Here is a 57671-nt window from a genome sequence, read left to right as displayed (position 1 = left end):
GCACCACGGCGCCCAGCACGGCGGCGTTGTTGCCGCACAGCTGCACCGGGACGGCGCTGATGTTGTTGTCGTTACCGGCGTTGACGCCCTCGTTGTCCGCGCTGTCGGCGAACGCCGGGCCGGCCAGGGCGAGCATGGCGGTGGCGACGCCGGCCGCGCCGGCGATACGTGCAGCGGTACGCACTGTGGTTCTCCTTATGATGGCGTTTCTTCACGAAGGCCGTGAATCCCATTGCGGTGCAAGGTAAATGCGCCAGGCATTCACGTTGCTCGCGCGGCAGAGTCTGCGATACGGCCAGCTGGCGAGTCGAACTCAAACCGCCGTTTCCGGCCAAGTTCCCACCATGGGGTGATCCGAAGTCCGTTTTGTCCATAGGGGACAGTCGGTTTCCCTTGCGGGAACAACGAATTCCCGCCGCGTCAGCGGGTCAGGCCCTGCCCCACCTGCTGGATCGGGGCGTCGGCGACGCCACCAACCGTCTTGTCGACCTTGTTCAGCACCGGCGCGTTGGCCGTGGCCGGCAGCACGTCGCTCGGCTGCGCCAGCGTCACCGGCTCGCCGGAGGTCTGCAGCGGGTTGTTCTTCAGGGTGGGCATGAGAAGGCCCGCCGGGTCGGCGATCGGGTCGTTCTCGTAGCCCTGCGCGGCGGTCGCCTCCACGGCGGTGTCCGCTGCGGAGAAGCCCTCGTGGCTGGGCTGGCGCGGGCCGACCTTGAAGTCCAGCAGGGACGCCGAGTCGGTGTGCTCGTGCACCACGCCCACGTGCTCGGGCTGGACCGAGCCGCTCACGGTCGGGCGGGTCTTGGTCATGTTCGAAACGCGCGTGGTCTCGGCGAACACGTGGCCGAGCACGCGGTTCGGCTTGCCGGGGGCGAGCAGCTGACGTCCGTCCTGCAGCTCGCCGGCGGCCCCATGGGCGGTCTTGGTGATGTCCGCCCCGACCTGCTTGATGACGTTGGGCGAGTTGGCGCCCAGCTGCGCGTCCACGCAGGGTGCCTTGGTCGGGCTGAACGCCGGCCCTTCCTGCATCTGGCAGGCATTGGCCGGAGCCTCGGCGTTGATCGTGTCCGGAACCGCCGAGAGGTCCGGCTTTTGGATGTCGCTGGTGCCGGCGGCGTTCGCGGCGCCGGCACCAGCGGTGGCGAAGCCCGCGGCCATGATGGCCACCTTGGCGGTGCGCGTGGTCCAGGAGCGCAAGATTCGTTCTCCTCGAGTCAGAAGTGTTGGCACGGCTGACTCCGTATCGGAGGCCATAAACACGATCTTGACCCCGCCGCATCAGATGCAGCACGAACGAGTGAAACGGGCCCATGCTCGCGCGGCTCGTGCGCAATAGGTTCCCATGCTCGCCCGCCGAGGTGGGAGGCGGCAGGAAGGTTCCCTTGCTCGGTGTCGGCGCTAGAGCCCCGCGGCCAGGCTCGGGGCCATGAGCGACATCAGGTGTTCGGTGGCCTTCTCGGCGGTGACCTCCGGGCGCTGCTCCCGCCACAGCGCCAGGCGCTCGCAGGCGCCGATGATCGATTCGGCGAAGGCTTCGAGCTGTTCGTCGTCGAGATCGGAGCGGATGTTGCCCAGCAGGCCCGCGGTGAAGTCCCGCTGCTGGATGCGGATGGATTCCAGCTCGGTGTTCACCGAGGCGTCCGGGAGGGAGAACTCGTTTCGCAGGAGCGCCCACGCCTGGCCGTGGTCGTCGCTGAACCGGAAGAACGCCAGCAGGCAGTCGTAGAGCAGCTGCTCGGGGCCCTCGGCCGCAGCCGCCGCGTGGCTGGTGGCTTCGAGCAGCTCGCGCTTGCAGCGCTGCAGGCAGGCCAGCAGCAAGCCTTCCTTGGAGCCGAAGTACTCGTAGAGCATCGGCTTGGACAGCCCCACTTCCGCGGCGATCTCGTCCATCGAGGTGGACTGGTAGCCCGCGTTGGCGAACACGCGTTCGGCCACGCCGAGGATCTGCTTCTCCCGCTCGGCGCGGGGCATCCGCTTGCGGGGCTGGTCCGGTGCTTGCGCGCTGCTCACGAACTCGACCCTACCGGAAGTAACCTACCCGTAGTAGCCTACTTGGCAGTAGCTAGCTGTGCCGGTGTCCGAGGAGGGGCCTGATGGTGCAACGGCAGTCGCCTGACCAGCGTCGATACGAGACCTCGGTGGTCATTGTCGGGACGGGGTTCTCCGGGCTCGGCATGGCGATCAGGCTCAAGCAGGCCGGCATCGATGACTTCATCGTGCTGGAGAAGTCCTCGGACCTGGGAGGCACCTGGCGGGACAACACCTACCCGGGCTGCGCCTGCGATGTGCCCTCGCTGATGTACTCGTTCTCCTTCGAGCAGAACCCGAACTGGTCGCGGATGTTCGCCGAGCAGGGGGAGATCAACGAATACCTGCAGCACTGCGCCGACAAGTACGGGGTGCGCGAGCACATCCACTACGGCGTGGAGTTCACCGGCGCTGAGTACGACGAGCAGGCCAAGCTCTGGACCGCGGCCACCGGTGACGGGACCGAGTACGTCGGCCGGGCGCTGGTCTCGGGCGTGGGTGCCCTGCACCTGCCGATGTACCCGCAGCTCTCCGGCGTGGAGCGGTTCCAGGGCGAGATCTTCCACTCCGCGGAGTGGAACCACGACTACGACTTGCGCGGCAAGCGGGTCGCCGTGGTCGGCACCGGCGCCAGCGCCATCCAGTTCGTGCCCAAGGTCGCCGAGCAGGCCGAGCAGTTGCACCTGTTCCAGCGCACGCCGCCGTGGATCCAGCCCAAGCCCGACCGCGCGATCCCGGAGGGCCTGAAGAAGGTCTTCCGGCGAGCCCCGCTGGTCCAGCGCGCTGCGCGGGCGGCGCTCTACTGGGTCCTGGAGGCCAGGTACCTCGCCGTGTTCAACAAGCGCTTCGGCAAGCTCGCCGAGCAGATGTCCAAGCGCTACATCCGCAAGGCCATCAAGGACCCCGAGCTGCGCGAGGCGGTCACGCCGAACTACGCGATGGGTTGCAAGCGCATCCTGCTCTCCAACGACTACTACCCGGCGCTGAACCGCTCCAACGTCGATGTCACCACCAGCGGCGTGGCCGAGGTGAAGGAGGGCTCGGTGGTCACCGGAGACGGCCGGGAGCACGAGGTCGACGCGATCATCTACGGCACCGGCTTCCACGTCACCGACGCCTACAGCCACCTGTCGATCATCGGCCGCGACGGCCGCAAGCTCCAGGACGACTGGCGCGACGGCATGTACGCCCACCTGGGCATCACCGTCTCCGGCTACCCGAACCTGTTCTTCCTGCTCGGCCCGAACACCGGACTCGGGCACAACTCCGTGGTGTTCATGATCGAATCGCAGATCAACTACGTGATGGACTGCCTCAAGCCGATCGTCAAGGGCAAGGTCGGCCAGGTCGACGTCCGCAAGTCCGCGCAGGACGAGTTCCTCGAGCAGATGCACTCCTCGCTCGAGGGCGAGGTCTGGTCCGCGGGCGGGTGCCAGAGCTGGTACCTCGACGAGAACGGCGTGAACCGCACGCTGTGGCCGGGCTTCACCTGGAAGTACTGGATGCGCACCAAGAAGGTCGACCTCGCGGAGTACGAAGTCGTCGCGCGCTGAGGGGTTGAGCGTCGCGAGCCCCGTTGTGGCTTCGCACGGGCGTTCGATATAGTGGCCCGGTCACTGTCGAGCAGTCCCGTTGTTGGGGCGCACCCGAGCTAGGGGCGGCGATGTCTCCGCTGTCGTCGGACGACCTGCGCGCAATTCGCGAGGAGTTGAACGAGGGGACCTCCCCCGTCGTGTGGTTCACCAGTTCGGCTGTCGGGGTCACCGAAGGCCGCTCCGGCAAGGTGATCGCGCTCAACGAACCGGCCGAAGGCGACTTCATCCAGGTCCGCCCGGCCAGTTCGAAGGACGTGCTGTCCTTCTCGACAGCGGAGCTGACCAGGGTCAAGCCGCCGCGCAAGAAACCGGCGCCCGAGCCGGCGCCGGCGAAGAACTCCAGGGGGCGGACCGAAAAGCCGGCCGCCGAGGCCGGCAAGCCCGGCTCCAGGGCGGCTTCGGTGCCGGCGGCCAAGCCGCGCACCGAGGCCACCGCGAAACCCGCGGACGAACCTGCCCAGCCCGGGGCCGCCAAGGCCGCGGACAAGCCGCGTCCGTCGAATCAGGCGAGCTCCGCGCGCTCCAAGCAGCGGCAGTCCAAGCCCGCGACCGGCGGCGCCACGGTGACCTTGACCGCTGACCCGGACGGGCAGTGGACCGTCGAGGTCAGCACGCCGAAGAAGCGCGTGGTCAAGCCGACGCAGGTCTCGGTCAACGCCGTGCAGCAGGCAGCTCGTATGCTGCACGAGGACGTGTCCGCGGCGGTGGAACCGGTCATCGAAGCAGCGCGCGAACAGCACCGCGCCCGGGTGGAGGCGTTGCGCGCCGAGCTGGAAGCCGCGCAGGCGGCGCTGGAAGAACTCGGCGACTGACCCCAGTGCAGCGAAGGGCCACTCCGCGTTTGGCCGCGGAGTGGCCCTTCGCGCGCGCTGATCCGCCCGGGGCTGGGTGAGCAAGGGAACCTTTCTCCTAGACGCCCCGGGCCCGACTGCTGCTAGTTCTCGATGACGTCGAGCTTGCTCAGGGTCCGATCGCCTCGGTCGGTCGGCGGGATCTGGTCGTAGGCGGCCGGATCGAGGTTCTCGATCTCACCTGCGGCCAGGCCGGAGAGGATCCCGTCGAGACCGATGTAGACGGTTTCGGTCAACAGTTCCCGGTCCTGCTCGCCGAGCGTTTGGGTCTGGCCGCGAACCTCGAACAGCACCGCGCCGCTGCCGTTTAGCTGAAAGGTTCCCAAGCCCGTGCCCGGCAGGTTGATGTCCTGCGGGTACAGCGTGATGTCGCCGAACGCGGGATTGCGCTCCGAGGCTTCCTGCAACGCGTTGTACGCGGCGACGTTGAGCTGCTTGGAGTACTCCGGCCGATAGGTGTCGGCGTGGTCGGCGAACTGCGAGCCCTCGGGGCTCGACGGGTCGGCGACGAACTTCCCGGACAGGCTCATGGTCACGAACCTGTCGGTATCGGGGACCGTGTAGCAGGCGCCCTGGTGGTGCAGGTCGATGTAGGTGTCGACGTTGCCGAACTCGGCCTGCAACCCGCGGTAGACGTCCCGCACGGTTTGGGTCTCCGGGGTGATGAACCAGCCTGGGCGGTCGCTGCTGCCCGGGAAGTCGTTGGGACGCGGCCGGTAGTCCAGGTTCGGGTTGTAGTCGCGGTTGACGTCGAAGCCCGGACGCTGCGAGTAGTCGTCGCCCTGCCGCTGGCCGGTCATGTAGTTCCACGGCGGCTCGGCGGCCGCCAGCTGCGGGAACCGGGCCTGGGCTTCCTCCCAGCGCATGTCATTTCCGCGCCGGTCGAGCGAGGCGCCATCCGGGTTGATCTTCGGCAGTGCCGCCACGGTGAGCTGATCGCGGACTCGCTGCGCTGCAGGCGAGGGCGAAGTCCCCAGGTAGTTGAGCATGTCCAGCACCGCGTCCGGCCCGGTCTTCTCGTTGCCGTGGATTTCGGCGGTGATGAACACGACCTTGGGTCCTGTGCCGACGCGTGCCAGCGGGATGTCGCGGCCCTGGTTGGACTGACCCACCGATTCGACGCTCACCTTCCCCTCGCTGACCTGCTCGATGCGATCGAGCTCGAACAGCATTTCCTCGTGGCTGGTGAACTCGGTGATCGGGTTCGATCGCGGTTCCTCACTGCACGGGGGAGGGGCAGCCGCGGTCGGGGGAGCGGACGCGGTCGTCGGCACGAACGCCGACCCCGCCACGAGACCCGCCAACGCCAGTGCACGTATCCGGTACATGCAACGTCTCCTTGCCGAGTGCGGAAAAGAGCTCCGGAACCAGCCCAGCCAAGACCATCGACATCAACCGCACAATCGGCCAGGAGTGGACAACTCCGGCAAGGCGAGCTCACCCGGAATGGACACGCCGGCCCGCCACCACATATCAAGAACTCGTGCGCACACCCATCGATCCCGCCACCCCGCTGCGCAGTCGCTCGCTGCGCTTTCTGCTGGTCGCCACAGTGGGAGGGTTCTCCGGCTACGCGCTGCTGTTACCCGTGGTGCCGCTGTGGGCGGTCGCCGGCGGCGCGGGAGAAACCGCAGCGGGGGCCACGAACGCGGTGTTCATGCTGGTCACGGTGCTTACGCAGCTGGCCATGCCGTGGGCGCTCACGCGCATCGACGTCCGAGGACTCTTCGCCGCGGGCACGGTGCTGATCGGGGCGCCGACGCCCTTGTACGCGCTCTCGTCGGAGCTGTGGATGTTGCTCGCGGTGTCGGCGCTGCGAGGGGTCGGGTTCGGGTTGCTGACCGTCACGGGATCAGCCCTCGTCGCCGAGCTCGTTCCGGTGGCGCAGCGGGGTCGTGCCGCAGGCCTCTACGGCCTGGCGATCGGCCTGCCCAACGTCGTCCTGCTCCCGGCGGGCGTGTGGTTGAGCGAGCACATCGGGTTCGCTCCGCTGTTCTGGGGCGCAGGGGTGCTCCCGGTGGTCGCCGCCGCGTCGGTGCTGGGCATCGCGCAAGTGCACGTCGGTGCCCCGGAGCACGGGGAGCGCCCGACCGGGATGGTCGCGTTGCTCCCGTGGTGGGTCGTGATGGTCGTGGTCACGGCTTCCGCGGGAGGGCTCACGGCGTTCGTGTCGATGGCCATCGATCCGACCTTGGCTTCGCTGGCCCTGCTTGCCTTCGGCGGCGCGGGAATGATCGGCAGGTGGGCGGCCGGCCGGCTGGGAGATCGCTTCGGGCAGCGCGGCGTGCTGGCGCCTTCGATCATCATCGGCGCGGTCGGCTTCGCGCTGCTGGCGGTGGCGGCGTGGCTGTCCGGACCGGTGGCGCTGGTGGGTGCGGCCCTGTTCGGCCTCGGGTTCGGCGCGGTGCAGAACACGACTCTGGTGCTGATGCTCGAACGCGTCGATTCGGGCTCGGCGAGCACCGCGTGGAACATCGCCTTCGACGGCGGGCAAGGGCTCGGTGCGATCGGCTTCGGGGCGTTGATCTCCGGGCTCGGCTTCTCGCCCACCTTCGCGCTCGCGGCAGCGTTGATCCTCGCCAGCCGCTTCGTGATGGGGCTGCGGGTGCGGCTTTGAGCAGGGGAACCTTCCTGTCACCGGAGTGGCAGAAGTGCTCCCCTGTGGTGTTGCGCACACAAAGCGGTCGCGCGGGTGCCCGCAGGCGGTGCCGTGCGAACGGGCGGGACACCGCGGACGCGGCGGGGGCACTAGAATCGGCGGCGTGTTGCGCAGCCTGTTGACCCCACGTTGGCTGCTTTTGCATCTGCTGTTCATCGTGGTCACGATCGCCACCGGCTTCCTGGCCGTGTGGCAGTGGGATCGCGCGCACGATGCAGGTGGGAGCTTCCAGAACCTCGGGTACGCGCTCCAGTGGCCGCTGTTCGGCGCCTTCACGATCTTCCTGTGGATCCGCGTGATCCGCATGGACCTGGATCAGCGGAAGGAGCAGGACGGCTCCCTCGAACCGGATGCGGACCAAGACTCCGAGCGCGAACCGCCGGAATCGGCGGAGCGGTCCGCACCGCGGCGCAAGCGACCGCTCGTTCCGCCTCCCGCGCCGCGGGTCGATGCCGAGGAGGACCCCGAGCTCGCCGAGTACAACCGGTACCTGGCTGAGCTCAACGATTCCGACAAGCGTTAGTTGAACGTGATCCCGCCGTTGATCTCGCGGGTCTGCACCAGGTTCTGCACCGTTCCGTGGTTCACGTTCGTCACGTTGTTGCTGGCGATGATCTCGCTGTGCACCGGTTCACCCTCGCGGCGCAGCTCGTCGGAGAACTCCGGGTCCTCAGCGCAGGCCTGGTCGAGGCGTTCGGCGAGTGCGGAGATCTGCTCCTGACCCGCGTCAGGTCGTTCGGCCGCCTCGAGTGCTGCCTGGGTCTGCGGATCCTGCTCGGACCGGCGACGCACCAGGTCGCGCACCTTGCCCAGCGCCGCCGCGCCAGCGGCACCCAGGGCTGCTGCGGCCTGCCCGCCGAGCGCGGTGGCCAGGGAATCGAGGAACGGGTCGCCGGTCATGTGCCCTCCGCGGTCGGGTGCGATGCATGGGAACTTCTCTGTCGCGCAGTGTAGTCGGTTGATCTTCCTTCGTGTCTGGTTCCGATTTCTCGCGGCTTGGCGGTACGCCGTCACATCGGCGGCATGTGATATCAACGCAGTGGCTGACGACTAAGCGAAACAGGCGGAGATCGGCTTCGTTTGGTCCGATTGGGTGGCTTTTTCCGGTCGATCGGACCGGTGTACCGGGCGTGGGCGTTCACCCGGCCCGCGTCGGTGGCCGGGTCTTGCGGACACTTTGGTGATAGGGGCTGGCGTGCGCAGCGGCGTGCTGTTGAAAATGTTCGGATTGTGCGTCCTGGCCGGCGTGCTGGTCGCGGCGCTCTTGCTGCCTGCGGCCACCGGAACCGGGGCGGTGGTCAACCAGTCCTCCGACGCCATCGACCGGATGTCGAGCTCGCTCGCGAAGCGGGAGATGCCGCTGGTGTCGACGGTGACCGACCGCAACGGAAAGCCGATCGCCTACTTCTTCAACCAGTACCGGGTGGAGACCAAGCCCGGGCAGATCTCCGACAGCATGAAGGCCGCGATCACCGCGGTCGAGGACAAGCGGTTCTGGCATCACGAGGGCGTTGACTGGCACGGGACGATGCGCGCGCTGGCCAAGAACGCCGCCAGCGGTCAGACCGCGCAGGGTGCCTCGACGATCACCCAGCAGTACGTGAAGAACTACTTGGTGCACGTCACGGCGCGCAACGCGATGGAGGCCGAGAAGGCCAAGGAGACGACGGTCGCGCGCAAGCTGCGCGAGGCCAAGCTGGCCGTCGAGCTCGAGCGCACCATGAGCAAGGAGGAGATCCTCACCGGTTACCTCAACGTGGTGCCGTTCGGCAATCAGACCTTCGGGGTCGGAGCGGCCGCGCAGACCTACTTCGGCACCACGCCCGACAACCTGAGCATCTCGCAGTCCGCCCTGCTGGCGGCGATCGTGAACCAGCCCGGCGCGCTCAACCCCGAAACCAACCCGGCCGATGCCCTGGCGCGGCGCAACTTGGTCATCGACCTCATGGCCGATCCGCGCAACGACATCCGGATCACCAAGGAGGATGCCGAGCGGGCCAAGAAGGAGCCGCTCGGCGTGCTCTCGCCGCTCGGCCGCCCGCCGAACGGCTGCGTCGGCACCGGTGACAGCGAGACCGACGGGTTCTTCTGCACCTACGTCGAGAACTACCTCGACCGCCACGGCGTCAGTTCCGATCAGCTCGAGAACGGCGGCTACACGATCCGCACCTCGCTGGATCGCACGGCATCCGACGCCGCCAAGCAGGCCGCCGAGAGGTACGTCCCCACCCAAACCGACGGCATCGCCAACGCGATGGCCGTAGTGGAACCGGGCAAGGACAAGCACAAGGTCCGGGCGCTGGCGGCCAACCGCGACTTCGGCAACGACGCGAGCAAGGGCCAGACCGCCTACGACATCGTCAGTAGGACGGTTCCCTTCGGCGCGGGCTCGATCTACAAGATATTCACCTCGGCCGTCGCGCTCGAGCAGGGCATGAGCATCTACGACACGGTCGACGTTCCCGCCAGCTACACCTCGCGCGTGTACAAGAACGGCTGTTGCTCGCCGTACACGGTGCAAAACGCCGAAGGCGTGGATTCGGGCCCGCGGACGTTGCAGATGGCGCTGGCCACGTCGCCCAACACCGCCTTCGTGAAGCTGCAGGAGCAGGTCGGGCTGAACAACGTCGTGGACATGGCCTCCCGCCTGGGGCTGCGGCACGCCATGGGTCAGGTCAACATGCTCGGCCGCCAGCTGGACTCGGACGGCTCCAACGGGCCCTCGGTCGCTGACACGGTCAAGCAGCGCAACCTGGGTGGTTTCACCCTCGGGTTCACCCCGACCAACGTGCTCGAGCTGTCCAACGTCGCGGCCACGATCATGAGCGACGGCGTCTACTGCCCGCCGTCGCCGATCGAGGAGATCACCGACCGCGACGGCAACCCGATCCCGCTGCAGGAGGCCGGCTGCGAGCAGGCCCTGCGGCCGGACGTGGCGCACCAGCTCGCGCAGGGGCTGGCCAAGGACGACACCGAGGGAACCTCGCGGGTCGCGGCCAAGGCCGCGCACTGGAACCGGCCGATGATCGGTAAGACGGGAACCACCAGCGCGCACCAGTCGGCGGCGCTGCTCGGTGCGACCCCGCAGATGGCCGGTGCCGTGCTGACCTACGCCGACGGGCGCAAGCCGGAAGGCATTTGCGATGCCGGTGGTGACAACCCGCCGTACCTGTGCGGTGACGAAGGGAACATTTACGGCGGCAAGGTGCCGGCGCGGACGTGGTTCGACGCGATGATGAAGATCCACGAAGGGCTGCCGGTCGCTCCGCTTCCCGGTTCGCCACCGCCCCCTGGACGCTGAGCCGTGAGCAAGGGAACCCTCCAGCCAGTCGATGGCCGGAGGGTTCCTTTGTTTTCCGACCTGATGCTTAATGTCCTTTAAGGAAGCATTGGCAAAATGCAGTCGTGGGTTACCAGCAAGATCGAGTGGATGTCCGCGGTACCACCTGGTTCGTCGCGATCGCCATTGTTCCGGCCTGGTTGATGTCGGTGCCCTTGTTCGTCACCGGCGAGGGGCTGTCGTGGTCCGGAGCTCCGTACGCACTCACCGGAATGATGTTCATGCCAGCGCTGGCGGCTCTGGTGGTCAACAAATGGATCAGTCCCGCTCCGAAACCGCTGCGCGCGACTGGCCTCACCAATCCCGGCGGCCTCAAGAAGTGGTGGCACTACGCGCTGCTCGCCTGGTTCGGCCCGCCCCTGATCGCGATGCTCGCGCTCGTGGTCGGCCACATGCTCGGCGTCTACCACGCGGATTGGACCGGTTTCTCCGGTCTCGCCGAGCGGTCCGGTACTGACGTGGTGGGGCAACCCGATTCCCAGGGGGTGCCCATGCCCCTGGTCCTGACGCAGCTCGGTCAGGTCTTCCTGCTGGGTTGGGTGCAAACGATTCCCGCGCTGGGTGAGGAACTCGGGTGGCGCGGTTACCTGGCCAAGGCGCTGCTGCCCCTCGGCCAGCCGGGAGCGTTCGTGACCACCGGCGTGCTCTGGGGGCTCTGGCACGCGCCCATCTTGATCCTCGGCTACAACTACCCGAACGTGCCGGTCGTGGTCGCGTTCATCATGATGGTCTGCTTCTGCGTGCTGGTCGGAACGCTGCTGAGCTGGATCCGGCTTTCCTCCGGGAGCGTGTGGCCCGCCGCGATCGCGCACGGTTTCCTCAACTCCGCGGGAGCTCTCGGCGGGATCTTCGCCGCGGCGGGACATCCGATCGACAACGTGCACGTCGGCCTGCTCGGCTGGAGCGGCTGGATCGTGCTGGCGCTGGTGATCTTGATCCTGATGCTGCTCGGGAAGCTCCCGGTCCGGTTCGCCCAGGCGCCGCGGGCGGGTATCAGCAGAGGGGTCAACAGGCTGAGCCGGAAGGGTTGAGCAAGGGAACCTCTCGATCAGGGGTCCGTGAAGATCGGAAGCCGAGCGGGCCGCCGCAGGCGTGAAACCATGGAGCCATGGTGACGAGTCTGCTGCCCTCCACCCAGCGCGCGCTGCTGCGGCGCCTGGCCGTGGAGCAGAGCGAAAACCGGGTTCCCTCGCTCATCGCTGGTCTGGTGCGCGACGGGGAGACGATTTGGGTCGATTCCAGGGGACAGGTCGATGGTGCCCCTGCCACGACCGATACCCAGTACCGCGTCGGGTCGATCACGAAGACGTTCGTCGCGGTGCTGGTGATGCGTCTGCGCGACGAAGGTCTGCTCGACCTGGCTGATCCGCTCGACCGCTACGTCCCCGGCACATCGATCGGCCAGCGCAGCATCGGAGCCCTCCTGTCGCAATCCAGCGGACTGACCGCCGAGCCCGCAGGGGAGTGGTGGGAGCGAACTCCGGGAGGCAGCGCGGAAGAACTGCTGTCGAGCATCGACGACTCCGCGCTGCGGCCGCCACCCCGGCACGGTTTCCACTACTCGAACGTGGGGTTCGGTGTCCTGGGCGAGCTCGTCGCGCGCATCCGCGGTGCTGCCTGGCACGAGGTCATGCAGCGGGAGGTTCTCGACCCGCTGGGGATGACCCGCACAACTCTCAGCCCGGTGGCCCCGCATGCCCAGGGCTACGGCGTGCACCCGTGGGCGGATGTCCTGCTGCCCGAGCCGGCCGAGGACGCCGGGGCGATGGCGCCTGCGGGGCAGCTGTGGTCGACGTTCGACGATATGGCCAGGTGGGCCAGGTTCGTCGGGGGTGACACCGGCGATGTGCTGCACCCGGACACCGTCGCCGAGATGAGAGTTCCCGGCTCGGTCGACGACGGGCCGCAATGGCGCGCCGGCTACGGCTTGGGTCTTCAGCTGGCGCGGCACAACAACCGCCGCCTGGCGGGTCACACCGGTTCGATGCCGGGGTTCCTGGCAACGGTCTGGACCGATCCGGAGGACGCGACCAGTGCGATCTTCATGGCCAACACCACTGCAGGCGTCAATGGCGCGCTGCTCACCGATCTGCTCGACACGCTCGGCGAGCTCGAATCGCGGATCCCGAAGCCGTGGCAGCCGAACCCGGAAGTCGACACGACGCTGCTCGAGCTGACCGGCGAGTGGTACTGGGGCCCGTCCCCGTACGTGCTCAAGCTGCTCAGCAACGGCCTGCTCGACCTGGTGCCCGGGCACGGACGGCGCGGACGGGCCTCGCGGTTCAAGCCCAACGGTGACGGGACCTGGACGGGGCTCGACGGCTACTACTCGGGCGAGATCCTGCGGGTCGGACGTGGCGCTGATGGCAAGCCCACGCACCTGAACCTGAACACGTTCATCTTCACCCGCACCCCGTACGACACCGATGCCCCGGTACCGGGCGGGGTCGCCGGCTGGCGCCCGGCGGGCAGCTGAAGCGGTGAAACCGGCAGGGGAACCTCGCTGTTGGTGATGCACGCAAGGTTCCCCTGCTCAGGTCGGCCGGTGAATTTTTTCGCAGAAGGTCGGCCGTGCTGCATTCTGAGGGCATGAGCACCACCGACTTGTCGATCAACGGGAGCTGGAGCATCCCGCAGGGCGAGCTGTTCGAACGCTTCTCCAGGTCGTCGGGGCCCGGTGGGCAAGGAGTCAACACGACCGATTCCCGCGTTGAACTATCGTTCGACCTGGCCGAGGCGGAATCGGTTCCAGAGGCGCTGCGTCGCCGCGCGCTGGAACGCCTTCAGCACCGCCTGGTCGACGGTGTGATCACCATTTCGGCATCCGAATTCCGGTCCCAACTGGCCAACCGGCAGGCCGCGCGGGAACGCCTCGCCGAGGTGCTGAGCAAGGCGGTTGCGCCTGCCCCGCCCAAGCGGCGGCCCACCAAGCCCACCAAGGGCTCGCAGCGCCGTCGGCTGGCGGGCAAGAAGCGCCGCTCCGAGATCAAGAAAAACCGTCGCCGCGGTGATCCCGGCGATGCTTGAGCTGCGGAGACGCTGCTGACCGCTAGGCTTCTGCTGCAGACGAGCGCAGAAAGGACATGGGCATGCGCACCGCATGGGTCTTGCCGGGCGGCTCCACGTTCGGCGCGATTCAGGCCGGGCTGGCCTCGGCGCTGTTCGAGGCAGGCGTCGAGCCTGATCTGCTCGTGGGCACCTCGGCGGGCTCGCTCAACGCGGCTTGGCTGGCAGGCGACCCCACTTCCCGCGGCGCGGCGAAGCTGCGCGAACTGTGGATGACCATGCGCCGCTCGGACGTGTTCCCGATCCAACCGACGAGGGTCCTGGCAGGCAAGCTGGGTCTGTCCAACCACGTGATGGGCAATCACGGCTTGGCTCGCTGGCTGTTCAACAACCTGCCCTTCCGGCGCCTGCAGGACGCCAAGGTCCCGGTCACGGTGACCGCCACTGATCTCGACACCGGCGATGCGGTGTACTTCGAGAGCGGGCCAGCGCTACCGCCGCTGGTCGTTTCTTGCTCCATCCCCGGGATGTTCCCTCCCATCCAGGTCGGGGACCGCTGGTTGGTCGATGGCGGGCCGGCGGCGTTCATGCCGATCAGCCGCGCTGTGGAGCAGGGCGCCGAGCGGGTGTTCGTGCTGCCCTGCGGGGGCACCGAGCCCTTCGACATCAGCAGCGGAGGCGAGCGGCGCGGCGTCGGATCGATCGCGACCTGGCCACCGCCGAAAACCCCGCCGCGTTCGGTCGGTGCTGTCAACGGCTCGGCGCTGGGAGCGGCGATGGTTTCAGCTGCACGCCTGGACATGCAGCTCAACGCCTCCCGTTGCGAGCTCTACGTGCTGCCCGCGCCTTCTGTTGTGGGGCTCTCGCCGTATTCGTTCGCGCACTCCCGCGCGCTGATTGACGAATCCTGGCAGGTCGCCCGCGAGTGGTACCCCAACGCCGCACGTGTACCCGACGAACCGGTCGACATCGCGGGCAAACCGGTGCGCAGCGGCGAGTTCGGGGTCACCGACACCGCTCCCGCTACGTCCTGACAGCAGCCCTGGGCAGGAGTCTGCTCAGGAGCGCTCGCCGCAGGAATCTGGTCGTGCTGCCCTGCGGGGATTTGGCACGTGGCCGTTCGGCGGGGCGCGCCGGGGCCGGATGCGGACGCGCGACGCGGCTGCGCTCGGCGCGCAGGATGGCGCGCGGCAGCGCGGTGCCCCGACGGCTGCCCGCCCCCATTTCGGCGACGAGCTCGTCGAACTCGCAAACCCCTTCCTTGCTGATGGCCTCGAGCAGCAGCTCTCTGGTCAGCGCTGTGGTCTGCCAGCTCCGTGCGCCGTCCATCACGGCGCGAACGGGTGGAGCGACCGGGATGCCGTCGACCATCACAGGTCGGGGGAGCCGGGTGGTGCGCTCGAACCGGGTTCCAGCGTAGCTCTGGATCTTGCGGCCGTGCGGGATGAGGATGTGGACTTCGGCGTCCTCGGGCGGGGATTTCAACCCGTGAAGTCTCGCCGCGTGCAGCCCGGTGACCATCGCGCCGGGGCCTGCGCGCAGCAGCGCGGCTTCGATGCGATCTCGAACGGTGGGCGCGTCGGCGGCGACCAGCACAACGCCGGGAGCCAGCCGCGTCCACGGGCCATCTGCCCGCGCCCAGCGGTAGGCCTTCGACTGGCTGACGCCGTGCTCGTCGAGTTCGGCGACGCGATAGACCCGCTTGGGGAGCTCCAGGGCGGCGGCTTTGGCGAGGATGGTGTTCGTCATGCACCGCACTATCCGGATGTTCGCGCGCAAGCCCGGCATTTTCGCTCTCGTTGTGTCGGGCGCACGACAGGTGTGGCGGTGAGCTTGGGAACCTTTCTCGCAGAATTTGCGAGGGAGGGGAGATTGGTTCCCAACCTCACCGCCACAAGTCGACGCTGGCCGGGGAGCTAAAAACGGACCAGCGCCGGACTGGGGGTCTCAGCGCGTGGCCGAGAGGTTGTTCTGCTGCTGCTCGGGGGCGTTCTGCATCCACCACTGCATCGCGTACTCGACCAGCCGGATAAGCGACTGCTTGGTGGATTCGCGGTTGCGCGCATCGCAGGTCACGATCGGGACGTCGTCGGGGATGGCCATGGCCTCCCGGACCTCCTGCACGCGGTGGTGCAAGGTGCCGTCGAAGCAGTTCAGGCCCACGATGTAAGGAAGCTTCCGGTCCTCGAAGAAGTCGATCGCCGAGAAGCAGTCCGCCAGCCGGCGAGTGTCGACCAGCACGACCGCGCCGATCGCGCCGCGCACCAGGTCATCCCACATGAACCAGAAGCGGTGCTGTCCGGGAGTTCCGAACAAGTACAGGACCAGGTCCTCGTCGAGCGACAACCGGCCGAAGTCCATCGCCACGGTGGTGGTGGTCTTGTCGGGGGTCGCGCGCACGTCGTCGATGCCCGAGCTCGCCTCGGTCATCACCGCCTCGGTGGTCAGCGGCACGATCTCCGACACCGATCCGACGAAGGTCGTCTTCCCCGCGCCGAACCCACCCGCGACGACGATCTTGGCCGAGGTTGCGGCCGGTGGGTGGGGTGCATCGGCCCGGCGAGGTTGCGTATCAGGTTTCAATTCTGCCCACTCATTCCTCGAATAAGGCTGCGAGTCTGCTGCTCGTGCGTTGCCCGGTGACACCGCGCGAGCGCGGGTCTCAAAGCCGACGCAGTCCACTCAGAACCCGCTCCATCAACAGGAAGTGCGACGAACTGCTGCTGTCGCTGACGGTCTCGTGCACGGTGATCAGACCGAGGTCGGCCATGTCGCTGACCAGAACCTTCGCCACGCCGAGCGGAACCGCCAGCAACGCGCCCACTTCGGCCAGCGAGCGCGGATGCTTGCAGATCTCGGCGATGGTGTGGTGCTCGGTGCGTCGCAGCCGCTCAGGTCGGCACATCTCGCTCACCGAGACCAGGGTTTCCAGCTCGAGCGCGCGGTTCGACCGGGTCCGCCCGCCCGTCCACGCGTACGGGCGGATGTAGGCGGCTTGCTCCTCGTCTGCCTCCACCGCGACCGGGTGCGGGTCGGAGGTGGGAGCTGTGCGGGTGAACCCGGTCACGGGACCGGGGTCCTGCGTCGGCCAGGGCTGCGCCGACCGTTCTCCTGCACCGGCCCCGGCCTCCTTCTCCGATGGCTGGGGTGCGCCCTGCGGTCCGGGGTCCTCCTGCGCACGTTTCCGGCGTCGACCGCGACGTCGGCCGCTGTCCAGGGTGAACCGGGCGAAGACCTCCGCGACACCATCGCTGTCGGAATCGTCGGGGCGCCGGTGCTGCCCAGCGGGGTCCGGACCTGTGCTCATAGCTTCCTCACACCGTCTGCCCAGTCATCATGCGAGAGGTTCCCTGCAGCTGGGAACGCAGCTCCGGGGTCAGGATCTGACCGACGCGCTCGACGAGAAGGGCCATTTCGTAGGCGATCAGGCCCATGTCGCAGTGCGGTGCCGCCAGCACCGTCAAGCAGGAGCCGTCGCTGATGGCCATCTGCAGCATCAGGCCGCGGTCCATCTCCACCACGGTCTCGGTGACCGCCCCAGCCTCGAAGCACCGGGCGGCGCCTTGGGTGAGGCTCAGCAGGCCCGAGGCGACGGCGGCGAGCTGGTCGGCGCGGTCGGTCGGAAGTTTCGCCGAGGCGGTCAGCAACAAGCCGTCGGCCGAGACCACCACCGCGTGCGCCACACCGGGAACTCGCTCGGTGAACTCCGTGACGAGCCAACCGAACTGGCTCGGTTGAGCATTCTGGGCGTTCATGGCGCCTCCTTTCTTCCTCACTGATTCGGGGGTCACCGGGATTCGTCGTTGAAGGGCTGCGCGCCGCGGAGCGTGTGCTTCCCTTCGCGCACCCCTCGTTGGAAGCTGGCGAGTCGCCCGCGCATCACGTCCGCGTCTCGCGGCGGTTTGGCCTCGGAGCCGGACCCGTTGCTCAACCCCGCAACCAGCTGCGCCTGCGGAGACCGGCGGGGCAGCCCCGAGGCCGTGAACTCGGAGCCAGCTTCTGCAGCGTCGCCACCAGCGGGTTCCTCGGGTTCTGGTTCCTGGGGCTCCGGTGCAACGATCGGGTCGTTGCCCGCTGCCGCGCTCTGCATCCGGTGCCTGCCGCGACGCACGCCCGCCTGAAAGCTGGCCAGGCGACCACGAGCGAGATCGGGGTCGCGAGCAGGTTTGGTCGGGTTGCCCGCGGTTTCGTTTGCGCTTCCGGCGATCAGATTGGCCCGCGGAGTCCGCACCGGCAGACCTGCGTTGGTGTAGTCGGCGGGCTCGGCCGCAGCGACTTCCTCGGCTCGCTCCCACTCCTGGTCGTTGGCGAACGTCCAGGAAGCGAGACCGGCTGCGTCGGCTTGGGCGGCCGATCGGTCCTCCGACTGCGGTGGCAGGGAGGTTCCCCTGCTCTCCGGCCCGCCGGCGTCTTGCGCGGTGGTCTGCGGCCAGCTGGGTTCGCCCTCGGCGTGCTGCTCGTCGGCCTCCGGCAACTCCTGGAACCACGCCGACGACGACGGGTCGATCATCTCCCCGGTGGCATCGGGAACCTCGACCGGTGGATCGGGCAGCTGCAGCGACATCTCCTGCGTGTTGAACAGGTCATCGGAGTCGGTCTGCGGCGGTCCGCCTTCGCCGGGGCCCCGGAAGAGGTGAAACCCGTTGCGCGAAGGGCTGTGGCTTGCCGCGTCCTGCTCGGCGGCCTCCCAGTCGAACTGCCGGATCAGCGTGTCGTCGTCGTGCGCCGGGCGGTACACACCACCGTTGGTGCGCGGTTCCGGCAGTGCCACGTCGTCGATCAGCAGGTCGACGCCGAGGGTGACCGAGGTCTTGGTCCCGACTCCTTCCGGTCCCTGCTGCAACCGCACCTCCACGCCGTGTCTGCGGGCGAGGCGCCCCACCACGTACAGGCCCATGCGCCGCGAGGTCGACAGCTTGAGGTCCTCGGCGCTGGACAGCCGGTGGTTGGCATCGGCGATCTCGGTCTCGTTCATCCCGATGCCCTCGTCGGTGATGTCGATGCGCAACGAGGCGTCCCGGCCCCGCTCGCCGGTGACCACGACCTGGGTGTTGGGGGCGGAGAAGTTCGCCGCGTTGTCCAGCAGCTCGGCCAGCAGCCGCACGAGGTCGCCCGCGGCGTAGCCGACGACCTTGGGCTCCGGCAGTTGCTGGACGTTGACCCTCGGGTAGTGCTCGATCTCCGAGATCGCGGCGCGCAGCAGGTCGGCGGGTGCGGCCGGTTTGTTGAAGCGGCGCGCGAGGTCTGCGCCGGAGAGAACCATGAGGTTCTCGTTGTTGCGGCGCATCCGCGTCGACAGGTGGTCGAGCTGGAACAGCGTGGCCAGCTGGTCCGGATCCTCCTCGTCGCGCTCGAGCTGTTCGAACAGCCGGAGCTGCCGCTCCAAGAGGCTCTGGCTGCGCCGCGAGACGTTGACGAACGAGTCGCTGTAGCTGCGACGCAGCTCTGCCTGCTCGGATGCCAGGTTGACCGCCTGGGTGTGCACGTCGTCGAAGGCCCGTGCCACTTCGCCGATCTCGTCGGTGGTGTCCACCGGGACCTGCTTGACCGAGGAATCCGGTGTGCGCCCGGCCCGGATGTCGGCGACCGCATCGGGCAGCTGGTGGTTGGCGGTGTCCAGCGCGCTGCGGCGCAGCACGTCCAGGGAGCTGAGCAGGTGGCGGGCGATCACGACCACGATCGCGCCGAACAACAGCAGCGCCGAGAGCAGGATCACCGACTGCAGCCCGGCGAGGTTGCTGGCGTTGTCCTGCAGCGTGAACGCGGTGTCGTGGAGCTGCTTCTCCAGATGGCTCTGCAGGCCTTCCAAGGCCTTCGAGGCGGCCTGGGACTGCTGCTTCCACACCGCCGGCGACACGAGGCCCGACGACAGCTCGGCGCTGGCGTTGTCCCGTTCGGCGATGGCCAGCTGCACCGTGGTTTCCCGAGCGGGCAGCTCGGGAATCGAGTAGAGCTGGTCGTAGTTGTTGCGCTGCTGCGGGTGCGCCGCCGCGCGGAATTCCTGGACGGCAGCGGTGCGCCGGGTCTCGCTAGCAGCCAGGCGCGTCAGGTTGTCCTCGGAGAACTCGCCTTCGGAAAGCCCGGTGAGCACCAGGGTCTGCTGAAGCCGGACCTCCTCGTTGACCTTGGCCAGCTCGTGCACCGTGGTGGCCGTGGAGACCAGCTGCGAGGAGGAGATCTCGCTGATCAGCGTGCGGTCCATGGCCAGCATCGCGTCGATCAGCTTGGTGTAGTAGTTGGTGACGACCCCGGGGTCGGTCTGACCGCCGATGATCTGGGCGCGGAGCACGGCCAGCTGGTTGAACTGCCGGTCGGTTTCCTCCCGTGCGAAGCGGACCGCGTTGGTCTCCAGCGTTGCGCTGAGCTGTCGCCGCGCTTCGTTGAGCGCTTGTTCGGAGACGCCGAAGCGGTTGCGCAGCTCGTCCTGGGACACGGCGGGGTCGTCCGCCAGGTATTCGGCAGCCATGCTGCGCTCGTCCTGGAGCTTGGTGACGGCGCCGCGCACCGCGCTTCCGGCGGTGACGACGCTGTCCATCTGCTCGTACTGGTGCGCTTGCGTGATCTGGCCGCGGATCTGCAGCACGCCCAGCACGATCGCGAAGATCACCGGGACGAGCACGACCGCGGCGATCTTGACGGGAAGCTTCCAGTTCCGCCACTTGGTGATCTTCGATGTGGCGTGCGACCACATGGACGTCCGGGTCGCGTTCGCGGGCGGGTCTTCGAGTCCGCTGCTCACGACGCAGTCCTTTCCCGCGCGGTGAAGCTGTTGTCGCCAACTGCGCGTTCGTGTGGTGGGCATGCGTGCCCGTTCGGGGGTTGCGCGGCAGGTCGTTGGTGGTCGGCGGCGCTGCCTGCGTTTCGGGGGTTTTCGCGGGTGGCGGTGCGGCCTACGGCGGCGTCGTTCGACGGCCTGCGATGTCGGGGGGATCGCGGCGGCATCGAATCGTGTTTGCGCCGGTCGACGGCGTGCAGAACACTACCCGACAGGATTGGAAGATCAACGATCTCGCAGTTGCCGGGATGACCAGGGATTTTGTCGCGCTAAAGATCATCTTGCGCTGGAACTGCCCTGGCAGGGCGCGATTTGGACACTGATCGTGTTCGTTCTTCGCGGCTCGCTCGCAGCTTTAGTCCCTCGATAGGGAGACGCGTGCGAGCTGGGGCGAATTCGGTCGGTGCTGCGTGGAAGGTTCCCTTGATGACCAGGGCCGTCGTGCTGCTCCTGGCGTGGTGAGCTGGGGAGATCGGCCACCGGCGCGGTGAAGGTGAAAGTGCCGCGGCCCTCTGATGGGCTCGCTCAATCGGGCCTACTGCGCGCTTGTGAATGCGAAACGTGATCGGAAGATTCATCAATAGGTGTGGTGTGTCGCTGCGCCGGTCCAGCTTTCGGAGTTCGATGACTAAACTGCCCGTCTGGTTGGCATCGCGAGGCTTGCGGTCGCGGAACACCCGAATCGCCTGATCAAGGACGATCGTGTGCCGGATTCGGTTGTTCGCAACGTCGGGGGATTTCCGGTATCGGCGGATATGGCGCCGGTACAGCTGTATGACCGCTTGGAAGGACGCATGCGCAACGCCACCCAACCCCCGCCTCAGGACGACGCGACGTTCGGACAGATCGACAAGTCCGCGTGGCGCGCCGACATGACCCGGCCGGCCCCGAACTTCCAGCAGATCGTTCAGACCTCCGAGTTCGGCGAGCTGCGCGGTGCGGTGCGCCGCTTCACCTTCCCCATGAGCCTCGCCTTCATCGCCTGGTACCTCTGCTACGTCGTGCTCGCCGCGTACTTCCCTGACTTCATGGGCACCCGCGTCTTCGGCGCGATCAACATCGGCTTGCTCATGGGGCTCGGCCAGTTCGCCAGCACGCTGCTGATCACGGCCTGGTACCTGCGCTACGCGCAGCGCGAGATCGACCCGCGAGTGCGCGACCTCTACGTCGGTGCCACGGGGGAGGAGCCGCGATGATCAACGCCAATCCGGTGCTCAACATCAGCATCTTCGCGGTGTTCGTGCTGGTGACGCTCTTCATCGTGTACCGCGTCAGCAGCGCGGGCACGACCACCGATTACTTCGCCGCGGGATCCGGGTTCACCGGTGCGCAGAACGGAGTGGCGCTGTCGGGCGACTTCCTCTCAGCCGCCTCGTTCCTGGGCATCGCAGGCGCCATCGCCGTGCACGGCTACGACGGGTTCCTCTACTCGATCGGCTTTCTCGTCGGCTGGCTGGTGAACCTGCTCCTGATCGCCGAGCTCCTTCGCAACACGGGGCGGTTCACCATGGGCGACGTGCTCAGCTACCGGATGCAGCAGCGTCCGGTGCGCGCGGCCGCAGCGGTCTCGACCTTGATGATCTCGTTCATCTACATGATCGCGCAGATCGCAGGAGCGGGAAGTCTGGTGGCGCTGCTGCTCAACGTGCACAGCGCCGGCGGTCAAGCTTTGGTGATCGCTGGCGTCGGGGCGCTGATGATCTTCTACGTGCTCGTCGGCGGCATGAAGGGAACTACTTGGGTGCAGATCATCAAGGCCGTCGCGCTGATGCTCTGCGTCGCCATGATCACCCTCTTCCTGCTCGGCAAGTTCGGCTACAGCATGACCTCGCTGATGCAGCACGCCGCCGAGCGCAATCCGCTCGGCGAGCAGATCTTCTCGCCCGGCGCCCAGTACGGGAAGGACGCCATGACCCGGCTCGACTTCGTGTCGCTGTCGTTGGCGCTGGTCCTGGGCGTCGCGGGCCTGCCGCACGTGCTGATGCGGTTCTACACCGTGCCCAACGCGATTCAGGCGCGGAAGTCGGTGGTGTGGGCGACTTGCGTGATGGCCGTCTTCTACCTGTGCACCTTGATCATCGGATTCGGCGCTGCCGCGGTCAGCGGGACCGACGCGATCCTGGCTGCCCCGGGCGGGGAGAACTCCGCAGCGCCGCTGCTGGCATACCGGATCGGTGGCACCGTGCTGCTCGGCGTGGTCGCAGCGGTCGCCTTCGCCACGATCCTCGCGGTCGTGGCCGGGCTGACCCTGACCGCCTCGGCTTCGTTCGCGCACGACGTCTACGCCAACGTGTTCAAGCGGGGCAGGGCCGAACCCGACTCGGAGGTCCGGGTCGCGCGAACGACGGCGCTGGTCGTCGGCGCTACCTCGATCATCGGCGGCATCCTCGTCAACGGGCAGAACTTGGCGTTCCTGGTGTCCTTGGCGTTCGCCTTCGCCGCCTCGGCGAACCTGTCCACGCTGCTGTACTCGCTGTACTGGCGGCGGTTCAACACCCGGGGAACGCTGTGGGGGATCTACGGCGGGTTGAGCACGTGCCTGTTGTTGGTGGTGTTCTCCCCGGTGGTGTCGGGCGCATCGGACTCGATCTTCCCGGGCGTGGACTTCGCCTGGTTCCCGCTGCACAACCCCGGCCTGGTGTCTATCCCGGTGTCGTTCCTGTGCGGCTACGTGGGCACCTTGCTGGGGGAACGCGACGATCCGGAGCGCGCAGCCGAGATGGAGGTCCGCTCGCTCACCGGCATCGGCGCCTCCGGCCGGCGGTGAACGAGCTGGGGAACCTTCCTGTCATTGCGGCGGCAGGAAGGTTCCCGTGCTCCACTCGGTGCGTGCGTGCACCTGTTCGAGACGGCATCCTTGTGGCCGATAGAGCTGGGGGTGGCCACTGATGGGGGCATGGCGGATACGTGCGGCCTGGGAGAGCGATCTCGTCGTCCTTCGGGACGTCGAACGCTCGGCCGGTTACCTCTTCGCCGAGGCGGGCATGGATTTCGTCGCCGAGGACGAGCCGCCGACGGTTGAGGAGTTGCGCGAGTTCGTCGAGTGCGGGCGCGCGTGGGTCGGCGTCGATGGCGAGAACCGTAGCGTGGGCTATTTGCTCGCCGGAGTCGTCGACGGCAACGCGCATCTGGAGCAGGTCTCGGTGCGGCCCGAGCACATGCGTCGCGGAATCGGCCGCGCGCTGCTGGAACGCTTGATCGCTTGGTCGCGTGAGCGCGAACTGCCGGCGATCACCCTGACCACCTATGTCGAGGTGCCGTGGAACGGCCCGTACTACGAGCGCTGTGGGTTCCGGTTCCTCACCGCCGAGGAGGAGACGCCGGGGTTGAGGAGGATCCGCGCGGACGAGATCGCGCGCGGGCTCGACCGGTGGCCGCGGGCGTGCATGCGCAGGGACATCTGACCGGTGGTGCGGCGGTTGAAGTCCGCCTCCGCTGGCGCGGTGCTTGATCAGGGGCGGGTTTTTGTGAACCGAGTCCGTTGACGTGAACTGCACGTGGATCACGGCGGGGCCTGGCCAACCAAAAGATCCGCCCCTGACGGCTTCGTGCCTGTTCAGGGGCGGATCTGACTGGCCTCGCTGTGCGCCCTCGGCAGGATTCGAACCTGCGACACCTGCCTCCGGAGGGCAGTGCTCTATCCACTGAGCTACGAGGGCCCGTCGCTGCGGACGATCGATAGCTTATCGCATCGGTGATGTGCTCATCGGTGGGGGTCCCCCGCGCCGTGCCGGGCCGTTCGTGGCTGCTGTGAGCCGCGGGACCCGTGGCCGGTGCGGTGCGCCACACTGTTCAGCATCGTCCGGAATCATGCATACTTTGCTATGTATTGAATGCGAGCACGAGGAGAGCTGACAGATGGGGCACGGGCACGGACACGGTTCGGCCGCTGACGCCGGTAGCGCGTCCGGGCGGTACGTGACCAGGCTGTCAGTCGCCTTCGGGATCCTGTTGGCGTTCTTCGTCCTCGAGGCCAGCGTCGGTTTGCTGACCTCATCGCTCGCCCTGCTGTCCGATGCCGGGCACATGTTCACCGACGTGCTGGGCGTGGGCATGGCACTGGCCGCGATCACCGCAGCCCGACGACCCGCCACCAACAAGAGCACCTTCGGCCTCTACCGGATCGAGGTGCTGGCCGCGCTGGCCAACGCCGTGCTCCTGTTCGGCGTCGCCGGCTACATCCTCTACGAGTCGATCGGCAGGTTCATGCGCCCTCACGAGGTCGCTGGCGTGCCGATGATGCTCACCGCCGCCGCAGGCCTGGTGGCCAACGTCGTCGTGTTCCTGATGTTGCGCGAGGGGGCGAACGAGAGCCTCAACGTCCGGGGCGCCTACCTGGAGGTCCTGGCCGACACGATCGGCTCCGTCGGCGTTCTGGCTGGCGGTTTCGTGACCTGGGCCTTCGGCTGGTACCTCGCAGACCCGATCATCGCTGTGGCGGTCGGGCTGTTCGTGCTGCCGCGGACGTTCAAACTGGCCCGCCAGGCGCTTCGCATCCTCGTGCAACAGGCACCCGAGGGCGTCGACGTCAGCGCTCTCAGCGACGAGCTGGCTGCGCTCCCCTCGGTCACCGAGGTGCACGACCTGCACGTGTGGACGCTGACCTCAGGCATGGAGGTGGCCTCGGCCCACCTGACCATCAAGCCGGGCGCGGACAACGGAGGCGTGCTCGTGGCCGCGCAGCGGCTGCTGTCCGAGCGCTATCACATCGAGCACGCGACTCTGCAGGTCGAACCGGCCGAGTGCGCCAAGCGCTGCCAGCAACTGACCTGGTAGTAGCGGCGGGCAGCAGGCAGGAAGGTTCCCTTCTGCGGACCTGAACGCCGCCGAACCAGAACGGCCGCCCCCGGAAGGAGGCGGCCGTTCTGCTACTGGAAGGTTCCCCTGCTCAGCTCATCGGCAGCGGCTTCGCGCCGCGCTGCTCGAGCATGGTCGTCATCAGCTTCATCTCGCTGCCCTGCGACCCGAGCATGTTGTCGGCGAGGGCGCGAACGGCCGGCACTCCTGCGTGGGCTGCACCGGACTTGGCCATGGGAGCCCCGCCCCGGTGGTGCCGGAGCATCAGCTGCAGGAAGTAGACGTCGAACTCCGGGCCGCTGGTGGCCTGCAGTCGAGACATCTCCTCGCTGGTGGCCATGCCGGGCATCAGCGCGCCACCAGTGGCCATCGGCGTGGTCGCGTGCTCGCCGTGGTCGTGCCCGGACTTCATCCACTGCATCAGCGGGCCGTCGGGGTGCCCGGGGCGGTCCCACAGGCTCAGCCAACCCTGCATGCGACCGATCTGGTTGCGCTGGTTGGTCTCGATGTCGAACGCCAGCTGGCGCACCTCCACGGTCGTGGCGCGCTCGCGCGCGAGCGTGGCCATCGTGACCGCTTGCTGGTGGTGCAGGGACATGTCCTGGGCGAACCCGACGTCGACCGCTGTCGGTTGCTGAGCCTGCTGCTGGGACTCGTCGGACGACGCATCCCCGAGCAGCATGCCGCCAGCGGCGCCGAACAGCAGCAGGGCGACGGCTCCGATCACGCCGATGATGATCTGCGGAACGCGGCGGTTCTGTGGCACCGGGATCACTGACCCATCGGGGAGCCGGCGTTGGCGCCCTCACCGCTCATCGGGATCGCGTCCGGCCCCGGAGGGGTGGAGTTGAACTCGGGCGGGTTGTTCGTGTCGAACGCGCCCGGGTACGCCTGGCACGAGCCGCCGATCTCCGGGTAGACGCCGTTGTTGTTCTGGCGCAGCGCGGTGATGAACTGGTCGATGCGCGGGTCGTCGGCGTTGTCGACCTTGAGCTGGTGGCCCCACGACTGCAGCGAGATCGGCTTGTCGAGGCCCGGGTAGGGCGACATCATCGTGTAGGGCTTGCCGTCGACGCGCTGCTTGAGCTTGTCGATCCCGGCCTGGTCGACCTTGTCGGGGTTGTAGGCGATCCACACCGCGCCGTGCTCGAGCGAGTGCACCATGTTTTCGCTGCGCACGGCCTGCGGGTAGACGACACCGGTGCAGTCGGCCCAGACGCCGTCGTGCGGGCCGCCGAACGGCGGGTTCTTGTCGTAGGCCACCCGCTGGTTGGGCTGCACGTGCTTCTGGCCCGCGTACTCGGCGGTCTTGACGCCCGGGATGTTCTTGGAGGGGTCCGGGTTCTGCGGGGATGGCTTGAACTCCGCCGCAGCCTGCTCACGTGCGGTCTGCGCCGCGTTGGCCTCGGCCTTGTCCGAATGCTTGTTGTAGACAAACCCGAAGATCGCGGCCGCGAACACGGCCACCACGGTCACCAAGATGATCGGCAGCCACGGCACGGACCGTTGGTTGACCACGGCGGCACTGCTTACCGCTTTGTTCTTCTTGCTCGACATCCTGCTCGCAAACCTCGTCTCGCCAGAACCGGGGACCAGCGCCCGCCAGTGTAGGGATTGCCGAGTTCGCGGTGGGGTGCTAGGCGAGTGCTCGCCATCGCACGTTCGCGTCACGACATCCGAGGTGACCCGGCTCGATTCGATGCTGTGCGGGCACATCCTGCCCGATGTGATCAGCGCGTGGTGGTGCGGCAGGCCGGTGGAGCAGGGGAACCTTCCTGCCATCGCGATCCCGCCTGGTCGGTAGGCCGGGTCACGACGGGCTACCCGTTGGCTGAGCAGCGCGGACGCATCCCTAAACTGCTCAGGGTGACTCCCGCCGCGCTCGCAGAACTGGTCCGCAACACCGCCGTCGACGTGCTCTCCGCCCGTGGGCTGGACACGTCCGTGCTGCCCGAGGTCGTCACCGTTGAGCGACCCCGCAACCCGGAGCACGGCGATTACGCGACCAACCTGGCGATGCAGGTCGCCAAGAAGGCCGGTGTGGTGCCGCGCGACCTGGCGACCTGGCTGGCCGAGGCGCTGGCCGATCAGGACGGCATCGACTCCGTCGACGTGGCCGGACCCGGGTTCCTGAACCTGCGGCTGGCCGCCGACGCGCAGGGCCAGATCGTGCGCGAGGTGCTGGTCAACGCCGCCGACTACGGTCGCGGGGACCTCTACGGCAAGCTCAAGGTCAACCTCGAGTTCGTCTCGGCGAACCCGACCGGTCCGATCCACCTCGGGGGCACCCGCTGGGCCGCCGTCGGCGACGCGCTGGGCCGGGTGCTCTCCGCGCAGGGCGCCGAGGTCACCCGCGAGTACTACTTCAACGACGCCGGAGCGCAGATCGACCGCTTCGTGCGCTCGTTGATCGCCGCCGCCAAGGGCGAGCCGGCCCCCGAGGACGGCTACGGCGGCGACTACATCGTCGAGATCGCCACGAAGGTCACCGAGGCAGAACCGGGCGTGCTGGATCAGCCCGAGGAGCAGCGGCACGAGACCTTCCGGCGCGTCGGCGTGGGCCTGATGTTCGAGGAGATCAAGCAGAGCCTGCACGAGTTCGGCACCGACTTCGACGTCTACTTCCACGAGAACTCGCTGCACCTGTCCGGCCAGGTCGCCGAGTGCGTGGAGTCGCTGAAGTCCTCCGGGCACCTGTACTTCGACGAGAACGCCTGGTGGCTGCGCTCCACCGAGTTCGGCGACGACAAGGACCGGGTGGTCATCAAGAGCGACGGCGATCCCGCCTACATCGCCGGCGACATCGCCTACCTGCGCGACAAGCGCTCCCGCGACTTCGACCTGTGCATCTACATGCTGGGCGCCGACCACCACGGCTACATCGCTCGCCTGAAGGCCGCCGCCGCGGCGCTGGGCGACGACCCGGCGGTGGTCGAGGTGCTCATCGGGCAGATGGTGAACCTGGTGCGCGAGGGCAAACCGGTGCGGATGAGCAAGCGCGCGGGCACCGTGGTCACCCTCGAGGACCTGGTCGAGGCGGTCGGCGTGGACGCGGCGCGGTACTCGCTGATCCGCTCGTCGGTGGACTCCGCGGTCGACATCGACCTCGACCTGATCAGCAAGCGCACCAACGAGAACCCGGTGTTCTACGTGCAGTACGCGCACGCCCGGCTGTCGTCGTTGCAGCGCAACGCGGCCTCGCTGGGCATCGAGCGCGGCGACGTGCAGAATGCCGACCTGTCGCTGCTCACCCACGAACGTGAGGGCGACCTCATCCGCACCCTCGGGGAGTTCCCCCGGGTGGTGCGCTCGGCCGCCCAGCTGCGCGAACCGCATCGGGTGGCCCGCTACCTGGAGGACGTGGCCAGCGCGTACCACAAGTTCTACGACGCGTGCCGCGTGCTGCAGCCCGGTGATGACCAGGCCACCCCGCTGACCGTCGCGCGGCTGCAGCTGTGCGAGGCCACCCGCCAGGTGCTGGCCAACGGTCTCGGCCTGCTCGGCGTCAGCGCCCCGGAGCAGATGTAATCGCAGGTGTGCGCGACACCCTGAGCAGCGCTGCTCGGGGAGCTCACCCTGCCCGCACACTCACCATCCTGCCCACCTGCAGGTTGCGAAGGAGCGTTTCACGATGCGCGCCCATCCCGCCGGGCCACGGCACGCCGACGTCGTGCCGCCCGGGAACACCGCGGGACCGACTCCGGTCAGTACCGACGACATCGACCACCTGCACCCGCACGTGTGGCCGCGCAACGCCGAGCGCGGCGAGGACGGCGTGGTGCGCGTCGCGGGCATCGACGTCCGCGAGCTGGCCGAGCAGTACGGCACGCCGCTGTTCGTGCTCGACGAGGACGACTTCCGCTCGCGCTGCCGCGAGTACGCCGAGGCCTTCGGCGACCCGGCGGCCGTGCACTACGCCTCCAAGGCGTTCCTGTGCACCGAGCTGGCCCGCTGGGTGGCCCAGGAGGGCCTGAGCCTGGACGTGTGCAGCGGCGGCGAGCTCGCCGTGGCGTTGCGCGCCGGGTTCCCCGCCGAGCGGATCACCTTCCACGGCAACAACAAGTCGGTCGCCGAGCTGACCGCCGCGGTGGAGGCCGGGGTCGGTTCGGTGGTGCTGGACTCCTTCCACGAGATCGCCCGGCTGGAGCACATCGCAGCGGAGCGCGGTGTCGCGCAGCGCGTGCTGGTGCGGGTGACCGTGGGCGTGGAGGCCCACACCCACGAGTTCATCGCCACCGCGCACGAGGACCAGAAGTTCGGCTTCTCGCTGGCCTCCGGGCAGGCCGCGGAGGCGGTGCGCCGGGTGCTCAAGGCGGACTCGCTGGTGCTGGCCGGCCTGCACAGCCACATCGGCTCGCAGATCTTCGACGTCGACGGCTTCGAGCTGGCCGCGCACCGAGTGGTGCGGCTGCTGGCCGACCTGCGCGAGGAGCACGGGGCCGAGGCCCTGGCCTCCGCCACCACCGTCGATCTCGGCGGCGGCCTGGGCATCGCCTACACCTCCGACGACGACCCGCTGCCCCCGGATCAGCTGGCCGGGCGGCTGCGCGAGATCGTCGGCAAGGAGGCCGACAACGCCGGGCTGCCGATGCCCAGCATCGCCGTGGAACCGGGCCGCGCCATCGTCGGGCCCGGGATGATGACCGTTTACGAGGTCGGCACCACCAAGGACGTCGCGCTGGGCGCGGAGGTGCAGCGGCGCTACGTCAGCGTCGACGGGGGGATGAGCGACAACATCCGCACCTCGCTCTACGACGCGGTCTACGACAGCCGACTCGTGTCGCGCGCCGCCGAAGCACCCGCCGCGCTGTCCCGCATCGTGGGCAAGCACTGTGAATCCGGTGACGTAGTGGTGCGCGACTGCTGGCTTCCAGAGGACATTGCTCCGGGAGACCTGCTCGCAGTGGCCGCCACCGGCGCCTACTGCTACGTGATGGCCAGCAACTACAACCGCCTGCCGAAGCCGCCCGTCGTGGCGGTTCGAGCAGGTCAGGCTCGGTTGCTGCTGCGCAGGGAGACCGAGGACGACCTGCTTCGGCTGGAGGTGTGAGTGATCCGGGACCGTGAACCGATCAGGGTCGCGCTGTTGGGGTGCGGCACCGTCGGTACCGAGGTGCTGCGGCTGCTGCGGGATCAACCGGAGGAATTCGCGGCGCGCACGGGTGCGCCGATGCTCGTCACCGGGGTGGCTGTGCGACGTCCGCACAAGCATCCCGAGGTTCCCGAGAACCTCATCACCACCGACGCCCACGCCCTGGTCGAGGGCGACGTGGACGTGGTGGTCGAGCTCATCGGGGGCATCGAGCCCGCCCGGTCGCTGCTGCTGACCGCGCTGCGCTCCGGCAAGTCGGTGGTGACGGCGAACAAGGCGCTGCTGGCCGAGCACGGCTCGGAGCTGTACGCGGCGGCCGACGAGTCCGGTGCGGACATCTACTTCGAGGCCGCGGTCGCCGGGGCCATCCCGCTGCTGCGTCCGCTGCGCGAGTCGTTGGCGGGTGACCGGATCGACCGGGTCATGGGCATCGTCAACGGCACGACGAACTACATCCTCTCGGCGATGGACTCCACCGGAGCCGGCTACTCGGAGACCCTCGACGAGGCCGGGCGCCTGGGGTACGCCGAGGCGGACCCGACCGCTGACGTGGACGGCTTCGACGCCGCGGCGAAGGCCGCCATCCTCGCATCGCTGGCCTTCCACACCCGCGTGACGGCCAACGACGTGCATCGGGAGGGGATCTCCGCGGTCACTCCGGGCGACATCGCAGCCGCGAAGGCCCTCGATCGCACGGTCAAGCTGCTGGCGATCTGCGAGCGGGTGGTCGACGCCGAGGGCAACGAGTCGGTGTCGGCCCGGGTGCACCCGGCGATGATCCCGCGCAGCCATCCGCTGGCCGGCGTCGGCGACGCGTTCAACGCGGTGTTCGTGGAGGCCGAGGCGGCCGGGCAGCTGATGTTCTACGGCCAGGGCGCTGGTGGGTCGCCGACCGCCAGCGCGGTGCTGGGAGACCTCGTCGCAGTTGCTCGCAACAAGGTCGTGGCGGGCAAGGGACCTCGCGAGTCGGCGCACGCGCAGTTGCCGGTGCAGCCGATGGGCAAGACCCCGACCCGCTACCACATCAGCCTCGACGTGGCGGACAAGCCGGGCGTGCTCTCGCAGGTCGCGGCCACGTTCAACGAGCACGATGTGAGCATTTCGGTGGTGCGTCAGCAGGGGCGTGGCGAGGAGGCGAGCCTCGTGGTGGTCACCCACACCGCCCCGGACGCAGCACTTTCGTCCACAGTGGACAAGATCGCGCAGCTTTCGATCGTGCGCGAGGTGGTCAGCGTGATGCGCGTGGAAGGTGAAGCGACGTGACGAACATCCAGGGTGCGCCGGCGGTCTCCGGTGCCGGGTGGCCGGGTCTGATCGAGGCCTACCGGGACCGGGTCGACATCCCCGACGGGGCGCGGGTCGTGACCCTTCAGGAGGGCAACACCCCGCTGGTCGCCGCGCCGCACCTCTCGGAGCTCACCGGCTGCACCGTCTACCTCAAGGTGGAGGGCGCGAACCCCACCGGTTCGTTCAAGGACCGCGGCATGACGGTGGCCATCACGCACTCGCTCGCCGAGGGCAGCAAGGCCGTCATCTGCGCCTCCACGGGCAACACCTCCGCCTCGGCGGCCGCGTACGCCGCGCGCGCCGGGCTGACCTCGGCGGTGCTGGTTCCGCAGGGCAAGATCGCGCTGGGCAAGCTCGCCCAGGCCGTCGTGCACGGCGCGAAGATCCTTCAGGTTCAGGGCAACTTCGACGACTGCCTCGAGCTCGCCCGCAAGACCGCCGCCGAGCACCCGGTGACCCTGGTCAACTCGGTCAACCCGGTGCGCCTGGAGGGGCAGAAGACCGCCTCGTTCGAGATCTGCGACGTGCTGGGCAGGGCGCCCGACGTGCACTGCCTGCCGGTCGGCAACGCGGGCAACATCACCGCGTACTGGAAGGGCTACACCGAATACCACGGTGACGGCCTCGTCGAGCAGCTGCCGCGCATGTTCGGCTTCCAAGCCGCCGGTGCCGCGCCGCTGGTGCACGGCCACCCGGTCGCCGAGCCGGAGACCGTCGCCACCGCGATCCGCGTCGGCAGCCCCGCATCCTGGGAGAACGCGGTCAAGGCCAAGGACGCCTCGGGCGGCCTGTTCTCGGCGGTGACCGACGAGGAGATCCTGAGCGCCTACCGGACCCTGGCCAGCCGGGAGGGCGTGTTCGTCGAACCGGCCTCGGCTTCCAGCGTCGCGGGCCTGCTGGCCACCGCGGCCGACGGCAGGCTGCCCACCGGATCGACCGTGGTCTGCACGGTGACCGGCAACGGCCTCAAGGACCCGGACACGGCGCTGGCCGGCATGGTCGAGGTCGAGCCGCTGCCCGTCGATCCCGGTGCCGTGGCCAGCGCCCTGGAGCTGCGGTGAGCGCGCTGCCGGTGACCGCCGTGCGGGTGGTGGTGCCGGGTTCGACCGCCAACCTGGGCTCGGGGTTCGACGCTCTGGGCATGGCGCTGTCGTTGCACGACGCGGTCTCCGCCCGCGTCGTCGACGGCGCGCCGGGCACCGCGACGGTGTCCGTGCGCGGGCAGGGTGCGGGTGCGCTGCCCGGCGACGAACGGCACCTCGTGGTGCGAGTGGTGCACGACACCCTTGCCGAGCTGGGCTTTTCATCCCCGCCGGCGCTCGAACTGCACTGCGAGAACAACATTCCGCACTCGCGCGGTCTCGGTTCCTCGGCGGCGGCCATCATCGCAGGCATCGCCATCGCGCACGGGCTGGCCGGGCTCGACCCGCGCGATCCGGTGAACGCGCAACGCGCGCTGCACCTGGCCGCGTTGCGCGAGGGGCACGCCGACAACGTGGCCGCCAGCCTGCACGGCGGCTTCGTGCTCGCCTGGCGCGAGCCCGAGTCCTTCCGCGCGGTGAGCCTGCGACCGCACGCCGACATAGCGCCGGTCGCGCTGGTGCCGCAGGTGGAGTCGTCGACGCGGACCACCCGCGGACTGCTGCCGGACAACGTCCCGCACGCCGATGCCGCGTTCGCCGCGGGTCGTGCCGCGCTGACCGTGGAGGCGATCACCCGCAGGCCGGACCTGCTGCTGGAGGCCACCGAGGACCGGCTGCACCAGGACTACCGCGAGCCGGCCTGGCCGGAGACGGTGGCGCTGATGCGCAAGCTGCGGGCCGCCGGTATCGCCGCCGCCGTGTCCGGTGCGGGGCCGACGGTGCTCGCGCTGCCCGTCGGCCGCGAGGACCTCGGCGGCGTCGAGACGGGCGGGTTCCAGGTGCTGCGGCTCCCGGTGGACACGCGAGGCGTGCAGCTGCACGTCGAGGGCTGATCCTCCTCGTCGGTGGGCGGGTGCGGTGGTGACCGGAAGGTTCCCTCGCACCCGCCCCGGCGCCGGTTCCGTGCCCAGTTGTCTTCCCTGTTCACCGCCCCCGCGGCGACGCAGCCCGGCGCGAAGTGGTAGAAAGGAAGTGTCGCCGACAGCCCGACCGCGTTGAGTCGCTCGGGGTCGTCGCGAACCCGGCCCGCAACGGCCGCGCTCGCTCCCAGGGCTTTCGCTGGCGGAAAGTCGACGGCTTGATCTGAACGGGCGCCACGCGCTCAGGGGGTTGTTGCACCGGGACTACGGGGCGTCTACCCTCAAGGTCAATCAGTCACCGCGCCTAGGGCCGGTGCCGTGGCCGGAACATCGTTTTCCGGTACGCACTCTCCCGCTGTGAATTGGACTTTGCCCGACACGGGTGAAGATCAACTTGGCGGGTTCGGCGGTCGCGGTGGCCGAGGCAGGAGTTGTCAACTCAATGCGAGTTCGCTTCGGGGCCATTCGGTGCCGATCCGTTGCCGATGTCGGGGTTTGGGCCTTAAGTTCCACGGTGTGGCCCTCAAGGTGATCATGACGCCGGCCCGGTTCCCGAAGCTTCCCGGTCTACGGGGTCATAGCAAGAGTCGGGGATTCCTGGAATGAGGCAGCAGTACGTGCATCGGCACGTGTGGATCGGAGTGGATGCGTCGCACATGGACCACGCGAGCCGGGTGCCTCCGTCTGCCCGGTGCTGCTGGTTCCCCGAGCCAACGCCGTCGTCGGTAATGCTGCGCGAGCGGGGCGAATCCGACCGGCGCAAGGGCTGGTAGCACACACCGGCCGCCCGCACTCAGATGAGCGGGCGGGCAATCCGCTGGATCGCGTAGGAGGCGCGGTCCGGTCAGGAAGGACATTCGTGAGCAACACCGAACTGTTGAGCAGCGAGGCGGCCAACGGCTCCTCATCTGCTGGCCAGCAGGACGCCGAGGCCAACGGCACTCCGCGGCGACGCGGCGGGCTTTCCGGCATGGTTCTCGCCGAGCTGCGCCAACTCGCGGGGGAACTGGGGATCGAGACCGGCGGCCTGCGCAAGGGCGATCTGATCGCCGCCATCAAGGAAAAGCAGGGTGGCGCCACGGCGCCGCGCGCCCGTTCCACCAAGAAGGCCGCGGGGAGCACCGGGGAGAGCACCTCTTCTTCCAAGGCCCAGCAGCCCGCCCTCGACGAGACCGAGAGCGGCGAGAAGGCGGGGAAGACGGAGAAGCCCGAGAAGGCCGAGAAGACCTCGCGGGACAACGCGTCCGAGTCGAACGGCAACAACGGCTCGTCCGCGCCGACTCGCAACCGCCCTCGCCGTTCCGGCGAAGGCGACGACGACAGCCGCCGCGGGGGCAGCAACAACCGCCGTCGGCGTTCGTCGGGCCGCAACAACGCAGGCGGCGAGTCCGGCGGTGGCGACGAGCAGCGCGGCGGGGGCAACGAGCGCAAGGCCGACGGCAACCGGGACAGCAATCGCCAGGACAACCGGGACAACCGGGACAACCGTCAGGACGATGACGACGAGGGCGGCCGTCGCGGTCGCGGCCGTCGGTTCCGCGACCGCCGCCGCAACCGCGGCCGCGGTGAGGGCGGCGAGCCGGAGGTCCGCGAGGACGACGTGCTGCTGCCGGTCGCCGGCATCCTGGACGTGCTGGAGAACTACGCCTTCGTGCGCACCTCCGGCTACCTGGCGGGCCCGAACGACGTCTACGTGTCCCTGTCGCTGGTCCGCAAGTACGGTCTGCGCCGCGGCGACGCGATCAAGGGCGTCATCCGCCAGCCGCGCGAGGGCGAGCAGCAGCGGCAGAAGTTCAACCCGCTGGTGCGGGTCGACTCGATCAACGGCCTGGAGCCCGACGCGGCCAAGGGCCGGAACGAGTTCCACAAGCTGACGCCGCTGTACCCGAACGAGCGACTGCGCCTGGAGACCGAGCCGCAGCACCTCACCGGCCGGATCATCGACCTGGTGATGCCCGTGGGCAAGGGGCAGCGCGCGCTGATCGTCTCGCCGCCGAAGGCGGGCAAGACGATGGTGCTGCAGGCGATCGCGAACGCGATCACCACGAACAACCCCGAGTGCCACCTGATGGTCGTCCTCGCCGACGAGCGGCCGGAAGAGGTCACCGACATGCAGCGCTCGGTCAAGGGCGAGGTCATCGCCTCGACCTTCGACCGCCCGCCGTCGGACCACACCACGGTCGCCGAGCTGTCCATCGAGCGCGCCAAGCGCCTCGTCGAGATGGGCCACGACGTGGTCGTCCTGCTGGACTCGATCACCCGGCTGGGGCGGGCCTACAACCTGGCCGCGCCGGCGTCCGGGCGCATCCTGTCCGGTGGCGTGGACTCCACCGCCCTCTACCCGCCGAAGCGGTTCCTGGGCGCGGCCCGCAACATCGAGAACGGCGGCTCGCTGACCATCTTCGCCACCGCGCTGGTGGAGACCGGTTCGACGATGGACACGGTCATCTTCGAGGAGTTCAAGGGCACCGGTAACGCGGAGCTCAAGCTGGACCGCAAGCTCGCCGACAAGCGGCTGTTCCCCGCGGTCGACGTGGATTCCTCCAGCACTCGGAAGGACGAGATCCTGCTCTCGCCCGACGAGTTGGCCGTCACCCACAAGCTGCGCCGGGTGCTCGCCGCGCTCGACGCCCAGCAGGCGCTGGAACTCCTGCAGGATCGGCTGCGCAAGTCGAAGACCAACATCGAGTTCCTGATGCAGGTCGCCAAGACCACCCCGGGCAAGGAAGAGGACTGATCCTCGACCCGACCGGACGAGAGGGGCCCGCACCGAGATCGGTGCGGGCCCCTCTCGCGTGCGCGGGTGCGGCGGTGGCAGGGAGGTTCCCTTCCTCGGCTCGCATCGGGCGGTGACAGGAAGGCTCCCCTGCTCGCTCAGGAGGTGTGCAGGCACTCCACCTCGTCGCGGTTGCGGTGGGTCCGGACCAGCAGGGTCGCCAGCAGCAGCACCGCGAGCGGGCCGATCGCCAGGGCGACCGCACGCGGGAGCACCAGGCCGTTGAGGCCGATCGCGCAGGCGATCATGAGCACCGGGTAGCCGAATCGCAGCCCGATCCGCTGCCAGCGCTGGCCCCACCGCACGTTGCCGGCGCTGACGATCGTCAACCCGGCCGCGAAGCCGAACAGCAGCGGAGTCGACAAGGTCAGGTAGCCGTCGAGGTCGGGTTGGCGGAGCGCGTGGTCCAGCAGCGCAGCGACCCCGCTGGCGCTGCCGAGGAACAGCAGGGGCAGCAACATCCACGAGCGAATCGTGAGCCTGCCCAGGAACGCGCACAGCAACACGGCAAGAAGCATGGACGGTCCGCGGTCGGGAAGCATCCTCGCGAGGCGCCGCTTCGCCGGACGGTCGTCTCGTTGCGGCGGGCGGTTGCGGAGGCACGACGAGCGGCGCCTGGAATAGCGACGTGCGCACCTGCGTTGCAGGTCGCGTGCCCACGTCTGGCACAATCGAAGGCTGTTCCGGCTCCGGTTCACCACGTCGCGAATGGCACGTGGACCCGGCGGCCAAGGTAGAGAGGAAAAGCCGTGAAGAGTGGTATCCACCCCGAGTACGTGGTGACGCAGGTCAACTGCGGTTGTGGCAACAGCTTCACCACCCACAGCACCCGCCAGAGCGGTCAGATCACCGTCGAGGTCTGCTCGAACTGCCACCCGTTCTACACGGGCAAGCAGAAGATCCTGGACACCGGTGGTCGCGTGGCCCGCTTCGAGGCCCGCTACGGCAAGCGGAAGAAGTAGCTGCGCTAACGGCGCCCGCTCTCCGCGCGTTGCGCGGGGGCGGGCGCCGTTACTGCGTTCGCGAACCGTCTTCGACGAGCTGAACCGGCTGCGCGGCGGTGCCGGGGACGGGTTCGCGAAGTCCGACATCCGCAGCTGATGAAGAGGGTCGCCAAGTGGAGACATCGAAGCTCGAAGGTCTGCTCGCCGAGTACGAGGAGCTGGAGCAGCGCCTGGCCGACCCCAGCGTGCACGCCGATCAGGCCAACGCCCGCAAACTGGGCCGCCGCTACGCCGAGCTGACTCCCGTCGTGCGCACCGCGCGCGAGCTCGACCAGGCACGATCCGACCTGGAGACGGCTCGCGAACTCGCTGCGGAGGATCCCGGGTTCGCCGAGGAGGCCGAACGCCTGGCCGAGGAGATCCCCGGCATGGAGGCCCGGCTCACCGAACTGCTGCTACCGCGCGACCCGCACGACGGCTCCGACGTGGTGCTGGAGGTCAAGTCCGGCGAGGGCGGCGAGGAGTCCGCGCTGTTCGCGGGGGACTTGCTGCGCATGTACCTGCGCTTCGCCGAGCGGCAGGGCTGGAAGGCCGACGTCCTCGACGCCACCGAGTCCGAGCTGGGGGGCTACAAGGACGTGACGGTGGCCCTGAAGGCGAAGGCGGGGGACCACGGCCCCGACGGCGTGTGGTCGCTGATGAAGTTCGAGGGCGGAGTGCACCGCGTGCAGCGCGTGCCGGTCACCGAGTCGCAGGGCCGGGTGCACACCTCGGCGGCCGGTGTTCTGGTCTACCCCGAGCCCGAAGAGGTCGACGAGGTCGAGGTCGAGGAGAAGGACCTGCGCATCGACGTCTACCGCTCGTCGGGGCCCGGCGGTCAGAGCGTCAACACCACCGATTCGGCGGTGCGCATCACGCACCTGCCCACCGGCATCGTGGTGTCCTGCCAGAACGAGAAGTCGCAGCTGCAGAACAAGCTGCGCGCCATGCAGGTCCTCAAGGCCAGGCTGCAGGCCATGGCCGAGGAGGAGGCCGAGCGCGAGGCCACCGAGACCCGGCGCAGCCAGGTGCGCACGGTCGACCGCTCCGAGCGGGTCCGCACCTACAACTTCCCGGAGAACCGCATCTCCGATCACCGGGTCAACTTCAAGGCCTACAACCTCGACCAGGTTCTCGACGGCGATCTGCAAGCGGTGCTCGACGCGCTGCTCGCGGCCGACCGCGCGGAACGCCTCGCGTCCTAAGCTGGCGACGTGACCCGACAGCCCCTGCGGCTTGCCATCCTCGAAGCCGAGCGCAGCTTGGCCGCGGCCGGCGTGGCCAGTCCCCGCACCGACGCCGAGCTGCTCGCCGCGCACCTGCTCGGCGTCGAGCGCAACAAGCTGATGATGGTGCCCCTGGTGGACCCGCCACAGGTGCAGGCGCTCCACGACCTGGTGCGCCGCCGAGCCGCGCGCGTACCGCTGCAGCACCTCACCGGCACCGCGAACCTCGCCGAGGTGGAGTTGGGCGTGGGGCCGGGCGTGTTCGTCCCGCGACCGGAAACCGAACTGCTGCTCGAATGGGGCCTGCAGGCCATCGAGGGCGTCGAGCAGCCGACCGTGGTGGACCTGTGCACCGGATCGGGCGCGCTCGCGCTGGCGGTCGCGCACGCGCGACCGGACGCCGCGGTGCACGCCGTGGAGAAGGACCCCACGGCGCTGTCGTGGGCGCGGCGCAACGCCGAGAGGCGCACGCAGGTCGGGGACACGCCGATCAGCCTCTACTCGGGTGATGTCACCGACCCGACCGTCTTCATGGATCTCGACGGCGTGGTCGACCTGGTCCTGTGCAACCCGCCCTACGTGCCGGACGGCACCCCGGTGCCGCCCGAGGTGCGGAACCACGATCCCTACGAGGCGGTCTTCGGCGGTCGCGACGGCCTCGACGTCGTGCGCCACGTGGTGGCCGCCGCGGCGCGCCTGCTGCGCCCCGGCGGCGGCGTGGCCATCGAGCACGACGACACCCACGGCGGCTCGGTGCCGGCCCTGCTGCGCGCCCGCCGGGTGCTCACCGATGTCCAGGAGCACCCGGACCTGGTCGGCAGGCCCCGGTTCGCGACTGCGCGCCGCACCTGGCCGGACGAGCCGGGCGACTGACAGGTCGGTTCCCTTCCGCACTATGACCCACCGGGTGGCCGCGCACCGGCCCGGTGGGCGAAGGCCGCCTTTCTGCGCTCAGCTGCGGTGCGGAAGTGACAGGTTGGTTCCCGTGCTCACTTCGCCGGGGTCTGGCCGAGGGCGTTGACGAACTCCCGGAGCAGGGCGTTGAACTCCGCGGGCCGTTCGCGGTTGGGCCAGTGTCCGGTCTGCGGCATCACCCGCAGCGTCGACCCGGGGATCGCGCCCGCGACGTCGTGGGCGGCGGAGACCGGGACCAGCGCGTCCTGCTCGCCGTGGATGACCGTCGTCGGGCAGTTGATCCGGCCGAGCTGCGGGAGGTGGTTGATGTTCATCGCGCGGCGGCCGATCGCGTCGGTGTGCCAGTCGGCGAACACCGAGCGGCGGACGCCGGCTTCGGCGACGACCTCGTCGACGATGGACTCCAGGTCCGCGACGTTGGTGGTGTCGGCGAAGAAGACGCGCCCGAGCACCGAGCGTGCCAGGCCGCGGTTGCGGCGCAGCAGGTTCGCCGCGAGCTTGCCGCTGAGGTCGGTGTGCATCAGCAGGTAGGTGAGCAGGTGCCGGGGCATGCGGTGCTGCATGCCGGTGCTGTCGACGAGCGCGAGCGCGCGGACGCGCTGCGGGTGGCGCAGGGTGAAGCCGCTGGCGATGCTGCCGCCCATGGACAGGCCGATCAGGATCGCCTGCGGGACCTGCCATGCATCGAGCAGCCAGCGCAGCACCTCCTCGAAGGTGCGCTGGTTGGCCCGACCGCGCCACGCGACGCTGCCGCCCTGACCTGGCAGGTCGGGGGCGAACACCTGGTGGTCGGCGGCCAGCACCCCGATGGTCTTGCGCCAGCTCAGCAGCGCGTTGTCGGGGCCGCCACCGTGCAGCAGCACCACCGGTGTGCCGGAGGTTCCGGCGCGGTAGTACCGGACCGTGCCTGCGGGGAATTCGATCTGATCGACCTCGACACCCTCGGGTGGGGCGGTCATCGCTGGGTTCTCCTCTGGTCGTTGGTTGTGCTGCCCGTGGCCGGGAGACGTCCGGCTCCTGCCGCTCGTTGCGATGGCGGTGCTCACACGAGGGTGATCTCGTCGAGCAATGCTCGTGTTACCAGTCAGGATGCACCGCTGCGGTGATCTGCCGCACCGCTCGAACGGGTTGTAAGCGGGCGTGCCAGGATGCGAGGAGTGAGCACCGTTTTTGACTGCACCAATCCGGACAAGCGGGAGGCGGGGCTGGCCGCCGCGGCCAACACGGTTCGCGCCGGGGGCCTGGTCGTGCTTCCCACCGACACCGTCTACGGGATCGGCGCCGACGCCTTCGACGCGAACGCGGTTCGGGCGCTGCTGGCGGCCAAGGGGCGCGGCCCGGACATGCCGGTGCCCGTCCTGGTCGGCTCCTGGTCCACTGTGGATGGGCTGGTCATGTCGGTTCCGCAGCAGGCGCGCGCGCTGATCGAGGCGTTCTGGCCCGGCGGGCTGTCGCTGGTGCTGCCGCAGGCACCTTCGCTGAACTGGAACCTGGGCGAGACCCGGGGCACGGTGAACCTGCGCATGCCGCTGCACCCGGTGGCGCTGGACCTGCTGCGCGAGGTGGGGCCGATGGCGGTCTCCAGCGCCAACCGCACCGGTCAACCCCCGGCGGCCACGGCGGCCGAGGCCGAGGAGCAGCTGGGCGACCGCGTGCAGACCTACTTGGACGGCGGGCCCTCGGGCGACCCGGTTCCCTCCACCATCGTCGACCTCACCCAGGGGAACCCGCGGGTGCTGCGCGACGGGGCGGTGACCAGGGAACAGCTGACCGACGTGCTCGGCGTGGAGCTCGAAGCGGACCGGTGACAGCGCCCGCACCCGCGCTCGATAGCGTTGGGGACGCACCGAAACCGCCCGCGCCCGTCAGGTTCGCGCGGGACACCCGCGTTCGCCCGGTTGCGAACCGGTGGTTGGACCGCGATTCGAGGATGCGACGAGGAGCGCCGGGTTTGAACACGCCGTTCTGGGGGCTGTACACCGACATCGCGCGCTTGCGCAGGTGAGCCACCGGTATGGACAACACGCCCTGGGCCCCCGTCGGACTGCCGGCACGCGAGTACCTGCTCGTGCTGCTCACCGCCGCCGTCACGACCTTCCTGCTGACCGGTCTGATCCGGCTGCTGGCCATCCGCGTGGGCGCGGTCGCCTACCCGCGCGTGCGCGACGTGCACGTCAAGCCGATGCCCCGGATGGGCGGGGTGGCGATGTACGGAGGGGTGTTGGCCGCGATGTTCCTCGCGGCCAACCTGCCGGCCCTCTCGCGCGGGTTCTCCTACTCCAAGGATTCGCTGGCCGTGGTCATCGCGGGCGGCCTGATCGTGCTGGTCGGGGCCCTGGACGACAGGTTCGAGCTGGATTCGCTGACCAAGCTGGCCGGGCAGGTCACCGCAGCGGGGATCCTCGTGCTCTTCGGCGTGCAGTGGTTCCTGCTGTGGGTGCCGTGGGGCGGTGTCGAGGGGCACATGGGCCAGCTGCTGGTGCTGGGCAGCACGCAGGGCCAGCTGCTGACGGTCCTGCTGGTCGTCGCGATGATCAACGCGATGAACTTCGTCGACGGCCTCGACGGGCTGGCCTCGGGCATCGGGCTGATCTCGGCCGCGGCGACGTTCGCGTTCTGCCTGGGAGTCCTCGACCGGCAGAACGGCGACGTCACCGCCTACCCGCCGGCGCTGATCGCGGCGGCCATCGCGGGCGCGTGCCTGGGCTTCCTGCCGCACAACTTCCAACCCGCCAAGATCTTCATGGGCGACTCGGGGTCGATGCTCATCGGGTTGATGCTGGCCACGGCGAGCACCTCGGCATCCGGCCGGATCCTGCCGACCGGCGGCGACGGCGCCGGGCCCGGCGACACGATCGCGCTGCTCTCGCCGCTGCTGGTGGTGGCCGCGGTGCTGTTCGTGCCGCTGCTGGACCTGATCATGGCGGTGGTGCGGCGCACCAGAGCGGGCAAGAGCCCCTTCCACGCCGACAAGATGCACCTGCACCACCGGCTGCTGGAGATCGGGCACTCGCAGCGCCGCGCGGTTCTGCTCATCTACCTGTGGGCGGCGGTGATCGCCTTCGGCGCGGTGTCGTTGACGCTGTTCAACGCCGTGCTGGTGGCATGGGTCGCAGGACTCGCGGTGCTGCTGGCGGCTATCATCTCGTTGATTCCGCGCATGCGTACCCGAGCCGAACGAGAGTCCTGATGAGCGAAGCAGCCGAGCCGGCCGACGGCGAGCAGCAGAACCCGCACGCCCAGGTCGTGCGCAGGCTCGCCACGGCGATGCTGCGCACCGCGGTGTGGCCGGGCCTGGCCGCGGTGCTCGTCGGGGCGATCGCGGCGACCCTGCTGGTCGGGGTCTCCGGCCTGGTGGGGGCGCTGATCGGCGGAGCGGTGGCCTTCGGGTCGTCACTGCTGACCATCTGGTTGATGCGGTTCACCGGAGGCATGAGCCCGCACTTCGTGATGGTCGTCGCGCTCGGGGGCTACGTGGGCAAGATGCTGGTCCTGCTCGTGGTGATGACGCTGCTGGGCACCATCGAGTTCATCCACCGCGAGTCGCTGGCCCTGACCTTCCTGGTGACCGTGATGGTCTGGGCGGGGGCCGAGGTGGTGGCCTTCAAACGCACCAAGATCCCCACCATCATTCCGGGGAACTGAACCGTTTCGACGGCCTAACCTGCGCGTACGTTCGGGCGGAATCCGAGAAGTACGCCACCGGCATGTCGGCTCGCTACGTACTCGCTGGTAAGGTCTGCCTCGACAATAGCCTTCCCCGCGCCGCGCGGGTCGAAGGGCAACGCAGGGCCGGCCCTCGGACCACTTCGGTGGGGGAGGGCCCCTCCGCGTACCGGATCACGTATCGGGTACGTTAAACGCAAAACGTGACGATTCCCCCGGAAGAGTGAGGTTCGGCCGGGAGAACCGGAAGGAGCCCAGTTGGGCGCGCTGATGCTGGCCGAAGGCGGAACATTCCAGCCGCCGGGCGCCGAAAGCTTTTTCCTTCCGCCGATCTTCGGCGGAGTTACCAAGCCGATCGTTCTCGTCGTGGCTTCGGCGATCATCGTGGGCGCCTACTACCTGATCGCCACCCGGAACCTGAAGCTCGTTCCGGGCAAGGGGCAGTTTGTGGCGGAATTCACATACGAATTCAGCCGCAACAAGATCGCCCGGGAGCAGATCGGTGCCAAGGACTTCCGTCCGTTCGTGCCGCTGATCTTCGCTCTGTTCACCTTCGTGCTGGTGAACAACCTGTTCGGCATCATCCCGTTCATCCAGTTCCCCACGATGTCCAAGATCGGATTCCCGATCGCGCTGGCCATCGTGGTGTACGTGGTGTTCCACGGGGTCGGGTTCGCCCGGCACGGGTTCCTCGGGTACTTCAAGCACATCATGTTCCCGCCCGGGGTGCCGAAGCCGATCTACCTCCTGCTGTCCCCGATCGAGTTCCTGCAGAAGTTCGTCGCGCAGCCGGCCGCCCTGGCGGTCCGAGTTTTCGCGGCGATGTTCGCGGGCCACTTGATTCTGCTGGTGTTCACCCTCGGCGGTGAGTACCTGTTGATCGAGGCGAGCGCGGCGTTCAAGCCCGTGTCCATCGTGGCCTTCGCCTTCGCCATTGCCCTGACCTTCGTCGAAGCCCTGATCCAGGTGCTGCAGGCCTACATCTTCGCGCTGCTGACCGCGAACTTCATCGGCGCGGCGCTGTCCGAGGGCCACTGAGCAAGTAGACCGGGCGACGACAAAGACTTTCCCACCAGCAAAGGACCTGTCGATCCGCCCTTCGTAAGCGGACCGAGTGAAAGGTAGTGAAAGTGAGCAACATCGTTCTCGCGCAGGCTGCGGAGGCCGCGACCAACATCAACCCCGGTCTGGCCGCCATCGGTTACGGCCTGGGCGCCATCGGCCCCGGTGTCGGTGTGGGTCTGATCTGGGCCGCCGTCATCAACGGCACCGCCCGCCAGCCGGAGGCCCAGGGCCAGCTGCAGGGCATCGCCTGGATTTCCTTCGTTCTGGTCGAGGTGCTGGCGCTGATCGGTCTGGTCGTTTACTTCATCGCGTCGGCTGCCTGATCTGACGGCTTAACGCGTTGGGAGGCGTTGTGGTGAAGACCCAGATGCTGCTGGCCGCCGAAGGCGAGCACAACCCGATCGTCCCAGCACCAGCGGAGATCGTGGTCGGTCTGATCTCGTTCCTGCTGCTGCTGTTCGTCCTCTGGAAGTACGCGGTCCCGCGCTTCGAGAAGCTCTACGCCGAGCGCAGCGAGCGGATCGAGGGCGGTATCGCCAAGGCCGAGGCCGCTCAGGCCGAGGCCCAGCGGACCCTGGAGCAGTACAAGGAGCAGCTGGCCGAGGCCCGTGCGGAAGCGGCTCGGATCCGCGACGACGCCCGTGCCGAGGGGCAGCAGATCCTGGACGAGATGCGGACCCAGGCTCAGACCGAGTCCGACCGCATCGTCAGCCAGGGTCAGGCGCAGCTGGCGCACCAGCGGGCCCAGATCGTCGCCGAGCTGCGCGCCGACCTGGGTCGTCAGGCCGTCGACCTGGCCGGCCGAGTGGTCGGCGAGTCCCTTGAGGACGAGGCCCGCCGTCGCGGAACCGTCGACCGGTTCCTCGATGACCTGGAGGCCACCTCGGCCCGGTCCGAGTCCTGAACCGAACGAAAGGCGCTGAGAGTTGAGCACCCTCGTGAACGCCGCGAGCCGTGAGGCAATGGCAGCCAGCGAGCTGCAGTTGCTGCAGGCCACCGACGGGGCTCAGGCCGCGGAGATCACCGGGCTCGCCGACGAGCTGTTCGGCGTGGCCGCGCTGCTGGGCCGCGAGTCCACGCTGCGGCGCGCCCTCGCCGACGCCTCCACCGAGCCGCAGGCCAGGGAGAACCTGGCCCGCGGTCTGCTGGAGGGCAAGCTCGGGGCGCGCTCGCTGCCGGTGGTCGTCGAGGCCGTCCGCGCTCGCTGGTCCAGCCCGTCCGACCTGGTCAACGGTCTGGAGCGGCTGGGGCGCACCGCCCTGCTGGTGCAGGCCGAGCGGGCAGGCCGGCTCGACAACGTCGAGGACGAGCTGTTCCGGCTGGGCCGGATCATCTCCTCCGAGGTGGACCTGGAGCGGCTGCTGTCGGACCCCACCGGGGATGCGGCGGCCAAGACCGCCGTGCTGGACCAGCTGGTCGAGGGCAAGGTCGAACCCGTGACCCTCGAACTGGTCCGCCAGCTCGTGGCCCGGCCGCACGGCCAGCGGGTCAGCGAGGGGCTGGAAGAGCTGGCCGAGCTGTCGGCGAAGCGCCGCGAACGCTCGGTGGCGCACATCCGCTCTGCGTTCCCGCTCAGCGAGGAGCAGCAGCAGCGGCTGGCGAACACCCTGCAGCGGATCTACGCCCGTCCGATCGCCTTGCACTTCGAGATCGACCCCGAGGTCCAGGGCGGGCTGCTGATCAAGGTCGGTGACGAGGTCATCGACGGCAGCGTGGCGGGACGCCTGCAGACGCTGCGGCGCGACCTGGCCGATTGAGCCGACGTGCCGCGCCCGCCGGGAGGCAGGGCGCGGCACGCTGAACCAACTCCCTTCCAAGAACGAACCGAGGGCAGGAAGAGACATGGCGGAGCTGACGATCTCGTCGGACGAGATCCGCAGTGCGATCGAGAATTACGTCTCCAGCTACTCCCCGGAGGTCAGCCGCGAGGAGGTCGGGGTCGTCACCGATACTGGTGACGGCATCGCCCATGTCGAGGGCCTGCCTTCGGTCATGACCGAGGAGCTGCTGGAGTTCCCCGGCGGCATCTACGGTGTCGCGATGAACCTGGAGTCGCAGGAGATCGGCGCGGTCATCCTGGGTGACTCCGAGAAGATCGAAGAGGGCCAGGAGGTCAAGCGCACCGGCCGGGTCCTGTCGACCCCGGTGGGCGACGGCTTCATGGGCCGCGTCGTCAACGCGCTGGGCGAGCCGATCGACGGTATGGGCGACATCCCGAGCGAGGGCGACCGCGCGCTCGAGCTGCAGGCCGCCACGGTGGTCCAGCGGCAGGGCGTCGGCGAGCCGATGCAGACCGGCATCAAGGCCATCGACTCGATGACCCCGATCGGCCGCGGTCAGCGTCAGCTGATCATCGGCGACCGCAAGACCGGCAAGACCACGGTCGCCGCGGACACGATCATCAACCAGAAGGCCAACTGGGACAGCGGCGACCCGACCAAGCAGGTCCGCTGCATCTACGTCGCCATCGGCCAGAAGGGCTCCACGATCGCCGGCGTGAAGCGGTCGCTGGAAGAGGCCGGCGCGATGGAGTACACCACCATCGTCGCGGCCCCGGCGTCCGACTCCCCGGGTCTGAAGTGGCTGGCCCCGTACACCGGCTCGGCCATCGGCCAGCACTGGATGTACCAGGGCAAGCACGTCCTGATCGTCTTCGACGACCTCACCAAGCAGGCCGAGGCCTACCGAGCGCTGTCGCTGCTGCTGCGTCGTCCGCCGGGGCGCGAGGCCTACCCGGGCGACGTGTTCTACCTGCACTCGCGCCTGCTGGAGCGCTGCGCGAAGCTGTCCGACGAGATGGGCGCCGGTTCGATGACGGGTCTGCCGATCATCGAGACCAAGGCCAACGACGTGTCGGCCTACATCCCGACCAACGTCATCTCCATCACCGACGGCCAGTGCTTCCTGCAGTCCGACCTGTTCAACTCGGGTCAGCGCCCGGCCATCGACGTCGGTATCTCGGTGTCGCGAGTCGGTGGTTCCGCGCAGATCAAGGCGATGAAGAGCGTTGCCGGTTCGCTGCGTCTGGACCTGGCCCAGTACCGCGAGCTGGAGGCCTTCTCGGCCTTCGCCTCGGACCTCGACGCCGCGTCGAAGGCCCAGCTGGACCGCGGGGCCCGCCTGATGGAGGTCCTCAAGCAGGGCCAGGGCGAGCCGCTGCCGGTCGAGGACGAGGTCGTCTCGCTGTTCATCTCGACCAAGGGCTACCTCGACGACATCGCCGTCAACGACGTCCAGCGCTTCGAGCAGGAGTTCCTGGGCCACATGCGGCGCTCGCACGAGACCACGCTCAAGGAGATCGTCGAGACCGGCAAGCTGTCGGCCGACGGCGAGAAGGTCATCGTGGACGCGGTCGAGGACTACAAGAAGCAGTTCACCAGCTCCGCGGGCTCCACGGCGCCGAGCGCGCCCGAGGCCGAGGCGCTGGCGGCCGACGAGGTCGGGCAGGAGACCGTCAAGGTCGACAAGCCCGAACCGAAGAAGTGACCGGGTGAGCCATGGCTTCACTTCGGGAACTCCGCAACCGCATCCGGTCGGTCAAATCGACCCGGAAGATCACCAAGGCGCAGGAGCTCATCGCTACCTCGCGCATCATGAAGGCGCAGGCCAGGGTCGAGGCCTCGCGGCCGTACGCCGACGAGATCACCAAGGTCCTGTCCGCGCTGGCCGACGAGAGCACGTTGGACCACCCGCTGCTGACCGAGCGCGCGAACCCCAAGCGCGCCGGTGTGCTGGTGGTGACCAGTGACCGCGGTTTCTGCGGCGGTTACAACTCCAACGTGATCAAGGCGGCGGAGGAGCTGCAGTCGCTGCTGCGCTCGCAGGGCAAGGAGCCGGTCCTGTACGTCATCGGCCGCAAGGGCGAGGCGTACTACCGGTTCCGCCAGCGCCACGTGGAGGCCAGCTGGTCCGGCTTCAGCGACCGGCCGGAGTACGCCAACGCCTCCGAGGTCGGCGAGACCCTGGTCAAGGCGTTCCTCGCGGGTGCCGACGACTACCTCGACCACCCCGGCCAGGACGGTAAGCTGGGCGTTGACGAACTGCACATGGTGCACACCGAGTTCGTCTCGATGCTCACGCAGAAGCCGGTGGTTCGTCGGGTGGCCCCGATGGAGGTCGAGTACACCGACGAGCGCAAGCCCAAGCCCGCCTTCGAGTTCGAGCCGGACGCCGAGACGCTGTTCGACGCGCTGCTGCCCAAGTACATCAAGACCCGCCTGTTCGCGGGTCTGCTGGACGCGGCGGCATCCGAGCACGCGGCCCGGCGCACGGCGATGAAGTCGGCGACGGACAACGCGGACGAGTTGATCCGCACCCTCAGCCGCGAGGCCAACCAGGCCCGCCAGGCCCAGATCACCCAGGAAATCAGCGAGATCGTCGGCGGTGTCGAGGCGCTCTCGTCCGCAGGAAGTGAGTGACATGACTGCTGCTACTGCCACTAGCACTGGCACGGGCCGCGTCGTCCGGGTGCTCGGCCCGGTCGTGGACGTCGAGTTCCCTCGTGACCAGGTGCCGGATCTGTACAACGCTCTGACGGTGGACATCACCGCCGAGGGCATGGCCAAGACGCTGACCCTCGAGGTCGCCCAGCACCTGGGCGACAGCGTGGTCCGCACGATCTCCATGCAGCCGACCCAGGGTCTGGTGCGCGGTGTGACCGTGGCCGACTCGGGCGCCGGCATCTCGGTCCCGGTCGGTGACGTCGTCAAGGGCCACGTGTTCAACGCGCTGGGCCACTGCCTGGACGAGCCGGGCTACGCCTCGGACGCCGAGAAGTGGTCGATCCACCGCAAGGCCCCGGCCTTCGACCAGCTCGAGGGCAAGACCGAGATGCTGGAGACCGGCATCAAGGTGATCGACCTGCTCACCCCGTACGTGCAGGGCGGCAAGATCGGTCTGTTCGGTGGTGCCGGTGTCGGCAAGACCGTTCTGATCCAGGAGATGATCCGCCGAGTCGCCAAGAACTTCGGTGGTACCTCGGTGTTCGCCGGTGTCGGCGAGCGCACCCGTGAGGGCAACGACCTCTGGGTGGAGATGGCCGAGTCCGGCGTTCTCGCCGACACCGCGCTGGTGTTCGGTCAGATGGACGAGCCGCCGGGGACCCGTATGCGGGTGGCGCTGTCGGCGCTGACCATGGCGGAGTACTTCCGCGACGTCCAGAACCAGGACGTGCTGCTGTTCATCGACAACATCTTCCGGTTCACCCAGGCCGGCCAGGAGGTCTCCACCCTGCTGGGCCGGATGCCCTCCGCGGTGGGCTACCAGCCGACGCTGGCCGACGAGATGGGCGAGCTGCAGGAGCGGATCACCTCGACCCGCGGTCGGTCGATCACCTCGATGCAGGCGATCTACGTGCCCGCGGACGACTACACCGACCCGGCGCCGGCGACGACCTTCGCCCACCTGGACGCGACCACTGAGCTCTCCCGTGCGATCTCGCAGAAGGGCATCTACCCGGCGGTGGACCCGCTGGCCTCCACCTCGACCATCCTGGACCCGGCGATCGTCGGCGACGAGCACTACCGGGTGGCCCAGGAGGTCAAGCGGATCCTGCAGAAGTACAAGGAGCTGCAGGACATCATCGCCATCCTCGGTATGGACGAGCTGTCCGAAGAGGACAAGGTGACGGTGCAGCGGGCGCGTCGCATCGAGCGCTACCTGTCGCAGAACTTCTTCGTCGCGAAGCAGTTCACCGGCCAGGAGGGCTCCTTCGTCTCGCTGAAGGAGACCATCGAGGCCTTCGACAAGCTGTGCAAGGGCGACTTCGACCACTACCCGGAGCAGGCGTTCCTGTCCATCGGTGGCCTCGAGGACCTCGAGCAGGCGTACAAGAAGCTCACCGAGCAGTGAGCCGCCACCCCGTCTGCGGGGTGTGCGAAACCGGCGAGCGGGGTCGGGGCCCGGCGGGTCCCGACCCCCTTTGCCACTAGGCACTTCCAACCTGGCCAGTCGCGATCGCCCTGGTGGCGTTGGCTAGACTGCTGGGCATACACCCGACAAAGGAGACGCGCGTGGCCAACATGTCCGTCCAACTGGTCGCCGTCGAGCGCCTGCTGTGGTCCGGTGAAGCGACCTCGGTCGTCGCGCAGACCACCGAAGGCGAGATCGGCATCCTGCCGGGCCACGAGCCGGTCCTCGGCCAGCTGATCGAGGGTGGCGTGGTCCGCATCAAGACCACCGAGAACGACACGGTGACCGCCGCGGTCCACGGCGGATTCCTGTCGGTCACCGGCGACGGGGTGAGCGTGCTCGCCGAGGACGCGGAGCTCTCCCAGGAGATCGACGTGGCCAAGGCTCGCGAGGACGCCAAGAGCGAGGACGAGCAGGCCCGAACGCAGGCTGCCGCCCGATTGCGAGCCGCAGGCCAGACGGACTGAGCCGCTCTATGGGTTCGCCGGTCGTGTTCCTCGTGGTGCTGCTGGGACTGCTCGTCTCGGCGGCCCTGGTCATCGGGGTGCTCGCCTGGCGGAGGCTGCGCGAACTCCGGGTCGGTGGGATCGACGTGGCGTTGCGCGCCAGCAAGAACGGCAAGGCGCGCGGCTGGAACCTGGGCGTGGCGCACTACCGGGGCGAGGAGTTCGCCTGGTACCGCATCCTGAGCCTGCGCTCGGGGCCGAACTGGGTGATCAACCGGCGCACGGTGGAGATCGCGCAACGCCGCGAACCCACGGGGGCGGAGGCCTACGCGATGCCCGCCGGCTCCACGGTCCTGGACCTGACCGGACCTGACCTGGAGCTGGCGATGAACACCGACGCGCTGACCGGCTTCCTGTCCTGGCTGGAGTCCTCACCACCCGGCCGCTCGGTGCCCTGGGCGTCGTGAGTTCGACCAAGGAGATAGCGGGGTCCTTCGGGACCCCGCTTTTTCGTGCTCCCGGTTCGAGGAAGGGAACCTTCCTGTCACTGCGCCGGGCAGTGTGACAGGAAGGTTCCCTCCCTCGAACCTCGTTGGCCGAGCGCGGCGCTGAGCTGTGATTGCGCGCCCGGACGCTGCTCCGGCCGCGCACGACGCCGTCAGGCCGTCGGATGGGGCTTGCCGGTCGGTGGGGCGCTGCGCGGCAGGGGGAGTGGGCAACGCCGGTCGCTGTCGAGGGCTTGGCGCGGTCGCGGGTGCGGGCGCTGCGCGCCCGGGCATCGGCGTGGTCGCGGCGCGCGACCGCGATGCGCGTGCGACTGGTCGGTGGCGGAAAAAGCCTCGTTGACCTGCGCGGTCGCCGATTAGGGTGGTTTCGTGCGCATCGAGATCGTCGAGTACGACCACCCCGATTCGGTCCGGTTGATCGAGGAGCTCCAGCAGGAGTACGTGGACCGCTACGGCGAGCCCGACCTCACCCCGGTCGATCCGGCCGAGTTCGCGCCGCCGGAAGGCTTGTTCATGCTGGGCTACCTCGACGGGCGACCGGTGGCTTCGGGCGGCTGGCGCGTGCACGGCAGCGACGAACCCGGTTTCCGCGAGAGCGATGCCGAGCTCAAGCGCATGTACATCGTTCCAGGTGAGCGGGGTAAGGGGCTCGCGCGGCGGATGCTCTCCGAGCTGGAGAGCTCCGCCGCGCTCGCCGGCCGCAAGCGCCTCGTCCTCGAGACCGGTACGCGTCAGCCCGAGGCCATCGGGCTCTACGCCTCGTCCGGTTACACCGAGACCGCGAAGTTCGGCGTGTACCGGGACGACCCGTTGAGCAGGTGCTTCGCCAAGGAGCTCTAGTCGGGCAGCTCGATCGGGGCGATCTGGTCGAACACGTCGCCCGGGCCCGGGTTGGTCGGATCGGTCGAGCCGTCGAAGTGGCGCATCACGCCCCAGACCGCGTTCAGCGCCGTCTGCACGGCGCCCTCGGCCCATCCGGCGGTCCACGAGATGTCGTCCCCGGCCAGGAACAGGCCGGAGTGCTCGGGGGCGTTGTGCTCCTGCGCGAAGTGCGTGAACAGCCGCCGCTGGTAGCGGTAGTGGCCGGGCAGGTTCGCCTTGAAGGCTCCCATGAAGTAGGGCTCGGCCTCCCACGAGACGGTGACCGGGTCGCCGATGATGTGGCTGGCGATGTCGACGTCCGGGTAGATCTCGCGCAGCGATTTGAGCATCACCGACAACCGCTCGTCGGCCGACAGCGGCAGCCACTTCAGCGAGTCGTCGCACCAGGTGTAGGACAGGCAGATCGCGGCCGGCCGGTCGGGGCCGTGGTCGATGAGGTAGGTGCCGCGGGTCATGCGGTCGGTGAGCGTCATGCTCATCCGGTCGCGCCCGGTCTCCGGGTCGGTGTCCCGCCAGAACGGCCGGTCGACCGGCACGAACAGCTTGGACGACTCCATGTAGTGGGTTCGTTCGATGGCCGTCCAGTGGTCGATGGGCAGCAGGTCCTCGGAGCAGTCGATCTTGCTGAGCAGCATCCAGCTCTGCGCGGTGAACACCGCCGAGGCGTAGGTGCGGGTTTCCCCGGTCGCGTCGGTGACCGCGATGCCGTTGTCGGAGGTGCGGCGCAGCGCGGTCACCGCGGGGCGCGGGCCGTCGGGGTGCAGCGAGTCGAGGTTGGTGTCGCCCGGCCAGTGGATGATCTTGTCCGGGCGGCGGTGCCACAGGCGCAGCGGTAGCTGCTGGCACCCGCCTTCGATGCTGACGTGGTCGTCGTCGGCGCCGGTGCACACCACGCGCAGGATCTCCAGGATGGAGTTCGGGAAGTCGGTGTCCCAGCCCCCGGTGCCGAAGCCGACCTGGCCGAAGATCTCGCGGTGCCGGAACGACGCGAAGGACGGCGCATCGCAGAGGAAGCCGTAGAAGGTCTGGTCGTCCAGCTGCGGCACCAGCTCGTTCCAGATGGCCTTGATCCGCTTGGCGTCGCGGGCTCGGATCGCCTGCTGCAGGTCGCTGAACCGTGCGCCGTGCTCCAGTGCGGCGTCCCACGCGCGCGACACCTCGTCGAACACCGCGGGGAGGTCATCCGGGGTCCGCGCGTAGTGGCTCTCCCCCTTGAGGTCCACGACCGTGCTCGGGGTGCTCTCGGCGAGCGGGTTCGGGAACGGGGTGGTTTTCAGGCCGACCTTGTCGATGTAGTGGAACAGCGCGGTGGAGGCCGGCGGGAAGCGCATGGCGCCCATCTCGGCGACCACCTCGTCCGGGCAGGACTGCAGCTCGGCGGTGCGCAACCGGCCACCGATCTCGTCGGCCTCGTAGACCACGGGGCGCAGGCCCATCTTCATCAGCTCGTACGCGGCGATGATGCCGGAGAGCCCGCCGCCGATGATGGCCACTTCCGTGCCGTGGTGCGCGGGCGGGACAGCGCCGAGGCCTGCGGGGTGGTGCAGGAAGTCGTCGTAGGCGAACGGGAAGTCGGGGCCGAACATGGTCACCGGAGATTGGTCGGTGCGGGCTTCGGTCCGGCTGTCGTGGTGCGTCGGGTTGGGGATCGCGGAAGTCACGAGGTCTCCAGGTTTCGGATCAGGCGCGCAGGGCTTGCGCCAGGCCGGGGTACAGCTCGGGGCGGCGGTCGGCGAGTTGCGGGTTGTCCAGGCGTGCGGCGGGGATCGCGGCCGGGTCGACTTCGCCGATGAGCAGTTCCTCCCCGTCGGCGGCGCGGATCTGCTCGGTCCCGTCCGGGCCGATCAGGCAGGTCTTGCCGCAGTAGTGCAGCTCTGCCTCGGTTCCGCAGCGGTTGACGTAGGCCACGTGCAGCTGGTTCTCGTAGGCGCGGGCGCGCACCAGCGTTTCGGCGACGAAGTCGTGGGGTCGCATCAGGGCGGTCGGCACCACCAGCAGTTCGGTGCCCGCCAGCGCGTGGGCGCGGACCATCTCGGGGAACTCGACGTCGTAGCAGATCAGCAGGCCGACCCGGACGCCGTCGACCTCGACCTGCGGCGGGGGCAGTTGACCGGGCTGGAACCACTTGCGGTCGAGCTTGCCGAACAGGTGGGTCTTGCGGTAGGAGGCGAGTCGTTCGCCGGTGGCCGACACCAGCGCAGCGGTGTTGTGGACGTCCTCGCCGTTGCGTTCGGGGTAGCCGTAGGTGATCGCGATGCCCGCTTCCGCGGCGATGCTGCTGACGCGCTGTGCGATCGGCCCGTCGGCCGGTTCGGCGAGCTCGGGGATGTCGCCGGCGATGTTGTAGCCGGTGATGGACATCTCGGGGCAGACGAGCAAGCGGGCACCCGCCTCGGCGGCGGTGCGGGCGCGCTCGGCCAGCCGGGTCAGCGCTGACTCGGGGGTGAGCGCGTCGAAGGGTCCCTGGTCAAGCGCCAACTTCAGCGGGGCTCGGGTTGGGTGGTTCATTCTGGCCTTCTGGTCGTCGGTTCGCGCAACACAGTGACGTTAAAAGACCTCTGGAATGCAAAACAAGCTCGTTGATTGCATTCCAGAGGTCTGTTTGTTGCGTTGTTGGCTGCTAGTTCAGCGGATCATTGCGTCAGATTCGGGTGAAGCTTGCGATAGCGTCGAGTGGCCGCGCCCGTAGCCGAAGTAGACGAGCAGGCCCACGGCCATCCACAGCGCGAACGCGAGCCAGGTCGCCGAGCCCAGGCTCAGCATCAGCCAGGCGCAGGACAGCACGCCGAGCACCGGGGTCAGCGGCACCAGCGGCGTCCGGAAGGTGCGGTGCAGGTCGGGCTGGCGTCGGCGCAGCACCAGGACCGCTACGTTGACCAGCGCGAACGCGAAGAGCGTGCCGATGCTGGTGGCGTCCGCGAGCTCGCCCAGCGGCACCACCGCGGCCAGCACCGCGATGAACGTCGAGACCACGAGGGTGTTCGCGCGGGGCACCCCGGTGCGCGGATCGACCCGGGAGAACAGCTCGGGCACCAGGCCGTCGCGGGACATCGCGAACAGGATTCGCGTCTGGCCGTAGAGCACGGCGAGGACCACGCTGGCCACCGCGACGATGGCGCCGGCGGAGAGCAGCACCGAACCCGTCGTCCCGCCGAGCACCTTGCTCAGCGCGGCCTCGGTGCCGTCGAAATGGGTCCAGTGCATCGCGCCGACGGCGGCGAGCGCGACCAAGCAGTACAGGACGGTGACCAGGCCGAGCGAGAGCATGATCGCGCGCGGCAGGTCGCGCTGCGGGTTGCGGGCCTCGGACCCGGCGGTCGAGGCAGCGTCGAACCCGATGTAGGAGAAGAAAAGCTTGCCCGCGGCGGCGCTCACGCCACCCATGCCCAGCGGCAGCAGCGGGCTGTAGTTGCCGGCCTTGACCGCCGAGAAGGCGATGGCGCAGAACAGCACGAGCGTCAGCGTCTTGATGCCGACCATGATCGCGTTGATCCGGGCGCTCTCCCGCGCGCCGCCCAGCAGCGCCACCATGGCGAGCACCACCACCACGGCCGCGGGCAGGTTGAGCAGGCCGCCGTCGCCCGGCGGCGCGCTGAGCGCCTCCGGCAGCGCAACGCCCAGCACCAGCTGCAGCAGTTCGTTGACGTACTGGCCCCACCCGACGGCGACCGCGGCGACCGACACGCCGTACTCCAGCAGCAGGCACCAGCCGCACACCCACGCGCCGAGCTCGCCGATGGTCGCGTAGGCGTAGGAGTACGACGAGCCGGCCACCGGGATCATGCCCGCGAGTTCCGCGTAGGACAGCGCCGACAGCAGCGCGGTGATCCCGGCGATGATGAACGCCAGCGTCACGGCTGGTCCGGCGAGCGGTACGGCCTCGCCGAGCACGACGAAGATCCCGGTGCCCAGCGTGGCACCGATGCTGATCATGGTGAGCTGCCACATGCCCATCGTGCGGCGCAACGCACCGCCGCTGCCCTGGCCGTTGTCGGCGATGAGGTCCGCGACGGGCTTGCGGCGCGTCAACTGCGCGCCAAGCCCCCGTTCGGCGACGCGCGATGGCGCGTGCGGGTGTTCCACGACGAATTCCTCCACATTGGACCGCGTTGTCCGTTGCGAGGTGCCGCGCCGACCGGCCGGCGGCGCGGCCTTGTGAGCTGCCGCACCTCGCACGGCGCGCAACGCTATCTGTGGTTCTCTTGCCCCAAGAAGACTTATTCGTTGTGGAAATCAGCCCGATGACGTTCGAATCTTGCTCAGGCGTTGCCGCCGGGGTGCCAGAGCACGTCGCCGTCGGGGTTGGCCACCCGGGCGAGGATGAACAGCAGGTCCGAGAGCCGGTTGAGGTACTTCGCGGGAAGCGGCGAGGTGCGTTCCGCATCGGCCTCCTGCAGCGCCCACGCGGAGCGTTCGGCCCTGCGCGCCACGCAGCGCGCCTGGTGCAGCAGCGCTCCGCCCGGCGTGCCGCCCGGCAGGATGAACGATTCGAGCTTGCCGAGGCGTTCGTTGAACTCGTCGCACCAGCCTTCGAGCCGCTCGACGTAGGAGTCGGTGACGCGCAGCGGCGGGTAGGGCGGGTCCTCGACGACCGGGGTGGACAGATCGGCGCCCACGTCGAACAGGTCGTTCTGCACCGCCTGCAGCACCGCGACGATCTCCTCGTCGAGCTGCGCGGTCGCCAGGGCCACGCCCAGCACCGAGTTCGTCTCGTCCACGTCGGCGTAGGCGACCAGGCGTGGATCGGTCTTGTGGACCTTGGAGTTGTCCGACAGCCGCGTGGTGCCCGCGTCGCCGGCCCGCGTGTAGATCTTCGTCAGGTGGACAGCCATGCCCACAGCCTAGGGGGATCGGGCCGTGCCGAACGTTGACAGGAAGGTTCCCTCACTCGGGTTGGATGTGGCAGGCGGGTTCCCTTCGTGCGCTCCACCCACTCCGATGCCCGCCGCGCCGGGGCCGTAACCTCGATGCTCGTGAGTGAGCACTTCCGGGTACGTGGCGGAGCCCGCCTCGTCGGCGCGGTGGACGTCGTCGGCGCGAAGAACAGCGTGCTGAAGCTGATGGCGGCGGCCCTGCTGGCCGAGGGCACTACGACGATCGTCAATGCCCCGGAGATCCTCGACGTTCCCCTCATGGCCGACGTGCTGCGGAGCCTCGGCTGCGAGGTGTCCATCAACGGCGGCACCGTGCACATCACCACCCCGGCGACGGTCAGCCACGAGGCGATCTCGCCGTCGATGGGCAAGCTGCGCGCCTCGGTGTGCGTGCTGGGGCCCCTGGTGGCGCGCTGCCGCCGCGCCGAGGTGACCTTGCCGGGTGGGGACGCGATCGGTTCGCGTCCGCTGGACATGCACCAGAACGGGCTGCGACAGCTGGGCGCGACGAGCCGCATCGAGCACGGCGCGGTCGTGGCCGAGGCGGAGAACCTGCGCGGTGCGCAGATCTGGCTGGACTTCCCGAGCGTGGGTGCCACCGAGAACATCCTGATGGCCGCCGTGCTGGCCGAGGGCACCACGGTGATCGACAACGCGGCCCGCGAGCCGGAGATCGTCGACCTGTGCGTGATGCTGCAGCAGATGGGCGCCAAGGTCGAGGGCGCGGGCACCTCGACGCTGACCGTGCACGGCGTGAGCTCGCTCAAGGCGGTGGAGCACCGCGTCATCGGCGACCGCATCGTGGGCGCGACCTGGGCGTTCGCCGCCGCGGCGACTCGCGGGGACCTCACCGTGCGCGGGGTCGACCCGCGGCACGTGAACCTGGTGCTGGAGAAGCTGCGCAGCGCCGGGGCCGAGGTCACCACCGAGGAGGAGAGCTTCCGGGTGGTCATGCCCGATCGCCCCCAGGCGGTGGACTACGTGACCTTG

At 68.7% G+C, this 57671-nt stretch carries 54 protein-coding genes and 1 tRNA gene (2 of these 55 cut by a window edge); 36 read left to right on the top strand and 19 right to left on the bottom strand.

Annotated elements, in window-relative coordinates; genetic code table 11:
- From ACFQRI_RS06280 to ACFQRI_RS06270, 3 genes are all read right to left on the bottom strand, one after another.
- Positions 1-184, bottom strand: the 5' portion of a protein-coding gene (locus ACFQRI_RS06280) for a hypothetical protein (protein ID WP_380665408.1). Its footprint begins 65 nt before the window's first position; only the first 184 of its 249 coding nucleotides appear in the window; its start codon is at positions 182-184; the stop codon falls past the left edge of the window.
- Between the two features lie 236 nt (positions 185-420).
- Positions 421-1197 (bottom strand): hypothetical protein, encoded by a 777-nt coding sequence (locus ACFQRI_RS06275; protein WP_380665406.1) that lies wholly within the window; start codon positions 1195-1197, stop codon positions 421-423.
- A gap of 201 nt (positions 1198-1398) precedes the next feature.
- Positions 1399-2010, bottom strand: a complete 612-nt coding sequence (locus ACFQRI_RS06270) for a TetR/AcrR family transcriptional regulator (RefSeq protein ID WP_380665404.1) — start codon at positions 2008-2010, stop codon at positions 1399-1401.
- An 83-nt stretch (positions 2011-2093) separates the two neighbouring features.
- On the opposite strand from ACFQRI_RS06270, the gene ACFQRI_RS06265 reads away from it, so the two are divergent.
- Both ACFQRI_RS06265 and ACFQRI_RS06260 read left to right on the top strand, forming a co-directional pair.
- The gene (locus ACFQRI_RS06265; RefSeq protein WP_380665402.1) at positions 2094-3581 is read left to right on the top strand and encodes a flavin-containing monooxygenase; all 1488 of its coding nucleotides are present in this window, start codon (positions 2094-2096) and stop codon (positions 3579-3581) included.
- A gap of 110 nt (positions 3582-3691) precedes the next feature.
- Positions 3692-4435 carry a DUF6319 family protein gene (locus ACFQRI_RS06260; protein WP_380665400.1) on the top strand — a complete coding sequence of 248 codons (744 nt, stop codon included), beginning with the start codon at positions 3692-3694 and terminating at the stop codon, positions 4433-4435.
- Between the two features lie 122 nt (positions 4436-4557).
- Here ACFQRI_RS06260 and ACFQRI_RS06255 read toward each other — a convergent pair whose 3' ends face one another.
- Complete coding sequence (locus ACFQRI_RS06255) at positions 4558-5646, bottom strand: M14 family zinc carboxypeptidase (RefSeq protein ID WP_380665398.1); 1089 nt, start codon at positions 5644-5646, stop codon at positions 4558-4560.
- Positions 5647-5957: 311 nt separating this feature from the next.
- On the opposite strand from ACFQRI_RS06255, the gene ACFQRI_RS06250 reads away from it, so the two are divergent.
- Both ACFQRI_RS06250 and ACFQRI_RS06245 read left to right on the top strand, forming a co-directional pair.
- A complete protein-coding gene (locus ACFQRI_RS06250; protein ID WP_380665396.1) occupies positions 5958-7091 on the top strand; it encodes an MFS transporter in 1134 nt (377 codons plus the stop codon).
- A 145-nt stretch (positions 7092-7236) separates the two neighbouring features.
- Positions 7237-7656: a hypothetical protein gene (locus ACFQRI_RS06245; RefSeq protein WP_380665394.1), complete on the top strand. Its 420-nt coding sequence runs from the start codon at positions 7237-7239 to the stop codon at positions 7654-7656.
- Here ACFQRI_RS06245 and ACFQRI_RS06240 read toward each other — a convergent pair.
- On the bottom strand, positions 7653-8033 hold the full coding sequence (locus tag ACFQRI_RS06240; protein WP_380665392.1) for a hypothetical protein: 381 nt from the start codon (positions 8031-8033) through the stop codon (positions 7653-7655). The two genes, ACFQRI_RS06245 and ACFQRI_RS06240, sit on opposite strands and share 4 nt — an antisense overlap.
- Positions 8034-8352: 319 nt before the next feature.
- On the opposite strand from ACFQRI_RS06240, the gene ACFQRI_RS06235 reads away from it, so the two are divergent.
- From ACFQRI_RS06235 to ACFQRI_RS06215, 5 genes are all read left to right on the top strand, one after another.
- A complete protein-coding gene (locus ACFQRI_RS06235) occupies positions 8353-10434 on the top strand; it encodes a transglycosylase domain-containing protein (RefSeq protein WP_380665390.1) in 2082 nt (693 codons plus the stop codon).
- 104 nt (positions 10435-10538) lie between these two features.
- Positions 10539-11504: a CPBP family intramembrane glutamic endopeptidase gene (locus ACFQRI_RS06230; RefSeq protein WP_380665388.1), complete on the top strand. Its 966-nt coding sequence runs from the start codon at positions 10539-10541 to the stop codon at positions 11502-11504.
- A 77-nt stretch (positions 11505-11581) separates the two neighbouring features.
- Positions 11582-12949 (top strand): serine hydrolase domain-containing protein, encoded by a 1368-nt coding sequence (locus ACFQRI_RS06225; protein WP_380665386.1) that lies wholly within the window; start codon positions 11582-11584, stop codon positions 12947-12949.
- Between the two features lie 113 nt (positions 12950-13062).
- A complete protein-coding gene (arfB, locus tag ACFQRI_RS06220; protein WP_380665384.1) occupies positions 13063-13500 on the top strand; it encodes an alternative ribosome rescue aminoacyl-tRNA hydrolase ArfB in 438 nt (145 codons plus the stop codon).
- Between the two features lie 62 nt (positions 13501-13562).
- Positions 13563-14513, top strand: coding sequence for a patatin-like phospholipase family protein (locus ACFQRI_RS06215; RefSeq protein WP_380665382.1), 951 nt, complete (start codon positions 13563-13565; stop codon positions 14511-14513).
- On the opposite strand, the gene ACFQRI_RS06210 is transcribed toward ACFQRI_RS06215, so the two are convergent.
- The 5 genes from ACFQRI_RS06210 to ACFQRI_RS06190 all read right to left on the bottom strand — a co-directional run bounded on the left by ACFQRI_RS06210 (position 14503) and on the right by ACFQRI_RS06190 (position 20218).
- Complete coding sequence (locus ACFQRI_RS06210) at positions 14503-15228, bottom strand: hypothetical protein (RefSeq protein ID WP_380665380.1); 726 nt, start codon at positions 15226-15228, stop codon at positions 14503-14505. The two genes, ACFQRI_RS06215 and ACFQRI_RS06210, sit on opposite strands and share 11 nt — an antisense overlap.
- A gap of 198 nt (positions 15229-15426) precedes the next feature.
- Positions 15427-16062, bottom strand: coding sequence for a GTP-binding protein (locus ACFQRI_RS06205; RefSeq protein ID WP_380665378.1), 636 nt, complete (start codon positions 16060-16062; stop codon positions 15427-15429).
- Positions 16063-16141: 79 nt separating this feature from the next.
- Positions 16142-16495, bottom strand: coding sequence for a DUF742 domain-containing protein (locus ACFQRI_RS06200; RefSeq protein ID WP_380665376.1), 354 nt, complete (start codon positions 16493-16495; stop codon positions 16142-16144).
- Between the two features lie 298 nt (positions 16496-16793).
- On the bottom strand, positions 16794-17234 hold the full coding sequence (locus ACFQRI_RS06195) for a roadblock/LC7 domain-containing protein (RefSeq protein WP_380665374.1): 441 nt from the start codon (positions 17232-17234) through the stop codon (positions 16794-16796).
- A gap of 32 nt (positions 17235-17266) precedes the next feature.
- The gene (locus ACFQRI_RS06190) at positions 17267-20218 is read right to left on the bottom strand and encodes a sensor histidine kinase (RefSeq protein WP_380665372.1); all 2952 of its coding nucleotides are present in this window, start codon (positions 20216-20218) and stop codon (positions 17267-17269) included.
- A gap of 830 nt (positions 20219-21048) precedes the next feature.
- Between ACFQRI_RS06190 and ACFQRI_RS06185 the strand changes: the two genes are divergently transcribed.
- The 3 genes from ACFQRI_RS06185 to ACFQRI_RS06175 all read left to right on the top strand — a co-directional run bounded on the left by ACFQRI_RS06185 (position 21049) and on the right by ACFQRI_RS06175 (position 23658).
- Positions 21049-21450: a DUF485 domain-containing protein gene (locus ACFQRI_RS06185; RefSeq protein WP_380665370.1), complete on the top strand. Its 402-nt coding sequence runs from the start codon at positions 21049-21051 to the stop codon at positions 21448-21450.
- Entirely contained in the window at positions 21447-23021 is a 1575-nt protein-coding gene (locus ACFQRI_RS06180) for a solute symporter family protein (protein ID WP_380665368.1), read from the top strand. Before ACFQRI_RS06185 ends, ACFQRI_RS06180 begins: the two co-directional genes overlap by 4 nt.
- A 121-nt stretch (positions 23022-23142) precedes the next feature.
- Positions 23143-23658, top strand: coding sequence for a GNAT family N-acetyltransferase (locus tag ACFQRI_RS06175; RefSeq protein ID WP_380665366.1), 516 nt, complete (start codon positions 23143-23145; stop codon positions 23656-23658).
- 182 nt (positions 23659-23840) lie between these two features.
- Here ACFQRI_RS06175 and ACFQRI_RS06170 read toward each other — a convergent pair.
- Positions 23841-23913: transfer RNA gene (locus tag ACFQRI_RS06170), tRNA-Arg, on the bottom strand.
- A 199-nt stretch (positions 23914-24112) separates the two neighbouring features.
- Between ACFQRI_RS06170 and ACFQRI_RS06165 the strand changes: the two genes are divergently transcribed.
- Positions 24113-25030: a cation diffusion facilitator family transporter gene (locus ACFQRI_RS06165; protein WP_380665364.1), complete on the top strand. Its 918-nt coding sequence runs from the start codon at positions 24113-24115 to the stop codon at positions 25028-25030.
- A gap of 112 nt (positions 25031-25142) precedes the next feature.
- Here the strand turns inward: ACFQRI_RS06165 and ACFQRI_RS06160 are convergent, their stop codons facing one another.
- Positions 25143-25817, bottom strand: a complete 675-nt coding sequence (locus ACFQRI_RS06160; protein WP_380665362.1) for a DUF305 domain-containing protein — start codon at positions 25815-25817, stop codon at positions 25143-25145.
- A 5-nt stretch (positions 25818-25822) separates the two neighbouring features.
- Complete coding sequence (locus ACFQRI_RS06155; RefSeq protein WP_380665360.1) at positions 25823-26608, bottom strand: DUF3105 domain-containing protein; 786 nt, start codon at positions 26606-26608, stop codon at positions 25823-25825.
- Between the two features lie 309 nt (positions 26609-26917).
- Here ACFQRI_RS06155 and argS point away from each other — a divergent pair, with 309 nt between their 5' ends.
- The 6 genes from argS to rho all read left to right on the top strand — a co-directional run bounded on the left by argS (position 26918) and on the right by rho (position 36169).
- Positions 26918-28579 carry an arginine--tRNA ligase gene (gene argS, locus ACFQRI_RS06150; RefSeq protein WP_380665358.1) on the top strand — a complete coding sequence of 554 codons (1662 nt, stop codon included), beginning with the start codon at positions 26918-26920 and terminating at the stop codon, positions 28577-28579.
- Positions 28580-28682: 103 nt separating this feature from the next.
- Positions 28683-30101 (top strand): diaminopimelate decarboxylase, encoded by a 1419-nt coding sequence (gene lysA / locus ACFQRI_RS06145; protein WP_380665356.1) that lies wholly within the window; start codon positions 28683-28685, stop codon positions 30099-30101.
- Positions 30102-31406 carry a homoserine dehydrogenase gene (locus ACFQRI_RS06140; protein ID WP_380665354.1) on the top strand — a complete coding sequence of 435 codons (1305 nt, stop codon included), beginning with the start codon at positions 30102-30104 and terminating at the stop codon, positions 31404-31406.
- Positions 31403-32491 carry a threonine synthase gene (thrC, locus tag ACFQRI_RS06135; protein WP_380665352.1) on the top strand — a complete coding sequence of 363 codons (1089 nt, stop codon included), beginning with the start codon at positions 31403-31405 and terminating at the stop codon, positions 32489-32491. Before ACFQRI_RS06140 ends, thrC begins: the two co-directional genes overlap by 4 nt.
- Positions 32488-33405: a homoserine kinase gene (thrB, locus tag ACFQRI_RS06130; RefSeq protein WP_380665350.1), complete on the top strand. Its 918-nt coding sequence runs from the start codon at positions 32488-32490 to the stop codon at positions 33403-33405. Before thrC ends, thrB begins: the two co-directional genes overlap by 4 nt.
- An 886-nt stretch (positions 33406-34291) precedes the next feature.
- A complete protein-coding gene (rho, locus tag ACFQRI_RS06125) occupies positions 34292-36169 on the top strand; it encodes a transcription termination factor Rho (RefSeq protein ID WP_380665346.1) in 1878 nt (625 codons plus the stop codon).
- 137 nt (positions 36170-36306) lie between these two features.
- Here rho and ACFQRI_RS06120 read toward each other — a convergent pair whose 3' ends face one another.
- The gene (locus tag ACFQRI_RS06120) at positions 36307-36726 is read right to left on the bottom strand and encodes a hypothetical protein (RefSeq protein WP_380665344.1); all 420 of its coding nucleotides are present in this window, start codon (positions 36724-36726) and stop codon (positions 36307-36309) included.
- A 231-nt stretch (positions 36727-36957) separates the two neighbouring features.
- Here ACFQRI_RS06120 and rpmE point away from each other — a divergent pair, with 231 nt between their 5' ends.
- From rpmE to prmC, 3 genes are all read left to right on the top strand, one after another.
- Positions 36958-37170 (top strand): 50S ribosomal protein L31, encoded by a 213-nt coding sequence (gene rpmE / locus ACFQRI_RS06115; protein WP_324265809.1) that lies wholly within the window; start codon positions 36958-36960, stop codon positions 37168-37170.
- Positions 37171-37325: 155 nt separating this feature from the next.
- A complete protein-coding gene (prfA, locus tag ACFQRI_RS06110) occupies positions 37326-38396 on the top strand; it encodes a peptide chain release factor 1 (protein ID WP_380665341.1) in 1071 nt (356 codons plus the stop codon).
- Between the two features lie 9 nt (positions 38397-38405).
- Positions 38406-39290 (top strand): peptide chain release factor N(5)-glutamine methyltransferase, encoded by an 885-nt coding sequence (gene prmC, locus ACFQRI_RS06105; RefSeq protein WP_380665339.1) that lies wholly within the window; start codon positions 38406-38408, stop codon positions 39288-39290.
- 116 nt (positions 39291-39406) lie between these two features.
- Here prmC and ACFQRI_RS06100 read toward each other — a convergent pair whose 3' ends face one another.
- Positions 39407-40291: an alpha/beta fold hydrolase gene (locus ACFQRI_RS06100; protein ID WP_380665337.1), complete on the bottom strand. Its 885-nt coding sequence runs from the start codon at positions 40289-40291 to the stop codon at positions 39407-39409.
- Between the two features lie 198 nt (positions 40292-40489).
- On the opposite strand from ACFQRI_RS06100, the gene ACFQRI_RS06095 reads away from it, so the two are divergent.
- From ACFQRI_RS06095 to ACFQRI_RS06035, 13 genes are all read left to right on the top strand, one after another.
- Positions 40490-41140: an L-threonylcarbamoyladenylate synthase gene (locus tag ACFQRI_RS06095; protein WP_380665335.1), complete on the top strand. Its 651-nt coding sequence runs from the start codon at positions 40490-40492 to the stop codon at positions 41138-41140.
- Positions 41141-41346: 206 nt separating this feature from the next.
- Complete coding sequence (locus ACFQRI_RS06090; protein WP_380665334.1) at positions 41347-42522, top strand: glycosyltransferase family 4 protein; 1176 nt, start codon at positions 41347-41349, stop codon at positions 42520-42522.
- On the top strand, positions 42522-42977 hold the full coding sequence (locus ACFQRI_RS06085; protein ID WP_380665332.1) for a hypothetical protein: 456 nt from the start codon (positions 42522-42524) through the stop codon (positions 42975-42977). The genes ACFQRI_RS06090 and ACFQRI_RS06085 overlap by 1 nt, the downstream gene beginning before the upstream one ends.
- A gap of 279 nt (positions 42978-43256) precedes the next feature.
- Complete coding sequence (gene atpB / locus ACFQRI_RS06080; RefSeq protein WP_380665330.1) at positions 43257-44036, top strand: F0F1 ATP synthase subunit A; 780 nt, start codon at positions 43257-43259, stop codon at positions 44034-44036.
- A gap of 92 nt (positions 44037-44128) precedes the next feature.
- Complete coding sequence (locus tag ACFQRI_RS06075) at positions 44129-44386, top strand: ATP synthase subunit c family protein (protein WP_380665328.1); 258 nt, start codon at positions 44129-44131, stop codon at positions 44384-44386.
- Positions 44387-44418: 32 nt separating this feature from the next.
- Positions 44419-44967: a F0F1 ATP synthase subunit B gene (locus ACFQRI_RS06070; RefSeq protein WP_380665326.1), complete on the top strand. Its 549-nt coding sequence runs from the start codon at positions 44419-44421 to the stop codon at positions 44965-44967.
- Positions 44968-44989: 22 nt separating this feature from the next.
- Complete coding sequence (locus tag ACFQRI_RS06065) at positions 44990-45820, top strand: F0F1 ATP synthase subunit delta (RefSeq protein ID WP_380665324.1); 831 nt, start codon at positions 44990-44992, stop codon at positions 45818-45820.
- Positions 45821-45905: 85 nt separating this feature from the next.
- On the top strand, positions 45906-47549 hold the full coding sequence (gene atpA, locus ACFQRI_RS06060; RefSeq protein ID WP_380665322.1) for a F0F1 ATP synthase subunit alpha: 1644 nt from the start codon (positions 45906-45908) through the stop codon (positions 47547-47549).
- 11 nt (positions 47550-47560) lie between these two features.
- Positions 47561-48481, top strand: a complete 921-nt coding sequence (locus ACFQRI_RS06055) for a F0F1 ATP synthase subunit gamma (RefSeq protein WP_380665320.1) — start codon at positions 47561-47563, stop codon at positions 48479-48481.
- Between the two features lies 1 nt (position 48482).
- Complete coding sequence (gene atpD / locus ACFQRI_RS06050; protein WP_380665318.1) at positions 48483-49913, top strand: F0F1 ATP synthase subunit beta; 1431 nt, start codon at positions 48483-48485, stop codon at positions 49911-49913.
- Between the two features lie 161 nt (positions 49914-50074).
- Complete coding sequence (locus ACFQRI_RS06045; protein WP_380665316.1) at positions 50075-50440, top strand: F0F1 ATP synthase subunit epsilon; 366 nt, start codon at positions 50075-50077, stop codon at positions 50438-50440.
- Between the two features lie 8 nt (positions 50441-50448).
- Complete coding sequence (locus tag ACFQRI_RS06040; protein ID WP_380665314.1) at positions 50449-50886, top strand: DUF2550 domain-containing protein; 438 nt, start codon at positions 50449-50451, stop codon at positions 50884-50886.
- Between the two features lie 408 nt (positions 50887-51294).
- Positions 51295-51765, top strand: coding sequence for a GNAT family N-acetyltransferase (locus tag ACFQRI_RS06035; protein WP_380665312.1), 471 nt, complete (start codon positions 51295-51297; stop codon positions 51763-51765).
- Here ACFQRI_RS06035 and ACFQRI_RS06030 read toward each other — a convergent pair.
- From ACFQRI_RS06030 to ACFQRI_RS06015, 4 genes are all read right to left on the bottom strand, one after another.
- Positions 51762-53468, bottom strand: coding sequence for a flavin monoamine oxidase family protein (locus ACFQRI_RS06030; protein WP_380665310.1), 1707 nt, complete (start codon positions 53466-53468; stop codon positions 51762-51764). The two genes, ACFQRI_RS06035 and ACFQRI_RS06030, sit on opposite strands and share 4 nt — an antisense overlap.
- A 19-nt stretch (positions 53469-53487) precedes the next feature.
- Positions 53488-54291: a carbon-nitrogen hydrolase family protein gene (locus ACFQRI_RS06025; RefSeq protein WP_380665568.1), complete on the bottom strand. Its 804-nt coding sequence runs from the start codon at positions 54289-54291 to the stop codon at positions 53488-53490.
- A gap of 141 nt (positions 54292-54432) precedes the next feature.
- Positions 54433-55836, bottom strand: a complete 1404-nt coding sequence (locus ACFQRI_RS06020; RefSeq protein ID WP_380665308.1) for an amino acid permease — start codon at positions 55834-55836, stop codon at positions 54433-54435.
- 230 nt (positions 55837-56066) lie between these two features.
- On the bottom strand, positions 56067-56639 hold the full coding sequence (locus tag ACFQRI_RS06015) for a cob(I)yrinic acid a,c-diamide adenosyltransferase (protein WP_380665306.1): 573 nt from the start codon (positions 56637-56639) through the stop codon (positions 56067-56069).
- Between the two features lie 141 nt (positions 56640-56780).
- Between ACFQRI_RS06015 and murA the strand changes: the two genes are divergently transcribed.
- Positions 56781-57671 carry the 5' portion of a UDP-N-acetylglucosamine 1-carboxyvinyltransferase gene (gene murA, locus ACFQRI_RS06010; RefSeq protein ID WP_380665303.1) on the top strand. Its footprint extends 366 nt past the window's final position, so only the first 891 of its 1257 coding nucleotides appear in the window; its start codon is at positions 56781-56783; the stop codon falls past the right edge of the window.

Source organism: Saccharopolyspora griseoalba, from assembly GCF_042665275.1.
Classification (GTDB): Bacteria; Actinomycetota; Actinomycetes; order Mycobacteriales; family Pseudonocardiaceae; genus Saccharopolyspora; species Saccharopolyspora griseoalba.
The sequence above is the reverse complement of the archived record's forward strand: the minus strand, read 5'-3'. Positions and strand labels throughout refer to the sequence as shown.

What these genes read in the sequence shown, in the direction of transcription:
- ACFQRI_RS06265 (WP_380665402.1), top strand. Translation starts at nt 2,094, where the DNA reads ATGGTGCAACGGCAGTCGCCTGACCAGCGTCGATACGAGACCTCGGTG.
- ACFQRI_RS06055 (WP_380665320.1), top strand. Translation starts at nt 47,561, where the DNA reads ATGGCTTCACTTCGGGAACTCCGCAACCGCATCCGGTCGGTCAAATCG.
- atpA (WP_380665322.1), top strand. Translation starts at nt 45,906, where the DNA reads ATGGCGGAGCTGACGATCTCGTCGGACGAGATCCGCAGTGCGATCGAG.
- ACFQRI_RS06185 (WP_380665370.1), top strand. Translation starts at nt 21,049, where the DNA reads ATGCGCAACGCCACCCAACCCCCGCCTCAGGACGACGCGACGTTCGGA.
- ACFQRI_RS06085 (WP_380665332.1), top strand. Translation starts at nt 42,522, where the DNA reads ATGAGCGAAGCAGCCGAGCCGGCCGACGGCGAGCAGCAGAACCCGCAC.
- arfB (WP_380665384.1), top strand. Translation starts at nt 13,063, where the DNA reads ATGAGCACCACCGACTTGTCGATCAACGGGAGCTGGAGCATCCCGCAG.
- ACFQRI_RS06120 (WP_380665344.1), bottom strand. Translation starts at nt 36,726, where the DNA reads ATGCTTCTTGCCGTGTTGCTGTGCGCGTTCCTGGGCAGGCTCACGATT.
- ACFQRI_RS06015 (WP_380665306.1), bottom strand. Translation starts at nt 56,639, where the DNA reads ATGGCTGTCCACCTGACGAAGATCTACACGCGGGCCGGCGACGCGGGC.
- atpD (WP_380665318.1), top strand. Translation starts at nt 48,483, where the DNA reads ATGACTGCTGCTACTGCCACTAGCACTGGCACGGGCCGCGTCGTCCGG.
- ACFQRI_RS06165 (WP_380665364.1), top strand. Translation starts at nt 24,113, where the DNA reads ATGGGGCACGGGCACGGACACGGTTCGGCCGCTGACGCCGGTAGCGCG.
- ACFQRI_RS06225 (WP_380665386.1), top strand. Translation starts at nt 11,582, where the DNA reads ATGGTGACGAGTCTGCTGCCCTCCACCCAGCGCGCGCTGCTGCGGCGC.
- ACFQRI_RS06260 (WP_380665400.1), top strand. Translation starts at nt 3,692, where the DNA reads ATGTCTCCGCTGTCGTCGGACGACCTGCGCGCAATTCGCGAGGAGTTG.
- lysA (WP_380665356.1), top strand. Translation starts at nt 28,683, where the DNA reads ATGCGCGCCCATCCCGCCGGGCCACGGCACGCCGACGTCGTGCCGCCC.
- ACFQRI_RS06235 (WP_380665390.1), top strand. Translation starts at nt 8,353, where the DNA reads ATGTTCGGATTGTGCGTCCTGGCCGGCGTGCTGGTCGCGGCGCTCTTG.
- ACFQRI_RS06240 (WP_380665392.1), bottom strand. Translation starts at nt 8,033, where the DNA reads ATGACCGGCGACCCGTTCCTCGATTCCCTGGCCACCGCGCTCGGCGGG.
- ACFQRI_RS06210 (WP_380665380.1), bottom strand. Translation starts at nt 15,228, where the DNA reads ATGACGAACACCATCCTCGCCAAAGCCGCCGCCCTGGAGCTCCCCAAG.
- ACFQRI_RS06180 (WP_380665368.1), top strand. Translation starts at nt 21,447, where the DNA reads ATGATCAACGCCAATCCGGTGCTCAACATCAGCATCTTCGCGGTGTTC.
- ACFQRI_RS06215 (WP_380665382.1), top strand. Translation starts at nt 13,563, where the DNA reads ATGCGCACCGCATGGGTCTTGCCGGGCGGCTCCACGTTCGGCGCGATT.
- ACFQRI_RS06175 (WP_380665366.1), top strand. Translation starts at nt 23,143, where the DNA reads ATGGGGGCATGGCGGATACGTGCGGCCTGGGAGAGCGATCTCGTCGTC.
- ACFQRI_RS06155 (WP_380665360.1), bottom strand. Translation starts at nt 26,608, where the DNA reads ATGTCGAGCAAGAAGAACAAAGCGGTAAGCAGTGCCGCCGTGGTCAAC.
- ACFQRI_RS06100 (WP_380665337.1), bottom strand. Translation starts at nt 40,291, where the DNA reads ATGACCGCCCCACCCGAGGGTGTCGAGGTCGATCAGATCGAATTCCCC.
- ACFQRI_RS06195 (WP_380665374.1), bottom strand. Translation starts at nt 17,234, where the DNA reads ATGAACGCCCAGAATGCTCAACCGAGCCAGTTCGGTTGGCTCGTCACG.
- ACFQRI_RS06090 (WP_380665334.1), top strand. Translation starts at nt 41,347, where the DNA reads ATGGACAACACGCCCTGGGCCCCCGTCGGACTGCCGGCACGCGAGTAC.
- ACFQRI_RS06040 (WP_380665314.1), top strand. Translation starts at nt 50,449, where the DNA reads ATGGGTTCGCCGGTCGTGTTCCTCGTGGTGCTGCTGGGACTGCTCGTC.
- ACFQRI_RS06255 (WP_380665398.1), bottom strand. Translation starts at nt 5,646, where the DNA reads ATGCTGTTCGAGCTCGATCGCATCGAGCAGGTCAGCGAGGGGAAGGTG.